The organism is Cellulomonas marina (assembly GCF_900111925.1).
Lineage (GTDB): Bacteria > Actinomycetota > Actinomycetes > Actinomycetales > Cellulomonadaceae > Cellulomonas > Cellulomonas marina.
In genome coordinates this window covers 1-57,671 of record NZ_FOKA01000017.1, presented here as the reverse complement: position 1 = coordinate 57,671, position 57,671 = coordinate 1, and the positions used below count along the sequence as shown (strand labels likewise).

The 57,671-nt window shown below is 76.9% G+C and carries 50 protein-coding genes; 30 read left to right on the top strand and 20 right to left on the bottom strand.

The window, feature by feature from the left end; translation table 11 throughout:
- The first annotated feature begins 120 nt into the window (after positions 1-120).
- The 3 genes from BM048_RS18300 (at position 121) to BM048_RS15465 (ending at position 3,556) form a co-directional block, all read left to right on the top strand.
- On the top strand, positions 121-276 hold the full coding sequence (locus tag BM048_RS18300; protein ID WP_175499580.1) for a hypothetical protein: 156 nt from the start codon (positions 121-123) through the stop codon (positions 274-276).
- 118 nt (positions 277-394) lie between these two features.
- Entirely contained in the window at positions 395-2,584 is a 2,190-nt protein-coding gene (locus BM048_RS15470) for a SpoIIE family protein phosphatase (RefSeq protein WP_203708920.1), read from the top strand.
- A 33-nt stretch (positions 2,585-2,617) separates the two neighbouring features.
- Entirely contained in the window at positions 2,618-3,556 is a 939-nt protein-coding gene (locus tag BM048_RS15465; RefSeq protein WP_342351382.1) for an SMP-30/gluconolactonase/LRE family protein, read from the top strand.
- Between the two features lie 83 nt (positions 3,557-3,639).
- Here the strand turns inward: BM048_RS15465 and BM048_RS15460 are convergent, their stop codons facing one another.
- A complete protein-coding gene (locus BM048_RS15460) occupies positions 3,640-4,317 on the bottom strand; it encodes a hypothetical protein (protein ID WP_175499579.1) in 678 nt (225 codons plus the stop codon).
- Between the two features lie 47 nt (positions 4,318-4,364).
- Positions 4,365-4,853 carry a PRC-barrel domain-containing protein gene (locus BM048_RS18295; RefSeq protein WP_175499578.1) on the bottom strand — a complete coding sequence of 163 codons (489 nt, stop codon included), beginning with the start codon at positions 4,851-4,853 and terminating at the stop codon, positions 4,365-4,367.
- A gap of 285 nt (positions 4,854-5,138) precedes the next feature.
- Here BM048_RS18295 and BM048_RS15450 point away from each other — a divergent pair, with 285 nt between their 5' ends.
- Entirely contained in the window at positions 5,139-7,256 is a 2,118-nt protein-coding gene (locus BM048_RS15450) for a 5'-nucleotidase C-terminal domain-containing protein (protein WP_090034393.1), read from the top strand.
- A gap of 57 nt (positions 7,257-7,313) precedes the next feature.
- Here the strand turns inward: BM048_RS15450 and BM048_RS15445 are convergent, their stop codons facing one another.
- Together BM048_RS15445 and BM048_RS15440 are read right to left on the bottom strand one after the other, a co-directional pair.
- Positions 7,314-9,389 carry a beta-galactosidase gene (locus BM048_RS15445; RefSeq protein WP_239078909.1) on the bottom strand — a complete coding sequence of 692 codons (2,076 nt, stop codon included), beginning with the start codon at positions 9,387-9,389 and terminating at the stop codon, positions 7,314-7,316.
- 69 nt (positions 9,390-9,458) lie between these two features.
- Positions 9,459-11,294 (bottom strand): glycoside hydrolase family 35 protein, encoded by a 1,836-nt coding sequence (locus tag BM048_RS15440; protein WP_090034392.1) that lies wholly within the window; start codon positions 11,292-11,294, stop codon positions 9,459-9,461.
- 201 nt (positions 11,295-11,495) lie between these two features.
- Between BM048_RS15440 and BM048_RS15435 the strand changes: the two genes are divergently transcribed.
- The gene (locus BM048_RS15435) at positions 11,496-13,670 is read left to right on the top strand and encodes a SpoIIE family protein phosphatase (RefSeq protein ID WP_090034390.1); all 2,175 of its coding nucleotides are present in this window, start codon (positions 11,496-11,498) and stop codon (positions 13,668-13,670) included.
- 12 nt (positions 13,671-13,682) lie between these two features.
- Here the strand turns inward: BM048_RS15435 and BM048_RS15430 are convergent, their stop codons facing one another.
- Together BM048_RS15430 and BM048_RS15425 are read right to left on the bottom strand one after the other, a co-directional pair.
- Complete coding sequence (locus BM048_RS15430; protein WP_175499577.1) at positions 13,683-15,191, bottom strand: apiosidase-like domain-containing protein; 1,509 nt, start codon at positions 15,189-15,191, stop codon at positions 13,683-13,685.
- A gap of 117 nt (positions 15,192-15,308) precedes the next feature.
- Positions 15,309-17,243 (bottom strand): apiosidase-like domain-containing protein, encoded by a 1,935-nt coding sequence (locus BM048_RS15425; protein WP_139224488.1) that lies wholly within the window; start codon positions 17,241-17,243, stop codon positions 15,309-15,311.
- A gap of 234 nt (positions 17,244-17,477) precedes the next feature.
- Here BM048_RS15425 and BM048_RS15420 point away from each other — a divergent pair, with 234 nt between their 5' ends.
- Complete coding sequence (locus tag BM048_RS15420; RefSeq protein ID WP_090034441.1) at positions 17,478-18,569, top strand: alpha-hydroxy acid oxidase; 1,092 nt, start codon at positions 17,478-17,480, stop codon at positions 18,567-18,569.
- Complete coding sequence (locus BM048_RS15415; protein ID WP_090034385.1) at positions 18,566-19,546, top strand: glycosyltransferase family 2 protein; 981 nt, start codon at positions 18,566-18,568, stop codon at positions 19,544-19,546. Before BM048_RS15420 ends, BM048_RS15415 begins: the two co-directional genes overlap by 4 nt.
- 88 nt (positions 19,547-19,634) lie before the next feature.
- On the opposite strand, the gene BM048_RS15410 is transcribed toward BM048_RS15415, so the two are convergent.
- From BM048_RS15410 to BM048_RS15400, 3 genes are read right to left on the bottom strand one after another with little or no spacing between them, the layout of a single operon-like run.
- Entirely contained in the window at positions 19,635-20,921 is a 1,287-nt protein-coding gene (locus BM048_RS15410; protein ID WP_090034383.1) for an NAD(P)H-dependent oxidoreductase, read from the bottom strand.
- Positions 20,918-21,484: a dTDP-4-dehydrorhamnose 3,5-epimerase family protein gene (locus BM048_RS15405; protein ID WP_090034439.1), complete on the bottom strand. Its 567-nt coding sequence runs from the start codon at positions 21,482-21,484 to the stop codon at positions 20,918-20,920. Before BM048_RS15405 ends, BM048_RS15410 begins: the two co-directional genes overlap by 4 nt.
- Complete coding sequence (locus tag BM048_RS15400) at positions 21,484-22,506, bottom strand: NAD-dependent epimerase/dehydratase family protein (protein WP_090034382.1); 1,023 nt, start codon at positions 22,504-22,506, stop codon at positions 21,484-21,486. Before BM048_RS15400 ends, BM048_RS15405 begins: the two co-directional genes overlap by 1 nt.
- Before the next feature lie 210 nt (positions 22,507-22,716).
- Here BM048_RS15400 and BM048_RS15395 point away from each other — a divergent pair, with 210 nt between their 5' ends.
- The 8 genes from BM048_RS15395 (at position 22,717) to BM048_RS15360 (ending at position 33,042) form a co-directional block, all read left to right on the top strand.
- Positions 22,717-23,544: a glucose-1-phosphate cytidylyltransferase gene (locus tag BM048_RS15395; protein WP_090034438.1), complete on the top strand. Its 828-nt coding sequence runs from the start codon at positions 22,717-22,719 to the stop codon at positions 23,542-23,544.
- Positions 23,545-23,712: 168 nt separating this feature from the next.
- Entirely contained in the window at positions 23,713-24,879 is a 1,167-nt protein-coding gene (gene rhaI, locus BM048_RS15390) for an L-rhamnose isomerase (protein ID WP_239078910.1), read from the top strand.
- Positions 24,880-26,403, top strand: coding sequence for a rhamnulokinase (locus tag BM048_RS15385; RefSeq protein WP_090034380.1), 1,524 nt, complete (start codon positions 24,880-24,882; stop codon positions 26,401-26,403).
- 66 nt (positions 26,404-26,469) lie between these two features.
- Positions 26,470-27,543 (top strand): LacI family DNA-binding transcriptional regulator, encoded by a 1,074-nt coding sequence (locus tag BM048_RS15380; RefSeq protein WP_090034379.1) that lies wholly within the window; start codon positions 26,470-26,472, stop codon positions 27,541-27,543.
- Between the two features lie 217 nt (positions 27,544-27,760).
- Positions 27,761-29,815 (top strand): bifunctional aldolase/short-chain dehydrogenase, encoded by a 2,055-nt coding sequence (locus tag BM048_RS15375; RefSeq protein WP_090034377.1) that lies wholly within the window; start codon positions 27,761-27,763, stop codon positions 29,813-29,815.
- A gap of 79 nt (positions 29,816-29,894) precedes the next feature.
- A complete protein-coding gene (locus BM048_RS15370; RefSeq protein ID WP_090034376.1) occupies positions 29,895-30,734 on the top strand; it encodes a (Fe-S)-binding protein in 840 nt (279 codons plus the stop codon).
- Positions 30,731-32,311 carry a lactate utilization protein B gene (locus tag BM048_RS15365; protein ID WP_090034374.1) on the top strand — a complete coding sequence of 527 codons (1,581 nt, stop codon included), beginning with the start codon at positions 30,731-30,733 and terminating at the stop codon, positions 32,309-32,311. The genes BM048_RS15370 and BM048_RS15365 overlap by 4 nt, the downstream gene beginning before the upstream one ends.
- Positions 32,308-33,042 carry a LutC/YkgG family protein gene (locus tag BM048_RS15360; protein ID WP_090034373.1) on the top strand — a complete coding sequence of 245 codons (735 nt, stop codon included), beginning with the start codon at positions 32,308-32,310 and terminating at the stop codon, positions 33,040-33,042. The genes BM048_RS15365 and BM048_RS15360 overlap by 4 nt, the downstream gene beginning before the upstream one ends.
- Positions 33,043-33,050: 8 nt before the next feature.
- Here BM048_RS15360 and BM048_RS15355 read toward each other — a convergent pair whose 3' ends face one another.
- From BM048_RS15355 to BM048_RS15335, 5 genes are read right to left on the bottom strand one after another with little or no spacing between them, the layout of a single operon-like run.
- Positions 33,051-34,169: a hypothetical protein gene (locus BM048_RS15355; protein ID WP_090034371.1), complete on the bottom strand. Its 1,119-nt coding sequence runs from the start codon at positions 34,167-34,169 to the stop codon at positions 33,051-33,053.
- An 18-nt stretch (positions 34,170-34,187) separates the two neighbouring features.
- Positions 34,188-35,321, bottom strand: a complete 1,134-nt coding sequence (locus BM048_RS15350; protein WP_090034434.1) for an ABC transporter ATP-binding protein — start codon at positions 35,319-35,321, stop codon at positions 34,188-34,190.
- Complete coding sequence (locus tag BM048_RS15345; RefSeq protein WP_175499583.1) at positions 35,321-36,115, bottom strand: ABC transporter permease; 795 nt, start codon at positions 36,113-36,115, stop codon at positions 35,321-35,323. The genes BM048_RS15350 and BM048_RS15345 overlap by 1 nt, the downstream gene beginning before the upstream one ends.
- 59 nt (positions 36,116-36,174) lie before the next feature.
- Complete coding sequence (modA, locus tag BM048_RS15340; protein WP_239078911.1) at positions 36,175-36,996, bottom strand: molybdate ABC transporter substrate-binding protein; 822 nt, start codon at positions 36,994-36,996, stop codon at positions 36,175-36,177.
- Between the two features lie 38 nt (positions 36,997-37,034).
- The gene (locus tag BM048_RS15335) at positions 37,035-37,430 is read right to left on the bottom strand and encodes a TOBE domain-containing protein (RefSeq protein WP_090034362.1); all 396 of its coding nucleotides are present in this window, start codon (positions 37,428-37,430) and stop codon (positions 37,035-37,037) included.
- 126 nt (positions 37,431-37,556) lie between these two features.
- Between BM048_RS15335 and BM048_RS15330 the strand changes: the two genes are divergently transcribed.
- The 3 genes from BM048_RS15330 to BM048_RS15320 are packed head-to-tail and all read left to right on the top strand — an operon-like array spanning position 37,557 to position 39,591.
- On the top strand, positions 37,557-38,822 hold the full coding sequence (locus tag BM048_RS15330) for a ThiF family adenylyltransferase (protein WP_090034361.1): 1,266 nt from the start codon (positions 37,557-37,559) through the stop codon (positions 38,820-38,822).
- Positions 38,819-39,355, top strand: coding sequence for a cyclic pyranopterin monophosphate synthase MoaC (gene moaC, locus BM048_RS15325; RefSeq protein ID WP_090034359.1), 537 nt, complete (start codon positions 38,819-38,821; stop codon positions 39,353-39,355). The genes BM048_RS15330 and moaC overlap by 4 nt, the downstream gene beginning before the upstream one ends.
- On the top strand, positions 39,352-39,591 hold the full coding sequence (locus tag BM048_RS15320) for a MoaD/ThiS family protein (protein WP_090034358.1): 240 nt from the start codon (positions 39,352-39,354) through the stop codon (positions 39,589-39,591). The genes moaC and BM048_RS15320 overlap by 4 nt, the downstream gene beginning before the upstream one ends.
- Before the next feature lie 6 nt (positions 39,592-39,597).
- Here BM048_RS15320 and BM048_RS15315 read toward each other — a convergent pair whose 3' ends face one another.
- Positions 39,598-39,963, bottom strand: a complete 366-nt coding sequence (locus BM048_RS15315) for a molybdenum cofactor biosynthesis protein MoaE (RefSeq protein WP_090034432.1) — start codon at positions 39,961-39,963, stop codon at positions 39,598-39,600.
- Between the two features lie 28 nt (positions 39,964-39,991).
- Positions 39,992-40,636 carry a molybdenum cofactor synthesis domain-containing protein gene (locus tag BM048_RS15310; RefSeq protein WP_308439528.1) on the bottom strand — a complete coding sequence of 215 codons (645 nt, stop codon included), beginning with the start codon at positions 40,634-40,636 and terminating at the stop codon, positions 39,992-39,994.
- A 29-nt stretch (positions 40,637-40,665) separates the two neighbouring features.
- Between BM048_RS15310 and BM048_RS15305 the strand changes: the two genes are divergently transcribed.
- Positions 40,666-41,304, top strand: coding sequence for a nucleotidyltransferase family protein (locus tag BM048_RS15305; RefSeq protein ID WP_239078912.1), 639 nt, complete (start codon positions 40,666-40,668; stop codon positions 41,302-41,304).
- On the opposite strand, the gene BM048_RS15300 is transcribed toward BM048_RS15305, so the two are convergent.
- The gene (locus BM048_RS15300) at positions 41,295-43,199 is read right to left on the bottom strand and encodes a hypothetical protein (protein ID WP_139224487.1); all 1,905 of its coding nucleotides are present in this window, start codon (positions 43,197-43,199) and stop codon (positions 41,295-41,297) included. The two genes, BM048_RS15305 and BM048_RS15300, sit on opposite strands and share 10 nt — an antisense overlap.
- A gap of 8 nt (positions 43,200-43,207) precedes the next feature.
- Positions 43,208-44,257, bottom strand: a complete 1,050-nt coding sequence (locus tag BM048_RS15295) for a magnesium and cobalt transport protein CorA (protein ID WP_217644273.1) — start codon at positions 44,255-44,257, stop codon at positions 43,208-43,210.
- Positions 44,258-44,482: 225 nt separating this feature from the next.
- Between BM048_RS15295 and BM048_RS15290 the strand changes: the two genes are divergently transcribed.
- The 6 genes from BM048_RS15290 (at position 44,483) to BM048_RS15270 (ending at position 50,967) form a co-directional block, all read left to right on the top strand.
- The gene (locus tag BM048_RS15290) at positions 44,483-45,739 is read left to right on the top strand and encodes an AGE family epimerase/isomerase (RefSeq protein WP_090034355.1); all 1,257 of its coding nucleotides are present in this window, start codon (positions 44,483-44,485) and stop codon (positions 45,737-45,739) included.
- 98 nt (positions 45,740-45,837) lie between these two features.
- Complete coding sequence (locus BM048_RS18290; RefSeq protein ID WP_175499576.1) at positions 45,838-45,981, top strand: hypothetical protein; 144 nt, start codon at positions 45,838-45,840, stop codon at positions 45,979-45,981.
- Between the two features lie 8 nt (positions 45,982-45,989).
- Entirely contained in the window at positions 45,990-46,784 is a 795-nt protein-coding gene (locus BM048_RS15285) for a uracil-DNA glycosylase (RefSeq protein ID WP_090034353.1), read from the top strand.
- 65 nt (positions 46,785-46,849) lie between these two features.
- Positions 46,850-47,215, top strand: a complete 366-nt coding sequence (locus BM048_RS15280) for an STAS domain-containing protein (protein ID WP_175499575.1) — start codon at positions 46,850-46,852, stop codon at positions 47,213-47,215.
- 144 nt (positions 47,216-47,359) lie between these two features.
- On the top strand, positions 47,360-49,564 hold the full coding sequence (locus tag BM048_RS15275; protein WP_090034350.1) for a glycosyltransferase: 2,205 nt from the start codon (positions 47,360-47,362) through the stop codon (positions 49,562-49,564).
- Positions 49,561-50,967, top strand: coding sequence for a nucleotide disphospho-sugar-binding domain-containing protein (locus BM048_RS15270; RefSeq protein ID WP_090034349.1), 1,407 nt, complete (start codon positions 49,561-49,563; stop codon positions 50,965-50,967). The genes BM048_RS15275 and BM048_RS15270 overlap by 4 nt, the downstream gene beginning before the upstream one ends.
- Here the strand turns inward: BM048_RS15270 and BM048_RS18980 are convergent.
- Positions 50,939-51,439 carry a hypothetical protein gene (locus BM048_RS18980; RefSeq protein WP_203708922.1) on the bottom strand — a complete coding sequence of 167 codons (501 nt, stop codon included), beginning with the start codon at positions 51,437-51,439 and terminating at the stop codon, positions 50,939-50,941. The two genes, BM048_RS15270 and BM048_RS18980, sit on opposite strands and share 29 nt — an antisense overlap.
- Positions 51,436-51,975, bottom strand: a complete 540-nt coding sequence (locus tag BM048_RS15260; protein WP_239078913.1) for a P-loop nucleotide/nucleoside kinase family protein — start codon at positions 51,973-51,975, stop codon at positions 51,436-51,438. Before BM048_RS15260 ends, BM048_RS18980 begins: the two co-directional genes overlap by 4 nt.
- A 100-nt stretch (positions 51,976-52,075) precedes the next feature.
- Between BM048_RS15260 and BM048_RS15255 the strand changes: the two genes are divergently transcribed.
- The 5 genes from BM048_RS15255 to BM048_RS15235 all read left to right on the top strand — a co-directional run bounded on the left by BM048_RS15255 (position 52,076) and on the right by BM048_RS15235 (position 57,647).
- Positions 52,076-53,536 carry a lipopolysaccharide biosynthesis protein gene (locus BM048_RS15255; RefSeq protein WP_175499574.1) on the top strand — a complete coding sequence of 487 codons (1,461 nt, stop codon included), beginning with the start codon at positions 52,076-52,078 and terminating at the stop codon, positions 53,534-53,536.
- Between the two features lie 122 nt (positions 53,537-53,658).
- Positions 53,659-54,606 (top strand): glycosyltransferase family 2 protein, encoded by a 948-nt coding sequence (locus tag BM048_RS15250; protein WP_139224486.1) that lies wholly within the window; start codon positions 53,659-53,661, stop codon positions 54,604-54,606.
- Positions 54,606-55,199 carry an acyltransferase gene (locus tag BM048_RS15245; RefSeq protein WP_239078914.1) on the top strand — a complete coding sequence of 198 codons (594 nt, stop codon included), beginning with the start codon at positions 54,606-54,608 and terminating at the stop codon, positions 55,197-55,199. The genes BM048_RS15250 and BM048_RS15245 overlap by 1 nt, the downstream gene beginning before the upstream one ends.
- A complete protein-coding gene (locus tag BM048_RS15240) occupies positions 55,199-56,086 on the top strand; it encodes a glycosyltransferase family 2 protein (RefSeq protein WP_139224485.1) in 888 nt (295 codons plus the stop codon). The genes BM048_RS15245 and BM048_RS15240 overlap by 1 nt, the downstream gene beginning before the upstream one ends.
- A 235-nt stretch (positions 56,087-56,321) precedes the next feature.
- Complete coding sequence (locus BM048_RS15235) at positions 56,322-57,647, top strand: ISL3 family transposase (protein WP_239079078.1); 1,326 nt, start codon at positions 56,322-56,324, stop codon at positions 57,645-57,647.
- The last annotated feature ends 24 nt before the right edge of the window (positions 57,648-57,671 follow it).

Below are 57,671 nucleotides of genomic sequence, written 5' to 3'. Positions count from 1 at the left end.
TGGCGAGACAGGTCGTGGCCGCACGGCCGGCACGCGCTCAGGTCCGCGACCCGGCCTGCCGATGGAGGGGGTGAGGCGGCCCGCGACGTGCGGGCGCGCACCGCACCCCGGGGGACTGCCGTGGACGCCACGCACTTCATCGGGCTCGTCCTGGTCATGACGGGCTCGTCCGCGCTCAGCTGGCACGCCGCCGGCGCCGTCCTGTGGCTGCGGGAGCGGTCCGGGCGCACGACGACGGCGCGCGCGACGACGGTCGAGCAGCGCCGCGCCGAGTAGCCCTCACCGACACCGACACCGACACCGTCGCCCGCGTCGCGGGCGTGCGCGCCCCGGATCCGCCATGATGAGCGGTCACGGGGTCGGAGCAGCGGCCGACGCGGCGGGTGGGGGACGGATGGACGCGACGGACGGCGCCGTCGTCGACCCCGCGGACGACCCCGCGGACGGCCGGGCACGACGCGACGGCGGGGACGACGACCGCGAGGGGCTGCTCGGTGCGGCCGCGGTCGAGGCCGCGGGCATCGGCACCTTCGACTGGGAGGTCGCGACCGGCCGCCTGCTGTGGAACCGGCGGATGCTGCAGATCGCCGGGTTCGACGAGACGACGTTCGACCAGCGCATCGAGACGTTCGAGCGCATCGTCCACCCCGACGACCTGCCCACCGTGCGAGCGGTGCTCGGTACCGCGCTCGCGTCGGGCGGGGACCTCGAGGTGGAGTACCGGGTGGTCACCGCGGCCGGCGAACCGCGCTGGTTCACCGCGCGCGGTCGTGCGCTGCTCGGTCCGGACGGGACCGCGCAGCGCGTCGTCGGTGCCGCCTTCGACTCCACCCTGCGCCGCGACGGCGAGGCCCAGGTGGCGCGCGTGCTCGAGACCATGCCGACGGCGTTCTACTCCCTCGACCGGGACTGGCGCTTCACCTACGTCAACGCCCGGGCCGAGAAGTTGCTGGGCCGCACGCGCGAGGACCTCCTGGGCGGCGTGGTGTGGGACCTGTTCCCGGCGGCGCCGGGATCGCCGTTCGAGGAGCAGTACCGGCGCGCCGTGGCGACGGGGCAGGAGGTCGCCTTCGACGCCTGGTACCCCGAACCCCTGCTCGCCTGGTTCCAGGTCCGCGCCTGGCCGAACCCCGCGGGCCTGTCCGTCTACTTCTCGGACGTGACGGAGCGGCGGCGCACGGAGGAGGCGGTCGTCCGGGCGGCGCAGCGCGCCCGTCTCACCGCTGAGGTCAGCGCGCGGCTCGGCGAGACGCTGGAGGCGGAGGAGGCGGTCGCCCGGCTCGCGCACCTCGTCGTGCCCGCACTGGCCGACTGGTGCGTCGTCACGCTCGTCGAGGACCACGGGGACGTCGCGAGCCGCCGCGACCTGCGCGACGTCGGCTCCTGGCACCGGGACCCGGCGATGCGGCCCGTCGCGGAGCGGTACGCCGCGACGCGGCTCGCGGCGCTCGAGGACCGGTCCTTCCTGCTGCGGGCGCTCGAGGAGGGCCGGGCGGTCCAGGTCGCGCGGCCCGCGCACACGGAGGTGGCGCGCGTGCTGCGCCCGGGGGAGGCGCGGGACCTGCTCGCGCGGCTCGCGCCCGAGGGCGGCGCGGTCGTGCCCATGCGCGCGCGCGGTCGGACCCTCGGTGCGCTCAGCCTCTTCATCGGTCCCGAGCGGGCGCCGTTCGACGACGAGGACCTGCGCACCGCCACGGAGGTTGCCGGACGGGCCGGGCTCGCCCTCGACAACGCCCGCCTGTACCGCGAGCAGCGGCACCTGGCGGAGGCGCTGCAGCGGGCGATGCTCACCGACCCGCCCGAGCCGGACCACGTGGAGGTGGTCGTCCGTTACGAGCCGGCGGCCGTCGCGGCGCGGGTGGGCGGCGACTGGTACGACGCGTTCCTGCAGGCCGACGGGCGCACGGTGCTGGTCGTGGGTGACGTCGCCGGCCACGACATGGACGCGGCCGCGGCGATGGGGCAGCTCCGGTCGGTGCTGCGCGGGATCGGCGTGGCGACGGGGGCGGGGCCGGCCGAGCTGCTGACGCTGGTCGACCGGGGGATGCGCACGCTGCAGTCCTCGACGATCGCGACGGCGGTGGTGGCCCGCGTGGAGCAGGAGCGCGAGGAGCGCGCCGCCGGGCTGTGCCGGCTGCGCTGGTCGAACGCCGGGCACCCGAGCCCTCTCGTCCTGCACCCCGACGGCACCGTGGAGACCCTCGCCACCGCCCGGAACGACCCGTTGCTCGGCGTCGTGCCCGAGTGCTCCCGCACGGAGCACGTCGCGGTGCTGCGGCGCGGCGCGACGGTCCTGCTGTACACGGACGGCCTCGTCGAGCGGCGGGACCGCAGCGTCCGGGCGGGCATGGACGAGCTCCGGGCGGTGCTCGCCGAGGTCGGTGCCGGCGACCCGCCCCTGCAGGCCCTGTGCGACGAGGTCGTGCGGCGCATGCTGCCCGAGCGGCCGGCCGACGACGTCGCCCTCGTCGGGGTCCGGCTGCACCGCCAGGACGTCCCGCGGCCGCCGGAGGCCGGGCCTGGCGGCGTCCCGCCGGGGCTGCCGCCGGACCCGGAGGTGGCGGTGCGAGGCGCGACACCCTGACGGTTCCAGGGTCCGGGCCCGGCGGGGCGCGCGGTGGCGGTCCGCCCCGGCCGCGGGGAGGGTGGCGGTGCGGCCCGTGCCGGGTCGCGGACGACGACGGAGGGCACGGGCATGGCGGCGACGGGCACGGGGCAGGCCGAGCAGGTCACGGAGGCACTGGCGTACCACGCGGAGGGGCCGGTGTGGCACCCCTCGTGGGGCGGTCTGCGCTGGGTCGACATGCACGCCGGGGACCTGCTCACGCTGCGGGCGGACGGCTCCGTGGACCGGCTGCACGTCGGGACGCTCGCGGCGTTCGTGCGGCCTCGCACCCGCGGCGGATACGTCGTCGGGCTGCAGCGCGGGATCGGGCTGGCGGACGACGTGGACGCGCCGCCGGTGGCGCTGCCCGAGCTCTGGACGGAGGGGGACGTCCGCATGAACGAGGGCGGGTGCGACCCGGCCGGCACGCTGTACGCGGGGTCGATGGCCACGGACGGGAGCCCGGGGCGGGGGACGCTCTGGCGGGTGGCCGCCGACGGCACCGCCGCCCCGCTGCTCACCCCGGTGTCGATCTCCAACGGGATCGACGTCAGCCCGGACGGCTCCCTGGCCTACTACAACGACACGGCGACCGGTGGCACCGACGTCCTGGACGTGCGGGACGGCGCGCTGACGGGGCGGCGGCCCTGGTGGCGCGGCCAGGACGACGAGCGGCCGGACGGCCTCGTCGTCGACGCGGCCGGGAACGTGTGGGTCGCGCTCAACGGCGCCGGGGCGGTCCGCTGCCTGTCGCCGGAGGGCCGCACGCTCGCGGAGGTCGCGCTGCCGGCGTCCGGCGTGACGGCCTGCACCCTCGGCGGCGAGGACGGGCGGGACCTGTTCGTCACGACGTCCCGCGAGGGGCTGGACGACCCCGAGCCCGAGGCCGGGGCCGTGTTCCGGGCGCGCGTCGAGGTGCCCGGGAAGCCCGTGCTGCCCTACGCCGGCTGACGGCGCACCGTCCTGCCGGCCCGGGACGACGACGGCGCGGCCCCCGGGTGGGGGACCGCGCCGTCGTCGTGCGGGAGGGGTCGTCAGCTGGCGAGGCCGACCTTGTCGACCTTGCGGTGGAACCGCATGCCGGCGATGCCGCCGAGGATGGCGCCGACGAGGCTGGCGGCCGCGACGATGAGCACCGCCACGACGCCGCTCGTCGTCAGCTCGCCCTCGCCCACCGGCAGGCGCGGGAAGGCGTTGAGCTGCGCGAGCACGTCGAACTGGTTGCCGGCGACGAGGCCGAGCACCGCGACGACGACGGCCACGACGACGGCCCAGACCCACACGGCGATGCCCTGCTTGACGCCGTCGAACCGCGCCATGCGGCCGGCGACGTACCCGCCGCAGTAGTAGGCGACGAGCACGATGACGAGCAGGGCGATCGAGCCGGCGATGCCGACCGTCTCGGGCTGCGAGGCGACGTCGTCGAGCGTGGTGTCGGTCGCGACGCTGACGGCCGTGCCGGCGCCCGCCAGGAGGGCGGTGAGCAGGACGGCCGTGCCGGTCGCGGTCAGCCAGCCGAAGAAGGCCGAGCCGACCTTCACGCCGCCGAACGCCTCCTTCTCACGCGCCACGACGCTCGCGCGGTCCCGGCCGAAGGCCTTGGCGGACATGGCGCCCCCACCGGAGGTGCCGGTCGGGTCGGTGGTGCCGGAGGCGCCGGGGTCGCGGGTGGTGCCGCGGCCGTCGGCCGGCGGGGTGACGGGGGTGCTCATGGTTCCTCCTGGGGTGCGCGCGGTGCGCGGGGTCGGGTGCCCGCCGGTCAGCGGGCAGGACCGTCGGCGCGATGGGCTGCACGCGAGGTCTCGTGGGACGGGCCGCCCGGCGTCGCCGGACCGTCCCCGTCGTCCGTCCGGTGGTGGTCGTCGTGGTGGTCGTCGTGGTCGTCGTCGGGGTCGTCGTCGGGGTCGTGGTCGGGCAGGTGGTCCGTGCCCGTGGCGACGTAGTGCGCGCGCAGCGTCGCCTCGTCGTCGGGGGAGAGGCGCCCGTCGGGGGCCGTGACGTCCGGTGCGTGCTTGAGGAGCTTGGCGTCGTACGGCACGGTGATCGCGTCGCCGTCGACGCCCGCGTCGTCGAGCGGCACGAGCACGGTCCGGTGGCGCAGGCGTCCGACGAGCACGGCGACCCACGCGGGCTGTCCGGTGCCGGCGCCGAGGAACACGTCCTGGACGCGCCCGACGGCCTTGCCGTCGGCGGCCACCACGTGCCCGCCACCGGCCAGCACGGGCGCGATGTCCTCGGTCGTCAGCACCCTGCGTCTCCTGTCCTGCCGGCCGGCCGGCCGTCGTCGCGGCGCGCCGTCCGCGCACCCTCGACGCCGACGGTAGGCACGCCGCTGCCGCCCCGCACCTCGGCGGGTCCGGACAGAGGGGACGTACCGGGCGGTACGGTGGGGGCACCGACGGGGTACGGGTGACGCACCTGCAGCCCACGGGTGCTGCACAGCCGGCGTGCCCGGTCGGGTGGGCCCACGTCGGCCGGCGCACCACCCGACCGACGCCGGCGCCCGCCGGTGTCCCCCCACCCCGGGAGACCCATGCCCGCTCGTCCGCTCCCCGGCGCCGCGGCCGCCGCCACGGCCGCCGCCGCGCTCGCCGCCCTCGCCCTCGGCCTCGCCGCCGCCGCCGCCCCGGCCGCCGCGGCCCCCGCCGACGAGGGCCTCGAGCTCACCCTCCTGGCGACGACCGACGTGCACGGCCACGTGCGCAACTGGGACTACTTCGCCGACACCGAGTACACCGACGACGACGTGCTCGGCCTGACCCGTGTCGGCACCGTCGTCCATCAGGTCCGCGCCGAGCGCGGGGCGGAGTCCGTCGTCGTCGTCGACAACGGCGACGCCATCCAGGGCACGCCCCTGACCTACTGGTACGGCTACGGCCCGGGCCGGGCGGGCGTGCTCGCCGGCTCGACCGTCCACCCGATGGCCCAGGCGTTCAACACCATCGGCTACGACGCGCAGGTCGTCGGCAACCACGAGTACAACTACGGCCTGGACCTGCTGGCCGCCTACGACCGCGACCTCGCCGCGCCGCTGCTGGGCGCGAACGTCGTGGACGTGGCGACCGGGCAGCCGTACCACACCGACCCCGAGGGCCGGCCGTACACCCTGATCGAGCGGGAGGTCGACGGCCGCACGGTGACGATCGGCGTCCTGGGCCTGGTCACCCCCGGGGTGCGCGTGTGGGACGAGCAGTACGTCGACGGCGTGCTCGAGTTCCGCGACATGGTCACCACCGCGAAGGAGTGGGTGCCGGTCGTCGACGCGCAGGCCGACGTCGTCGTCGTCCTCGCCCACACCGGTCAGGGCACGGTGCCCGACGACGCCTACGACCCCGCGGCGCTGCCCGAGGACGTGGCCAACAACATCGCGGTGCAGGTGCCGGGCATCGACGTGCTCGTCGCCGGGCACAGCCACCAGGACGTGCCCGAGGAGGTGTACACGAACGTCGCCGGCGAGAAGGTGCTGCTGACCCAGCCGTACTACTGGGCGCGCGGCGTCACGGAGACGACCCTGCACCTCGTCGACGACGGCGCCGGCGGCCTCGAGGTGAGCTGGGACGGCGACGACGCCCCGCGGGCGGTCGCCCGCTACGGCCAGGACGTGCCGACCGAGAGCCAGGCCGTGCTCGACGCGGTCGCCGACGAGCACGCGACGACCGTGGACTACGTCAACACGCCCGTGGCGACGTCCGTGACGGAGCTGCCGGCGGCGACCTCCCGCTACGAGGACACGCCCATCATCGACTTCATCAACGACGTCCAGGCGCGGACCCTCGACGCGGCGCTCGACGGCACGGCGCTGGCCGACGTGCCCGTCATCAGCCAGGCCTCGCCGTTCTCCCGGACCGCCGTCTTCCCGCAGGGCGAGGTGACGATCCGCGACATCGCCGGGCTGTACATCTACGAGAACACCCTGCGCGGCGTCGAGCTGACCGGCGCGCAGGTGCTCGACTACCTCGAGTACTCGGCCCGGTACTTCGTGCAGACCGCGCCGGGCGCGGCCTTCGACCCCGCCACGGGCACCAACGCCGCGTACCCCGACCGCCCCCAGGGCGTGCCGGACTACAACTACGACGTGCTGTCGGGCCTCGACTACACGATCGACGTCTCGCAGCCCGTGGGCGCGCGCATCGGCGACCTGACGTACCCGGACGGCAGGCCGGTCGGCGACGCGGACCGGTTCGTCCTGGCCGTCAACAACTACCGGCAGAGCGGCGGCGGGGCCTTCCCGCACGTCGCCGACGCGCCGGTCGTGTACGACGAGCTGCTGGAGATCCGCCAGCTGCTCATCGAGGAGGCGCAGCGCACGGGGACGATCGACCCGGCGACGTTCGCGGACGCCAGCTGGACGCTCACGACGGGGTCCGTCGCGCCCGACCCGACCCCGGACCCGACCCCCGTCCCGGACCCGACGCCCACCGTCGCCCCGGACCCGACGGCGTCCCCGACCCCCACGCCGACGGCGGTACCGACGACGGGTCCGACCGCCGGCCCCACCGCGAGCCCGACGCCCGCGGTCGCCGCGGCCCGCCCCGGCCGCGGTGGGCTCGCGAGCACCGGTGCCGAGGCCGGGGTCCTGGCTCTCGTCGCCGGGACCGGCCTCGTCTCCGGGGCGGTCCTGCTGCTGGTGCGCCGCCGGCACCGGGCCTGACGCGACGGGCCGGCGTCACCCCGCGCAGGGTGGCGCCGGCCCGCCGGTGCGGCGGCGTCAGCCGCGCAGCACCAGCGCGTCGTGCCCAGCGACCGTCCGGGCGCCCCCGGCCAGCGGCACCCGCACCGCCTGCGGCGTGTGGTTGACGACGACGAGGACCTCCCCGCGCCGCACCGCCTCGACGCCCGCGGTCGGCGCGGTCAGCAGCGGCTCCACGCCCGCCTCGCCCGTCCAGCGGTCGACGAGCGCGTCGAGGAGCGCCTCGTCGGGCAGGGTCGCGACGTACCACGCGGCCCCGGCGCCGTGCGTGCGCCGGGTGAGCGCCGCCCCGCCGGCGGCGTGGCCGTCGGCGAAGGTCGCGAGCACCTGCGCGTCCTGCACCTGCAGCACCTCCTGCCACGTCGTGGCCGTGCCGGAGAGCCCGCCGTCGACGGCGTCGCCCGGCGCGCCGGCCAGCCGCGTCACGGGCGCGGCGGCCCCGGGAGCCCCGACGAGGGGCGCCTGCTCCTCCACCCGCACGCCGAGCGTGCCCTGCAGCGGCCCGAGGTAGCCCCCGAGGCGCACGTGCAGGTCGCGGTCGAGCACCGCCGAGCCGTAGCCCACGACGAGGTGCCCGCCGCCGCGCACGTAGGCGTCGAGGCCCTCGAGCTCCTCCGTCGACGCGACCTGCAGCAGTGGCGCGACGACGAGGTCGTACCCGGACAGGTCCGCGCCCGGCGGGCGCAGGTCGACGGTGACGCCGCGGCGCAGGAAGGGCCGGTACCAGGCGAGCAGGTGCTCGACGTAGTCGGTCCGGGCCGGTACGGCCTCCTGCTCCACCGCACGCCAGGAGTCCCAGTCGAGCAGGAGCGCGACCCGGGACGGCACACGCGTCCCGGCGACCTCGGCCGACAGCTCGGCCAGCTCGCGGCCGAGCGCGCAGACCTCGCGGAAGACCCGGGAGTCGGGCCCGACGTGCGGGACCATCCCCGAGTGGAACTTCTCCGCCCCCGCGGCGGACTGCCGCCACTGGAAGTGCAGGATGCCGTCGGCGCCGCGGCCCACGGCCTGCAGGGACTGCGCGCGGTGCAGGCCCGCGGGCTTGGGCGCGTTGGCGGCCCGCCAGTTCACGGCGCTCGTCGCGCTCTCCATGAGCAGCCACGGCTGGCCGTCGCGCAGGGAGCGCATGAGGTCGCGGGACGCCGCGAGCCGGACGTACGCCTCGGGGTCCGCGGGGTCGGGGTAGGCGTCGTCGGTGACGACGTCGACGTGGGGCGCCCACGCCCAGTAGTCGGCGGCCTTGAAGAAGCCCATGAAGTTCGTCGTCACGGGCACGGCCGGCGTGACCCGGCGCAGGACGTCCACCTCGGTCCGGTGCAGCGCCAGCAGGGCGTCGGAGCTGAACCGGTCGAAGTCCAGGACCTGCGTCGGGTTCGCGAACGTCGGCATGGCGCGCGGGGCGTCGACCTCGTCGAAGGAGTCATAGCGCTGCGACCAGAAGGCCGTGCCCCACGCCTCGTTGAGCCGCTCGACCGTGCCGTAGCGCTCGGCCAGCCAGGCGCGGAACGCCGCGACCGACTCCGCGTCGTAGGAGCGGGGGACGTGGCAGCCGTACTCGTTGTTGACGTGCCAGGCGGCCAGCGCCGGGTGGTCGCCGTAGCGCTCCGCCAGCGTCTCGACGAGGCGCAGCGCGTGCTCGCGGTACGCGGACGACGAGGGGCTGTACTGCTGGCGCGAGCCCGGGTGCAGGGTGACGCCGTCGGCCGTCACGGGCAGGGAGCTCGGGTGCTCGCGCGCCAGCCATGCCGGCGGCGAGGCCGTCGCGGTGGCCAGCAGCACGCGCACACCGCCGCGGTGCAGGCGGTCGAGCACGTCGTCGAGCCACGCGAGGTCGTACTCCTTGGGGCGCGGCTCGAGGCGGGCCCACGAGAAGACTCCGACGGTGGCCAGCGTGACGCCGGCCTGCTGCATGAGCGTGACGTCCTCTTCCCACACCGCGGGGTCCCACTGCTCGGGGTTGTAGTCCCCGCCGTACTGCAGGCGCTCCGACAGGCGCGCGGTGGCGGCGGCCTGCGGCGGGGCGCCGTCCGTGGGGCCGGTCGTCGGGTCGGGGGTCGGGTCGGGGGTCGGGTCGGTCGTCGCGGGCTGGGTCACGGCTCTCCTCGTCGAGGCGGCGTCGGGGCGGGTGGGCAGGTGGATGGAGGGTGGGTGGACGGGCAGTGCCTACTGCTCCGTGTGCCCGAGGTCGGGCCAGGCGAGGGTGCGGGCGACGGCGTCGGCGGCCCCGAGCTCGAGCACGACGAGCTCGTTGACGCCCGCGCGGGTGGCCGGGCCGGGCACGTAGAGCGTGCGCTGGGGGCCGCGCGACCAGTACCGGCCCAGCGCGAAGCCGTTCACCCAGGCGAGGCCCTTGCCCCAGCCGCGCGTGTCGAGGAACAGGTCGGCGGGCTCGTCGAGCACGAGCTCCGCACGGGCCAGCACCGGCCCCGCGAGCGGTCGCCCGTCCGCCGCGGCGGGCGCGCCCCCGGCGGCCGCCGGGCCCTCGCGGAGGACGCCGTGCACCACGCCGACGAGCCCGTCGTGGTCGACCGCGAGCGTCGACCAGCCGCCGACGGGTGCCCCGTCGAGCCGCACGGGCCCGACGAGCCCCTTCGGCTCGCCCAGCCGCGGGCCGTAGTTCACGCGTCCCTGGTCCTCGACGAGGACCGTCAGCTCGCCGTGCCCGCGCGGCAGGACGAGGGCCGTGTCGTGGTGGTCGCGGTGCAGCACCCCGACGGGGGCGCCGTCGAGCAGCACCTGCGCGCGGTCGCGCACCTCGGCCACCCGCAGCACCGCCGGGCCGTCCCCGCCGGTGAGCGTCGTGCGGTAGGCGACGAAACCGCGCCAGTGCCCGAGGTCGTCGTGGGTGGGCGGGACGCCCGCGCCGCGGTGGCCGGTCCCGGTCGTGCGCCCGCCGTCCTCGTCGTGCACCCGCCACGGCGCGAGCCGCTCGGCCGCGGCGAGCAGGCCGACGACGGGCCGCAGGGGCGCGCTGGTCTCCGGAGCCGGCTTGGCCGGCTCCGGCACCTCGTCGGGCACGGGCGCGTACCGGGCGATCACCTCCCGGAACCGCCAGAACTTCTCCGTCGGCCGGCCCGCCTCGTCGATCGGTGCGTCGTAGTCGTAGCTGGTCAGCGTCGGCTGGTAGACGCCCTTGTCGTTGGCCCCGGAGGTGAGCCCGAAGCTCGTGCCGCCGTGGACCATGTAGACGTTGACGGAGGCGCCGGCGGCCAGGAGCGCGTCGAGCTCGGCCGCGGAGGCGGCGGCGTCGGTGGTGTGGTGGTGCGCGCCCCAGTGGTCGAACCAGCCGCACCAGAACTCCGCGCACATGAGGGGGCCGGTCGGCTGGGCGGCGCGCAGCGTGGCCAGGCGTTCGACGGCGCGTGAGCCGAAGGACCCGGTGCTGTGCAGCTCGGGCACGGACCCGGCCCGCAGCATCTCGGGCTCGGGCTGGTCGATGGAGGTCAGCGGCACCGTGATGCCGGCGTCGCGGGTGATCCGCACCAGCTCGCGCAGGTAGTCGTGGTCGTCGCCGTAGGCGCCGTACTCGTTCTCCACCTGCACGAGCACCACGGGCCCGCCGCGGTCCACCTGCAGGGGCGCCACCAGCGCGTACACCTGGCGCAGGTACCGCTCGACCGCCGCCATGAAACGCGGCTCGCGGCGGCGCAGACCCACCTGCGGGTCGGCGGTCAGCCAGGCCGGGAGGCCGCCGTTGTCGAACTCCGCGCACACGTAGGGCCCGGGGCGCACGATCGCCCGCATGCCCTCGTCCTGCACGACCCGCAGGAAGGCGACGAGGTCGAGCCGCCCGTCCGTGTCGAAGCGGTCGGGGGTCGGGGCGTGCTCGTTCCACATGACGTACGTCTCGATCGTGTCGAGCCCCATGAGCCGTGCCGTGCGCACCCGGTCGCGCCAGTGCCCGGGGTGGATGCGCGTGAAGTGCAGCGCGCCCGACAGCAGCCGGACGGGCCGACCGTCCTCGAGGAAGTCGTGCTCGCCGATGGTGAAGGTCGTCATGCCGTCGTCATTGCCGGGGGGCTCCTCGCCGCAGGGGCGTCGTCGCCCCGATGTTCACGTCAACACCGCTGACGCAGCACGCTAGATGTTGACGTCGACATCGTCAACGACCTGCTCGTCGTCGGACGGGGCTGAGAGCGACGGACGGTCCCGCCCCGGGTCGGCGTGGCAACCGCAGGTCGCCCCCCGCATACTCTCGCCGTGACCGAGCAGCTGGTCGGACCCGACGCGTCCGCCGTCCCCGACGGGACCGCGGCGGCGGTCCCCGCGTCGCTGGACCTGGCCCTCGTGACCGGGTCCGCGCCGGCCGCCGTCCTGCTCGTCGACCTCGAGCGGCGCACGGTGGTCTACACCAACCCGGTGGCCGAGCAGCTCGCGCCGGCGGCTCGCCTGCCCGTCGGGCTGGACGCCTGGTCGGACCTGGCGGACCTGCGCGACGTCGAGGGCGCCGAGCTGTCCGACACGGCGCACCCGCTGTCCCGCATCGCCCGCTCCGAGCCGGTGACCGGGGAGGCCGTCTCCGCCGCCCGCACCAGCGAGCTCGGCGTGGAGCGGGCGCCCCTGTGGGTGGTCGCGCTGCCGATGCTCGACGCGCCGATGCTGCCCGGCCACGCCCTCGTGGTCCTGCTGCCGCTGGCGCGCCGCGGGGAGGTCCAGGCGGCGATCGACGCCGCGCAGACCCAGGCCGAGCTGCGCGACCGCGCGGTCCTGGCCACGGGGCTCTCCTTCACCGTGGCCGACGCGCGCGCCGACGACCTGCCGCTCGTCTGGGTGAACCCTGCCTTCACGGCCACGACGGGCTACGCGCCGGAGGAGGTGCTCGGGAAGAACTGCCGGTTCCTGCAGGGTCCGGGCACCGACGACGCGACGCGGCAGCGCATGCGGACGGCGCTGGACGCCGGGCAGGACGTGACCGTCACCCTGCTCAACTACCGCAAGGACGGCACGGCCTTCTGGAACCAGGTCGCCATGAGCCCCATCCACGGCCCGGACGGGGAGCTGACCCACTTCGTCGGCATCCAGGCCGACGTGACCGCCCGCGTCCTCGCCGACGAGGAGCGGGACGCCGCCCTCGACGCCGAGCGCCGCGCCCGGTCGCTGGCGGAGCGCGCCCAGCAGCGCCTCGACCTGCTGGCCCGCGCGACCACCCGCCTGGCCGGCAGCCTCGAGGTGGCCGAGGTGCGCGAGCGCCTGGCCGACCTCGTGCTGCCCCGCCTCGGGGACTGGGTCATGATCGCCTCCACCGACGAGCGCGGCCGGGTCCAGGAGGTGTCCGCCCGCCACCGCGACGCGGCGCGCACGCCGCAGCTCGAGGCGTACGTCGACCGGGTGCGGTCGGCCCTGGCGCCCGGACCGGTCATCCCGGCGCTGCTGCAGGGGCGCCTCGCGCGCCGCATCGCGGACTACGACGCGCCGTCGCGGCGCGAGGAGCGCGAGGAGTGGGTGACCGACCCGTCGGTCCTCGACGAGGGCGACGGGCTGGGCCGCTCGTCGGTGCTCATCGTCGCCCTGCCCGGTCGCCAGCGGGTGGCCGACGTGATGGTCCTCGCCCGCGGCCCCGCCTCCCCGCCGCACACCGATGACGACCTGGACCTCGCGCTCGAGCTCGGCCGGCGGGCCGGCATCATCCTCGACAACGCCCGCCTCTACCAGGCGCAGCACCGCATCGCCGAGACGTTGCAGCGCAGCCTCCTGCTCGACCTGCCCGCCGTGCCGGGCGTGACAGCGGCGGCCCGGTACCGGGCCTCGGAGTCGGGCGCCCAGGTCGGCGGCGACTTCTACGAGCTCGTCGACCTCCCGGGGGGAGCCGTCGGCGTGGCGGTCGGGGACGTCGTGGGGCACGACGTCCTGGCGGCCGCGCGGATGGGGCACCTGCGCGGGCTCCTGCGCGCGGCGGCCTGGGGCACGCCCGGCCGCTCGACGGCAGCGGTCGTCGAGCGGGTGGACGAGCTCGTCGTGGGCCTCGGGATCGCGACGATCGCGACCCTGGCCTACGCCCGGCTCGACCGCGAGGACGGCGGCTGGCTGCTGACCTCCACGAGCGCGGGCCACCCGCCCCTGCTGCTGCGCCACCCCGACGGGCAGGTGGCGTCCGTGGACGAGGCCCGCCACCTCCTGCTGGGCGTCGACCCGGGGCCGCGCACGAGCGCCGAGCGGCACCTGCCCCCGGGCACGACGCTGCTGGCCTACACCGACGGGCTCGTCGAGCGGCGGGGGGAGCACCTGCAGGTCGGGCTCGACCGGCTGCGCGCAGCCGTGGCGGCGGGTCCCGCCGACCCCGACGCGCTGTGCGACCACCTGCTGGCGGCCATGGGCGACGAGGGGGACGACATCGCCCTGCTCGCGGTGCGGCTGGAGGACCCCGGCACGGTGTAGGCGCGGGCGCGGTCAGCCGGCGGTGAGCACGAGCACGACGTCGGGAGAGCCGGCCCCCTCGGGGGCCCGCAGGGTCACCACGCAGTCCCCGTCCGCGTCGGCGGGGTCGAGGCGGCCCGCGTCGGTCGTACCCCCGGTGGCGGGATCGAGCCAGGCGACGCCGGCCGGACGGCCGTCCTCGGGCCGCAGGGCGGCGGGCAGCTCGCGGACCTGGAGGTCGACCTCGCCGCCCCGGGGGACGTGGACGAGCGCGGTGCGTCCGTCGCCGGACACCGCCGCCGTCACGGGTGCGGGCCGGGCGTCCCCCTCGAGCTCGTCGTCGTCCAGGTCCTCGCCCAGGTCCTCCCCACCGGCGAGGAGGCCGGCCGCCGGCCGCAGGGGCAGGAGGTCCCGCACGGCCGTCGCGAGGACGCCGAGGTCGCCGGCGCTCGGGGCGTCGAGCAGGTCCTCCCACCGGCCGCCCTCCTCGCTGTCGGGCCCGTGCCCGGGGTCCAGGTCCCACACGCCCTCGTGCCCCGCCGCGAACCCGGCGCCGCCCAGCACGGCGCCCCAGGCCTGCGCGCGCAGGTCCGCCCGGTCGAGCACCGGGTCGTCCTCGCGGCCGTCGTAGTACGCCTCCGTGAGGACGACCGGCCGGCCCGTGCCGGTCACCTGCGCCACCGCGGCTGCCGTCGCCGTGCCGGAGTAGGCCGAGACGAAGGTCTGCCAGTCCTCGTCCGCGAGGTCCACGAGGCTGCTCGTCCCGCGCGAGGCGTGGTAGCTCATGAGGTGCGGCACGGCCTCCGCGTCCCGGATGGCCTCCGCCATCGCCCGCGTCGCCGCCCGCGCGTCGCGCACCTCCTCCCGGCCCGCAACCGCGGGGTCGACGCGGTCCACGTCGCCGCGCACGTCGTCGTCGCCGCCCAGCAGCCACAGCAGGTTCGGGTGGTGGCCGAGCCGCTCCCCGAGGAACGCGCCGTAGGCGCGGGCGTCGTCGACGCCCAGGGCGCCGCGCCAGTCCTCGCCGCGGTAGCCGTACCAGGACGGCACCAGGGTGACGGTGAGCCCGTGCTCCGCGGCGAGCGTCACGAGGTGGTCGACGTGGTCCCAGTAGTCGTAGTCGCCGTCCGTCGGGTCGTCCGTGCGCCCGCCGACCTCGAGGGGCCGGCCCAGGTCGCCGTCCTCGAGCGGGCGGTCGCCGTACGCGTTGGCCAGCGGGTCGTCCTCGAACCCCGCCGGGCCCGGCAGGTGCACGAAGGGCAGGACGGACACCTGCAGCGCGGTCAGCCCCTGCTCCGCGCGGGTCTCGACGAGCGTGCGCAGGCCCTCCTGGTCCAGCCGGGCCGCCGCCAGCCACACCGTGTCGGCCAGGTGGAGCACCGGCCGCCCGTCCGCGTCGACCAGCCCCGTGCCGTCCTCGGACGCGGCGAGGGGCCAGGCCGGCGCGGCGGGCGCCTCGTCGCCCCGGTCGCGCCGCACCAGCACGACGACCACGACGAGCACCACCACGAGGAGGGCGGCCACGAGGGCGACGAGGGCCACGGGCGGGAGCGGGCCGGGGGAGGGGGACCGGGACGCGCGCACCGGCCCAGCCTGTCACGGGGGCGGTGGGCCCTGTCCGCCGAGCGTCGGGCGACAGGCGTCGGACCGGCCCTTCTCCTACCGCGCCTCGATGACGAGCACGGCGTCCGCGGTGCCGGGCGTCGTCAGGCGCACGCTCCCGCTCGCGGGGCGGTCGCCGAGCTCGGTGCGCACGCCCGTGGCGGGGGACAGCCACGCCAGGCGGACGGTGGTGCCGCCGAGCGCGGCGAGGTCCACCGTCAGCGTGCGGGGCGTCGGCACGTAGGTGAGGGCGGTGCGGCCGGCGCAGCCCGTGACCGCGCGGTCCGTCGTGGCCGGGTCGCCCGCGCCGGCGAGGAGGACCGTCGGCCCGGGACGCACGGGGCCGAGCGGCCGCAGCAGGGTCCGCAGCCGCGTCACGTCCGCGGCCGAGGGCGCCGACAGGGCGGTCCGCCACGTGCCGTCCAGGTCCCACACCGCCTCGTGCCCGTAGGCGTACCCCGCGCCACCCAGCACCGCGGCCCACGCCTGCGTGCGCAGCCGGCGCGCGTCGAGCACGGGCGTGCTGGTCCGGCCGTCGTAGTAGGCCTCGGTGACGACGACGGGGCGGCCCCGACCGCTCGCGGCGGCGACCGCGGCGGCGACGCGCTCGTCGGCGTAGGCGGAGACGAGGGTGTGCCAGGGCCGGTCGCCGAAGTGCACGAGGCTGCTGACCGTGCGGCGGGCGTGGTACGTCATGAGGTGACGGACGGGCTCGGCGGCCCGGATCGCGGCAGCCATGGCGTCGGTGGCGGCGGTGCGGTCGGAACGGTCCCCGCCGGCGGGGACGCGGGCCGTGTCGTCGGACGTCGGGTTGTTGTCCCCGCCGAGCATCCACACGAGGTTGGGGGCGTCGCCGAGGCGGGTGGCGAGGAAGCGTCCGTAGGACGTCGCGGCCGTCGTCGTCAGGTGGCGACGCCAGTCCTCCCCGGCGTAGCCGTACCAGGAGGGCACCAGCGTCACGGCGAGCCCGCGCTGGGCCGCCTGGTCCACCACCCAGTCGAGGTGGTCCCAGTAGTCGTAGTCCGGGCTGGCGGGGTCGGTGGTGCGCGCGCCGACCTCGAGCGGCCGCGCCAGGTCCGTCCCCCCGACGAAGGGCAGGTCGCCGTACGCGTTGCGCGGGTCGTCGCGGTGCAGGAAGGCCAGCGCCGAGAGCTGGACGGCGGTGAAGCCCTGCGCGGCGCGGGTGTCGAGCAGCGCGCGGGTGGCCGCCTGGTCGAGGCTCGTCGGCGCGAGCCACGGCGTGTCGGCGAGGTAGGTGAAGGGGGCGCCGACGGCGTCGACGAGGCGGGTGCCGTCGGCGGACGCGCGCAGCGGGAACGCCGGACGGGTGGTCGGGGCGGCGTCGGTGGCCGCACCGCCCGTGCTGGTGGTCGGCAGGAGCACGGCCTCGACCGCTGACAGCGTCGTGAGGTCGCGCGACGCCGTGAGCGCGAGGTCGAGCACGCCGTCGCGCACCTCGACGTCGGCCGTGACGCGGTGGGCCGTGCGCGGGCCGGCCGTCGCGACGAGGTCCAGCCCCGTGACGACCGGCCGCCCCTCGGCGGTGACCGAGAGCACGCGCCGCCCGACGGCGGTGTGGTAGTTCTCGACGAGGTGCAGCGTCATGCGGTAGGTGCCGGCCGCGGGAACCCGCACCGGCTGCGCCGACAGCCCGACGCGGGGCCGCGCGTAGAGGCCGTCGTCGGTGGTGCCGGCCACCGAGGTCAGGGGCGTCGTCGCGGCGCGGCCGCCGACGGTGCCCGTCGCCGCCGCCCACGTCCGGCCCGCCGCGTCCCGGAAGGGTGCGCCGGCGAGGGTCACCCGCACGGCCGACGTGCCGGTGCTGTCCGTGGTGGCCGTGGCGGCGGCCGGGGCGGCGGCCAGCGGGGCGACGAGCGCGGCGGCGAGCACGGCGGTGATCCCGCCGAGCAGGGGCAGGCGGCGTGGCGCACGGGTGGCGGCACGGGTGGCGGCACGGGTGGCGGCACGGGTGGCGGCACGGCGACGAGGCATGCTCCGGAGGTCGGTCGCGCGGGTGAAATCCCTGAGCCGGACGGGGCACGTCGCGGCGCGGTCCACACGTTCGGAGCAGTGCGTCCGCCCGACGCCGACGAGCCGGGACCGCGGGACGGCGTCCCGGTGTGACCGGGGCGACCCCGTCCGGCGCGTGCGCGCGAGGGCCGCTCGGCTAGCGTGCACGCGGCGACGGCGGCGGTGGTCCGCCGCGCGACGGAGGGAGACCCACGCGTGGCGCAGACGCTCACCGAGCGGCCCGGCACCGGGACCGCGGACCGGGAGGAGCTGGCCCGCACGCTCCTGCCGCCGGAGGTGTACGCGTACTACGCGTCCGGCTCCGGCGCCGAGACGACGCTCGCGGAGGCCGCGCGCGCCTGGTCGGCCTTCCGGCTGCGTCCGCGCACGCTGCGCGACGTGCGGACCGTCAGCACGGCGGCGCGGCTGCTCGGCACCGACCTCGCCCTGCCGGTCGGCGTCGCCCCCATGGCCTTCCACGCGCTGGCGCACCCCGAGGCCGAGCGCGCGACCGCGGCGGGCACGGACCGGGCGGGCGGGCTGTTCGTCCTGTCGACGCGGTGCTCCCTGCGGATCGAGGACGTCGCGGCGGCGGCCGGTCCGTGGTGGTTCCAGGTCTACGTCATGCGCGACCGCTCGCTCACGCGGGCCCTCGTCGAGCGGGCGGCGGCCGCCGGGGCGCGCGCCCTGCTGCTCACCGGCGACACGCCCTACGTCGGCGCCAAGCGGGCGGTCGGCGGGGTACGCATCCCGCTGTCGGCCGAGCACTTCCTCGTCAACCTCGCCGAGCACCTGCCGGCCGACCCCGACGTGCCCGCGCTCACGGAGCAGGACCCGTCGATCGACACCGACGTCATCGCCTGGCTCCAGGAGGTCAGCGGGCTGCCGGTCCTCGTCAAGGGCGTCCTGCGCGGCGACGAGGCCGTGCGGTGCCTCGACGCGGGCGCGGCGGGCGTCGTCGTCTCCAACCACGGCGGTCGCCAGCTCGACAGGGCGGTGCCGGCCGCGCTGGCGCTCGCGGAGGTGGTCGACGCGGTCGGCGGCCGGGCCCCCGTCCTCGTCGACGGCGGCGTCCGCTCGGGGCTCGACGTGCTCGTCGCCCTCGCCCTCGGGGCCGACGCGGTGCTGCTCGGGCGGCCCGTCCTGTGGGCGCTCGCGGCGGGCGGTGCGGACGGCGTCGCGGACCTGCTCGACCAGGTGCGCGCCGAGCTGTCCCACGCCATGGCGCTTGTCGGGTCCCCCGACGTCGCCGCCCTCGACCGCTCCCTCGTCGTGCCCGCACCGATCCTGCCGGAGGCCAGCCCGTGACCGACCCCCTCGTCACCGTCGCGCTGCCGGTGTACAACGCCGAGCGCTTCCTCGTCCCGGCGGTGGAGTCGCTGCTGGCCCAGGACCTCGAGGACTTCGAGCTCGTCGTCACGGACAACGCGTCCACCGACGGCACGCGGGCCATGGTCGAGGGTTGGATGCGGCAGGACCCGCGGATCCGGTACGTGCGCTCGGAGGTGAACCGCGGGCTGGCGTGGAACTGGAACCGGGCCGTCCCCCTGGCGCGCGGCCGCTACTTCAAGTGGGCGGCGGCCGACGACGTGCACCTGCCGGGCTACCTGCGGGCGACGGTGGAGCGGCTGGAGAGCGACCCGACGGCCGTCCTCGCCCACTGCCGGACGCTCGACATGGACGAGCACGGCACGATCACCGGCCCCGTGCCCAACGACATCGCCATGGACGCGCCGACGCCGCACGAGCGCTTCGAGGCGCTCACCCACCGCGGCTGGCCGTCGGTGCAGGTCTTCGGGCTGACCCGCATCGAGGTGCTGCGCCGGACGGGCCTGCACGGCGCGTACCCGAGCTCCGACCGGGCGCTCCTGGCCGAGCTCGGACTGCACGGGCGGCTCGTCGAGGTCGACGAGGTTCACTTCCACCGCCGCGAGTTCGGCGGTCGGGTGACGCGCTCGACGGACCTGCGCACGCGCTACCCGGTCTTCACCGGCGGGGACGTGCCGGAGATCCCCCTGCCGTACCTCGACCTGCTCGGCGGCTTCCTCGGCGGCCTGCGGCGCGCCGGGCTGCCGCCGGTCGAGACCGCGCGGTGCCTGTGGGCCCTGCGCCGGTACGCCGGCTACACGAAGCCCAAGCTCGCGCACGAGGTGGCCGAGGTCGCCCGGAACGCGGTGCACGGGCGCTTCCCCGTCCGGCCGCGCTCCGTGCCGGGGACGACGCCGGGAACGACGCCGGGAACGACCGGGGGCGCATCACCGGCGCGGGCCGGCAGCACGGCGTAGGACCGACGACGAGGGCCGGGCCGCGGGGGACGTCGTCCCCGGCGGCCCGGCCCTCGTCGTCCGGTCACCCGAACGGTCGTCCGGAGGGTCAGCCGAACAGCGCGGTCTGCTCCTCCCGCAGCCGGTCGACGAGCCGCCCCGCCGGGAGCTCGACGTCGGCGTAGGTGAGCACCTCGTCCTTGGCGACCGCGCGGCGCAGCCGGCAGTCGACCGCCACGCCCTGCGGCAGCAGGTCCGCGGCCCGGGCCCTCGGGTAGTCCTCGGCCTGGCCGTAGGTGTCGTAGCCGCCCAGCCCGTCGAGCACGTGCCCGGCCGGCAGGTCGCGCTTGGCCGTGGTGACGACCTCCACGCGGGGGCCGCCGGTCGGCGCCAGGGCCGGGTCGGCGAAGTCCACCGCGCGCACCACCGTGTTCGGCACCTCGAAGTGGCACAGGTGGTAGGGCGTGTAGAAGCTGTAGAGCGGCCCCTCGCCCAGCTTGTACAGGTTGAGGTAGTGCTGCTGCTTCGGGTCGTCGTGGGTGGCGAGCACGAAGACGCCCGGCCCCGGCTTGCTGCCGACCACGTAGTCGACGACCCCGCCGAGCGCGACGAGCTCGTCGACGTCGTACCGCGAGACCAGCTCGTCGACGTGGCCCGCGTGGTCCCAGCCGTTCATGCCCCGCCTCGGCACCGTGAACCCCGCGGCGTTGGCGACGATCGCCTGCTCGAAGGAGATCTTGGTGCCGTCCGCGAAGCTCGTCACCATGGCCGGGTCCTGCCCCCACCGCTCGGCGAACCCCTTCTGGGTCGTCGGGTTGCGGTAGGGGTCCTGCAGGCCCTTGATGTTGCCGGCGACGAGCGGCGTGGCGCCGATGCCGCGGACGAACCGCAGGAGGTTCATCTCGACACCGGGCTGGTCGCCGTCGGCGCCGGTGAGCACCACGCCGGCCCGTCGCGCGCGTTCGGCCAGCAGCGGGCCGACGGTGCCGTCGAGCTCGGCGTTCATCGTCACGAGCGGCTTGCCCGCCTCGATGGCGGCGACCGTGAGGTGCGCGCCGAACTCGACGGCCCCGGTGACGTCGACGAGGCAGTCGACCGCGTCGGAGCCGACGAGGAGCGACCAGTCGTCGGTGACGGCGGGGCGGCCGTGGGCGATCGCGCGGTCGAAGGCGTCGGCGGCCGAGACCACCTCGACGTCCTCGACGCCTGCGTAGGCGTACGCCGCCACGCCGCGCTCGACCGTGCGGTTGGCGACGGCGACGAGCGTCATGCCGGGCACGCTGTTGACGACCTGGTTGGCGAAGCCCTTGCCCTGGAAGCCCGCGCCGACCATCCCGACGCGGATCGGGCGGCCCTCGGCCTGCCGGCCCGCGAGCGCCGTGTCGAGGAGGATCACGCGGCCTCCCCGGCGAAGTGCGGGCGACGCGTCGCCGGGTCGACGAGGGACCAGGACGCGTCCTTCGGCGAGGTCGCGTCGACGGGCAGCGGCCACTCGAGCCCGAGCACCGGGTCGTCGAACCGCAGGCCGCGCTCCGCCTCCGGGGTGTACCGCCCGCTCACCTGGTAGATCACCTCCGTGTCCGGCACGAGCGTCTGGTAGCCGTGCGCGAAGAACGGCGGCACGTACAGCGCGCGGTGGTTCTCGGCCGTCAGCTCGACGGACACGTGCTGCAGGTACGTGGGCGACCCGTCCCGCACGTCGACGATCTTGTCGACGATCGCGCCCCGCGTGCAGCGCACCAGCTTCGCCTCGGGCGCGGGCGCCACCTGCAGGTGCATCCCGCGGAGCGTCCCCGCCGCGACGTTGAAGCTCACGTTGGCCTGCTCGACGACGTTCTCCAGCCCGTGCGCGGCGAAGACCGCCTGGTCGAAGGACCGCGCGAAGAAGCCGCGCTCGTCCTGGCGCAGCTCGAGCTCGACGACGTAGACCCCCGCGATGGCGGTGGGCTCGAGGCGCATCAGGCCACCCACCGCAGGGAGTCGTCGAGCTGCCGGGTGTCCAGCAGGTGCTGGAGCTGCTTGAGGCGCGTGTGCCCGCGGCCGGTGAACGTCTCCGCGTCGAGCTGGATGCGCGAGAAGACCTCCGCGAGCTGCCGGGCGCCGCGCGCGGCGTCCCAGTCGCAGGTGAAGCCCGGCAGGACGTCGCCGATCTTGTCGAAGTTCACCTTGTAGCTGCGGTTGTCGGCGCCGGGCTCCCCGAAGGACAGCTTGCACCCCGGGAACGCGGCCGCGACGGTCTCCGCGATCTCCCGGACCTGGTAGTTCTGCGCGTCGCTGCCGACGTTGAGGACCTGGTTGTGCACGGCCTCGCGCGGGGCGTCGAGCACGGCGCGGATCGCCTTCGCGATGTCCAGGCCGTGCACGAGGGGCCGCCACGGCGTCCCGTCGGAAGTCATCGCGATTTCACCCGTCGTGAAGGCCAGCCCCGAGAGGTTGTTCAGCACGATGTCGAACCGCATGCGCGGCGAGGCGCCGAACGCCGTCGCGTTGCGCAGGAACGTGGGGGAGAACGAGTCGTCCGCCATCGGCGCGAGGTCCCGCTCGACGAGCGACTTGCAGACCGCGTAGGCCGTCTGCGGGTTCACCCGCGACGTCTCGTCGACCGTGCCGTCCGCCACGCCGTACACGCTGCACGAGGACATGTACACGAACCGCTCGACACCGGCGCGCTTGGCCGTCGTCGCCACGTGCACGGACGCCTGGTGGTTCACCTGGTAGGTGATCTCGCCCAGGAGGTCGCCGAGCGGGTCGTTCGACAGCTCGGCCATGTGCACGACGGCGTCCACGCCCTCGAAGTCGGCCTCCGTGACGTCCCGGATGTCCTTGGCGAGCGTCTCGACGGTGAGCGGCACGCCCTGGTAGAGCCAGCCCTGCTTGTAGTAGCCCGTGTCGAGGCCGACCACCTGGTGGCCCGCCTCGACGAGCGTGGGGGCCAGCAGGCAGCCGAGGTAGCCCTCGGTGCCGGTGACGAGGATGCGCACGTGGTCCCTTTCGTCTGTCGGCCCGGTGGTCACGGGCCGTCGCACGGCGATGACCCGCGGGATCGGTCCCGCGGGTGCCGGCACGACCACGCTAAGGGTCGGACGTTCCGGACGAGACCCCCCAGAGGGTGAGAAAAGCCACCGGGCGCGCGACGGCGGGCCACCGGCCCCTACGGTCGGGACGACAGGGGTGACGACGAGAGGGTGGACATGGCAGCACCGACAGCAGGGACCGACCCGGCGGACATCCCCGTGGTGATCCTGTGCGGCGGCATGGGCACGCGGCTGCGCGAGGCGAGCGAGAAGCTCCCCAAGCCGCTGGTCGACATCGGCGGCAAGCCGATCCTGTGGCACATCATGAAGACGTACGAGGCGCACGGGTTCCGGCGCTTCGTGCTCTGCCTGGGCTACAAGGGCGACCTCATCAAGCGGTACTTCCTCGACATGCGCGAGCACTCCGAGGACTTCACGCTGCACGTGGGCGGCGACCACACGCCGCGCTTCCACGGGTCGGGCGGCGACGTGGACTGGGAGGTCACCTTCGCCGAGACGGGCCTGCTCACCGGTACGGGCGCCCGCATCAAGCGGGTCGCCGACTACATCGGCGACTCGACCTTCGCGCTGACGTACGGCGACGGCGTCGGCGACGTCGACCTCACCGCCGAGCTGGCGCAGCACCGGGCCTCCGGCCTGGCCGCGACCGTCACGGGCGTGCGGCCGACCAGCCGCTTCGGCGAGATGACGGCCGACGCCTCGGGGACGAAGGTCGAGGCCTTCCTCGAGAAGCCGCAGAGCACGACGGGCTGGGTCAGCGGCGGGTACTTCTTCTTCGAGCGGCCGTTCCTCGACCGCTACCTCGACACGGACCCCGGGCTGCTGCTCGAGCGGGCGCCCCTGCAGCGCGCGGCGCGGGACGGGCAGCTCGGCGTGTACGGGCACTCCGGCTTCTGGGCCGGCATGGACACGTTCCGCGACTGGACGGACCTCAACGCCCTCTGGGACGCCGACGAGGCGCCCTGGAAGGTCTGGAAGGACTGACGGGCGGTCCCGCGCGACGGACGTGCGGGAGGGCTTGCGGAGGGGGTCGGCCGGACGAGGGCCGGCCCCCTCGTCGGTCGACAGCTCCTCCCGCCGGTGCTTGACACCTCGGCCGCGTCGATGAAACGATTCACGGGTCGTCATCGTCGAGACACCCGAGGACCTGCCGTGACCATCGACCCCACCGTCCTGCGCACGCTCGAGCGGCAGGCCATCGAGCTGCCGAGCTGGGCCTTCGGCAACGCCGGCACCCGGTTCAAGGTGTTCAGCACCCCCGGCACCCCGCGGACCGTGCAGGAGAAGCTCGAGGACGCGGCGGAGGTCCACCGCCTCACAGGGCTGGCGCCGTCCGTCGCGCTGCACATCCCGTGGGACCTGGTCGACGACTGGGGCAAGCTGGCCGCGTACGCCGAGGACCTGGGCGTGCGGCTGGGGACCATCAACTCCAACACGTTCCAGGACGACGACTACAAGCTCGGCTCCCTGACCCACACGGACCCGCGCATCCGCCAGAAGGCGGTCGACCACCACTTCGCGTGCATCGACGTCATGCACGAGACCGGGTCGCAGGACCTGAAGATCTGGCTGCCGGACGGCACCAACTACCCGGGGCAGGGGGACATCCGGGGCCGCCAGGACCGCCTCGCGGAGTCCCTGCGGACGATCTACGACCGGCTGGGCCCCGAGCAGCGGCTCGTGCTGGAGTACAAGATCTTCGAGCCGTACTTCTACACGATGGACGTGCCGGACTGGGGCACCTCCTACGCGCACGTCACGGCGCTGGGGGAGCGGGCCATGGTGTGCCTCGACACGGGGCACCACGCGCCGAGCACGAACATCGAGTTCATCGTCGCCCAGCTCATCCGCCTGGGCCGGCTGGGCTCCTTCGACTTCAACTCCCGCTTCTACGCCGACGACGACCTCATCGTCGGCGCGGCCGACCCCTTCCAGCTGTTCCGCATCCTCTTCGAGGTCGTCCGCGGGGGCGGCCTGGAGGAGGGCTCGCCGGTGGCGTTCATGCTCGACCAGTGCCACAACGTCGAGGACAAGATCCCCGGCCAGATCCGGTCCGTGCTCAACGTGCAGGAGATGACCGCGCGCGCCCTCCTCGTCGACCAGGAGGCGCTGCGGGCGGCGCAGGACGCCGGGGACGTGCTGGGTGCCAACGGCCTGGTCATGGACGCCTTCTACACCGACGTGCGGCCCGACCTCGCCGCCTGGCGGGAGGAGCGCGGGCTGCCCGCGGACCCGCTGGCGGCGTACCGGGCGTCCGGCTACGCGGAGCGCACGGTCGCCGAGCGCGTGGGCGGGCAGCAGGCCGGCTGGGGGGCCTGAGTGGACCGGCGGTCACCGACGCTGGCGGCCGTCGACCTCGGGGCCTCCAGCGGACGTGTTCTCACCGGCCGGCTCGTCGAGGGACGGCTGGTCACGCACGAGGTCGGCCGGTTCGCCAACACCCCGGTGACGACGACGGCGTGGAGCGTGGGCGGCGCCCGTGAGCGGCTGTCGTGGGACGTGCTCTCCCTGTGGCAGGGGGTGCGCGAGGGGCTGGCCGTCGCCGCCCGTGACCACGGACCCGTCGCCGGCATCGGCGTCGACACGTGGGCGGTCGACTACGGGCTGCTCGACGGCGACGGCGAGCTGCTGGGCAACCCCGTGCACTACCGCGACGCGCGGACGCAGGGGGCGCCCGAGCGGCTCTTCGAGGCGCTGCCGGCCGCCGCGCTGTACGAGCGGACGGGCATACAGGTGCAGCCCTTCAACACGCTCTTCCAGCTCGTGGCCGAGGCGGGCAGCGCCCGGGTGCGTGCGGCCGAGGACCTGCTGCTGGTCCCCGACCTCCTGGGCTTCTGGCTCACCGGCCGCCGCGTGGCGGAGCTGACCAACGCGTCCACGACCGCGATGGTCGACGCCGCCACGCTGACGTGGAGCGGGGCCGCCCTCGACGCGCTGAAGGCCGTCACGGGGGAGGACCTGTCCCGGCTCCTGCCCGAGGTCGTCCTCCCGGGGACCGTCGTCGGGTCGGTGCTGGACCCCGTCGCCGCCGGCCTCGGGCTGTCCGGCGCGCAGGTCGTCGCCGTCGGGTCGCACGACACGGCGTCGGCGGTCGCGGCGGTCCCGCTGACGTCCGAGCGGTCCGCGTACATCTCGTCGGGCACGTGGTCCCTCGTCGGGCTGGAGCGGCCGGAGCCGGTGCTGTCGGAGGCGGGCCGGGCCGCGAACTTCACCAACGAGCGCGGCGTCGAGGGCACGGTCCGCTTCCTGCGCAACGTCGCCGGGCTGTGGCTGCTGCAGGAGTCCCTGCGCACCTGGCGGGCGCAGGGCCGCCCCCAGGAGCTGACGGACCTGCTCGCCGCAGCCGCGGAGGTGCCGCCGCTGCGGGCGGTGGTCGACGTCGACGACCCGGCCTTCGCGCCGCCGGGCGACATGCCGGCGCGTGTCGTCGCCGCCGCCCGGCGGACCGGCGGTGGCCTCGGACCCGTGCCGGAGAGCCCGGCGGAGGTGACGAGGTGCATCCTCGACTCGCTGGCCCTCGCCTACCGCCGGGCCGTCCGCACCGCGGGTGAGCTGGCGGGGGTGGACGTCGACGTGGTGCACGTCGTCGGCGGCGGCTCGCGCAACGCGCTGCTGTGCCGGCTCACCGCGGACGCGACCGGTCTGCCGGTGGTCGCCGGCCCGGTCGAGGGCACGGCCATGGGCAACCTGCTCGTGCAGGCGGTGGCGCTCGGCCACCTCGAGGGCGGCCTGCCCGCGGTCCGCGAGGTCGTCCGCGCGTCGGGCGACCTCGTGCGGTACGAGCCGACGGCCGCCGGCGCCGCGGCCTGGGAGCGCGCGGAACGGCGCCTCGCGGACGTGTAGGCGCGCGGGCGCGCTCCCTGCGCGGCGACGGCCGGAGGCGGCCCCGACCTGTGGAAGGATCCACGCGTGCCGCGAGCGACGACGCCCCGCCGCGCGTCCGTCGCGGACGTCGCCCGTCAGGCGGGTGTGTCCGTGGGGACCGTGTCCAACGTGCTCAACCGCCCGGAGACGGTCGCGCCCGCGACGCGCGCCCGGGTGGAGGCGGCGATCGAGGAGCTGTCCTTCGTGCCCAACGGGCTGGCGCGCCAGCTCCGCGCGGGCACCATCACGACGGTCGGCGCGATCCTGCTGGACATCCGCAACCCGTTCTTCACCGAGGTCGCACGCGGCATCGAGGACCGGCTGACGGCGGCCGACCACACGCTCATGCTGGCCAGCTCCGACGACGACCCTGCCCGCGAGGCGCGCTACCTGCGGCTGTTCGAGGAGAAGGGCGTCGTCGGGCTCCTCGTCGTGCCCGGGTCGCTCGACGTCGAGCCCCTGCGGGCGGTGCAGCGCCGGGGCGTGCGGGTGGTCCTCCTCGACGCGGCGTCCTCGTCGCCCGACCTGTCGTCCGTGTCGGTCGACGACGCGGCCGGCGGCGCGTTGGCCGCGCGCCACCTGCTCGAGCTGGGGTACCGGCGGCTGACGTTCCTCAACGGGCCGCACACCATCCGGCAGTGCGCCGACCGGCTGCGGGGGATCCGCGAGGCGGTGGCCGACGAGGGGCTCGACCCGGACGTCGTGGTGGAGGAGGTCCGGCTGACATCCCTGGACGCGGGTGGGGGCGACGTCGCGATGGGCCGGCTCGTCGATGCGTCGGGCGGCCGGCCGCCCGAGGCCGTGCTGTGCGTCAACGACCTCGTCGCGGTCGGCGTGCAGCGTGCGCTGCGACGCCTGGGGGGGACGGCGCTCCTGTCGCGCGTGGCGTGCGTCGGGTACGACGACATCGACATCGCGAGCGAGCTGGCGATGCCCCTGACGTCCGTGCGCCAGCCGGCGCTCGAGATGGGGTACCGCGCCGCCGACCTGCTGCTCGCGCGCGGGCCGGGCGAGCCCGCGGAGCACGTGGTGTTCCAGCCCGAGCTCGTCGTGCGGGCCTCGTCCCTCGTGCCCGGCCGCGCTCGCGCGGGGGCGGGCGGGTCGTCGCCCACGTCGTGACCTCCGGGCCCGCCCGGCGGGCGGGGAACGGACGACGAGGTCCTTGCAGGCGGGTCGGCGGTCCTGCTACCGTCGCCCTGCGTGAATCGATTCAAGGGCGAACGGCACGGCGGAGCGCCGGGCCGGTGCCCGGGGTCGACCGACGGGGCGCCCGCGCCGGACGTCGGACCGCGCGCCGACCGCAGCCCCCCTCGTCCCACCTCACGGAGACCCGCCGATGACGCACCCCGAGGCCGCCGCCCTGATCGCCCGGTCCAACCGCCTGGGCGCCGACCCGCGCACCACGAACTACGCGGGCGGGAACACGTCCGCCAAGGGCACCGACACGGACCCGGTGACCGGTGAGCCCGTCGAGCTGCTGTGGGTCAAGGGCTCCGGCGGGGACCTGGGCACCCTGACGGAGAAGAACCTGGCGGTGCTGCGCCTGGACCGGCTGCGCGCGCTCGTCGGCGTCTACCCCGGCGTCGACCGCGAGGACGAGATGGTGGCGGCGTTCGACTACTGCCTGCACGGCAAGGGCGGTGCCGCCCCGTCGATCGACACCGCGATGCACGGCCTCGTCGGCGCGGCGCACGTCGACCACCTCCACCCGGACGCCGGCATCGCCCTCGCGACGGCCGCCGACGGCGAGAAGCTGACGGCGGAGGTCTTCGGCGACCGCGTCGTGTGGGTCCCCTGGCGCCGCCCCGGCTTCCAGCTCGGCCTGGACATCGCCGCCGTGCACGCGGCGCACCCCGAGGCGATCGGCTGCATCCTCGGCGGGCACGGCATCACCGCGTGGGGTGCCACGTCCGAGGAGGCCGAGGCGCGCTCGCTCGAGATCGTCCGCACCGCAGAGCAGTACGTCGCCGAGCGCACCGCCGCGCTCGAGGCGCAGGGCACGCACCCGTTCGGTCCGGTGCGCGAGGGCTACGCCGCGCTGTCCGAGGCCGAGCGCCGCCTGCGGGCCGCCGCCCTGGCGCCCGTGGTCCGCGGGCTGGCGTCGACGGACCGCCCGCAGGTGGGCCACCTGACGGACTCCGACGTGGTCCTGGACTTCGTGTCGCGGGGGGCGCTGGGCCGCCTGGCCGCGCTCGGGACGTCCTGCCCCGACCACTTCCTGCGGACGAAGGTCTCGCCGCTCGTCGTCGACCTGCCGTCCGACGCCCCGCTCGACGACGTCGTCGCCCGGCTGAAGGAGCTGCACGCGGAGTACCGCGCGCAGTACCAGGCCTACTACGACCGGCACGCGACGCCGGACAGCCCGGCGATCCGCGGCGCGGACCCGGCGATCGTGCTCGTCCCCGGCGTGGGCATGTTCTCGTTCGGCAAGGACAAGCAGACGGCGCGCGTGGCCGGCGAGTTCTACGTCAACGCGATCAACGTGATGCGCGGCGCCGAGGCGATCAGCACCTACGCCCCCATCGACGAGGCGGAGAAGTTCCGCATCGAGTACTGGGCGCTGGAGGAGGCCAAGCTGCGGCGCATGCCCGCGCCCGAGCCCCTGGCGACGCGGATCGCCGTCGTCACCGGCGCCGGGTCGGGCATCGGCAAGGCCATCGCCGAGCGGCTCGCGGCGGAGGGCGCGTGCGTCGTCATCGCGGACCTCAACCTCGAGGGCGCGCAGGAGGTCGCCGACGCGCTCGGCGGCCCCGACGTCGCCGTCGCGGTGCGCGCGGACGTGACGGACGAGGAGGCGGTGGCCGCGCTGGTGCGCGAGGCCGCGCTCGCCTTCGGGGGTGTGGACCTCGTCGTCAACAACGCCGGGCTGTCCATCTCGAAGCCGCTGCTGGAGACGACCGTCAGGGACTGGGACCTCCAGCACGACGTCATGGCGCGCGGCTCGTTCCTCGTCGCCCGCGAGGCCGCACGCGCCATGATCGCCCAGGGCATGGGTGGCGACATCGTCTACATCGCCTCGAAGAACTCGCTGTTCGCAGGGCCCAACAACATCGCCTACTCGGCGACGAAGGCCGACCAGGCCCACCAGGTGCGCCTCCTGGCGGCGGAGCTCGGTGAGCACGGCATCCGGGTCAACGGCGTGAACCCGGACGGCGTGGTGCGCGGTTCGGGCATCTTCGCGGGCGGGTGGGGCGCGCAGCGAGCGGCCGTGTACGGCGTGCCGGAGACGGAGCTGGGCACGTACTACGCGCAGCGCACCCTGCTCAAGCAGGAGGTGCTGCCGGAGCACGTGGCGGCCGCCGTCTTCGCGCTGACGGGGCCGGACCTGGTGCAGACCACGGGGCTGCACGTGCCGGTCGACTCCGGCGTCGCGGCGGCGTTCCTGCGCTGAGCCCCGACCCGCCCCCCGGCCTGTGAGCGGGTCGGGGGGGCGGCGTCGTCGTGTCGGACCTCTGGGATAGGAAGAGCACGTGCGCATCGCCATCTTCGCCACCTGCCTGTCGGACGCGCTGTTCCCGCAGGCCGCCCAGGCGACCGTCCGGGTGCTCGAGCGCCTCGGCCACGAGGTCGACGTCCCCGCCGGGCAGGCGTGCTGCGGGCAGATGCACGTGAACTCGGGCTACCAGGGGCAGGCGCTGCCGGTCATCCGCAACCACGTGCGCGCGTTCGAACCGGTGCTCGACGGGGAGTGGGACGCCGTCGTCGCCCCGTCGGGGTCCTGCGTGGCGGCCACGCGCCACCAGCAGGGCATGGTGTGCCGCCGGGCGGGCGACGAGCGCCTGGCCCGGCGGGCCGAGCAGCTCGCCGGCCGCACGTACGAGCTCTCGGAGCTCCTGGTCGACGTGCTCGGGGTGACCGACGTCGGCGCGTGGTTCCCGCACCGCGTGACCTACCACCCCACCTGCCACTCCCTCCGGATGCTCCGGGTGGGGGACCGGCCCACCCGGCTCCTGCGCGCCGTGGCCGGCCTCGAGCTCGTGGACCTGCCCGAGGCGGACCAGTGCTGCGGGTTCGGCGGCACCTTCTCGCTGAAGAACTCCGAGACGTCGGCCGCGATGGTGGCGGACAAGTGCGCGAACGTGGTGTCGACCGGCGCCCCGTACCTCACGGCGGGGGACTGGTCCTGCCTCATGAACATCTCCGGCGCGCTGGACCGGGGCGGCTCGGGGGTGCGGTCGCTGCACCTGGCGGAGATCCTCGCCGCGACGCGTGAGCACCCGTGGCGGCCCGAGCCCGAGGTCGCGCACGTCGGGCGGGCCGCGGGGCGTGGCGCGGGGCGGTCGGCGGGGCGGGCGGAGGTCGGGGCATGAGCGTCCACCTCGGGATGCCGACCGTCCGGCCGCTGCCGGCGGCCGACCCGGCGGACCCGCTGCGCTGGGGGCCGACGTTCCCCGACGCGGCCCACGAGACGCTGCAGGACGGTCAGCTGCGCGCGAACCTGCGGCGCGCGACGCACACCATCCGTGACAAGCGCCTGGCCGTCACCGCCGAGCTGTCGGACTGGGAAGACCTGCGCGCCGCCGGGTCCGGTGTGAAGCAGCAGGTCATGGCGACGCTGCCCGACCTGCTCGAGCAGCTGGAGGCGAGCGTGACGGCCCGGGGCGGGGTCGTGCACTGGGCGCGGGACGCCGCGGAGGCCAACCGCATCGTCACCGACCTGGTCCGCGCGGCCGACGCCCACGAGGTCGTGAAGGTGAAGTCGATGGCCACGCAGGAGATCGGCCTCAACGAGCACCTGGCCGCCGCCGGGATCGAGGCCACCGAGACCGACCTGGCCGAGCTCATCGTCCAGCTCGCGGGGGACATGCCCTCCCACATCCTCGTGCCGGCCATCCACCGCAACCGGGACCAGATCCGGGACATCTTCACGGGGTCGATGGGCGACGCACCGGCCGGCCTCACCTCGGAACCGGCCGACCTCGCGGCGGCGGCCCGGGCCCACCTGCGCGCCCGCTTCCTGCGCGCCGACGTCGCCATCTCCGGTGCCAACCTCGCCGTCGCCGACACGGGCACGGTCGCGGTGGTCGAGTCCGAGGGCAACGGGCGCATGTGCCTGACGCTGCCGCGGGTCCTCATCACGGTGATGGGCATCGAGAAGGTGCTGCCCACGTTCACCGACCTCGAGGTGTTCATGCAGCTCCTGCCGCGGTCGTCGACGGGGGAGCGGATGAACCCGTACACGACCTTCTGGACGGGGGTGACGCCGGGGGACGGGCCGCAGGAGTTCCACCTCGTCCTCCTCGACAACGGTCGCACGCGCGCCCTGGCCGACGAGATCGGCCGGACAGCCCTCCACTGCATCCGCTGCTCGGCCTGCCTCAACGTCTGCCCCGTGTACGAGCGCACGGGCGGGCACGCCTACGGCTCGGTCTACCCCGGTCCGATCGGCGCGATCCTCACACCACAGCTCCTCGGCGTCGGCGCGGAGGGCGGCCTCGACCCGCACGACCCGGCGGCGACGCTCCCGTTCGCCAGCAGCCTGTGCGGCGCCTGCTACGACGCGTGCCCGGTGAAGATCGACATCCCGACCGCGCTCGTGCACCTGCGCGACCAGGCGCAGCACCCCCAGGGCCGGCGCGCGCGCCCGACGGGGTGGTCGGTCGGACTCGGGCTGGCCGCCCTGTCGATGCGGTCGGGGACGGTCTTCCGCTGGGCCGGGCGGGCGGTGCCCCTGGCCCGGCGGCTGCTGCCGCGCCGGGTCCGGCGCCTGCCGTTCCCCGGCAGCCTGTGGACGTCGAGCCGCGACCTGCCGGTGCTGCCCCGGCAGACGTTCCGCGACTGGTTCGAGCAGCGCCCCGAGCCGGGGGCCGCCGGCGGGCAGGTGGCCGACCGGCAGGGGACCGGCGGGACCGGTGGCACCCGCGCGGACGGCGAGGAGCAGCCGTGAGCGCCCGGACGGAGGTGCTGGCACGCGTGCGTCGGGCGCTCGCCCCGGCACCGGGCCGCAGCGCGGCGCCCGTCCCGACGGTGCCCCGCGACTACCGGCGGCACGGGGACGTCGCGACGGGGTCCTCGGAGGCGGTCGAGCTCCTCGTCGACCGGCTCGTCGACTACCGCGCGACCGTCGTGCGCACCTCCACCGCCGGGCTGGCCGCAGCGGTCGCCGCCCAGCTCGAGGGGGTGCCGCGCGTGGTCGTGCCGCCGGGCCTGGACCCCGCGTGGGTCGCGGCCGCGCGGGAGGCGGTCGGCGAGGTGCTCGTCGACGGCGTCGCGCCGGTGGGGGACCCGACCGGTGACGCGACCGGCGATGCGACAGGGGATCCGATGGCCGTGCCCGGCGCGTCCGTGGCGCCGTTGTCCCACGCCGCGCTCGACGCGACCGCGGCGGTCGTCACCGCGTGCCGCGTGGCCGTCGCCGAGACCGGGACGATCGTGCTCGACGGGGAGGGGGACCAGGGCCGACGCGTCCTGACCCTGCTGCCGGACCGGCACGTGTGCGTCGTCCGCGCGGACCAGGTCGTGGGCTCGGTGCCGGAGGCCGTGGCGCTGCTCGCGACGCACCCGGAGCGGCCGATGACGTGGATCTCGGGCCCCAGCGCGACGAGCGACATCGAGCTCGTCCGCGTCGAGGGCGTGCACGGGCCGCGCGACCTGCGGGTGCTGGTGGTCGAGGACTGAGGAGCGGGTCAGGTGCGCGACTCCCGTTGCACCTCGGCCTCGGCCTCGGCCAGCAGCCGCTCCGCGTCCTCCACCTCCTCCGCCGTCCGCTCGCGGTCCGTCCGGGTGGCAGCGGCGGCCTCCGCGGCCGACCTCGCCGCCGCCGCCGCGGCCTGCGTCGTCCGCCGTTGAGCGTCGAGCTGCCGCTCGAGGTCCGCCAGCCGCTCCTCCAGCGCCGCCTCCGCGTCGCGGGCATCCGCGGCGTGCCGGTCGGCCTCGTCCTGCGCCCGCCGGGCGTCGTCGGCCTGCCGCACGGCGACGTCGGCCGCCTCCCGGGCCGTCGCGAGCGCGGTCCGGGCGGCCTCCCGCGCAGCCTCGGCCCGTTCGCGGCGGCGCGTCCGTTCCGCGTCCTGCTCGGCTGCGCGACGCCGGCGGCCGTCCGAGGCGGTCGGCACGCGCGCCGGCGGTGCGGACGGAGGCGGGGACGTGCCGGCCTCGTCGGGCAGCCCGAAGCCGACGTGCGTGCGGGGACCCGTCAGTCGCCCGGACGTCACCTCGGCGGCGACCGACGGGTCGGTCAGGGCCGCGGAGAGCGTCGTCTCCACCTCGAGCGCCACGGCGTCGGTGATGCGGTGGCCCTCGGCACGCGCCACGTCGCGCGCCCGCTGGACCAGCGCCGCGACGAGCTGGCGGCGCTGCCGGTCCAGGTCGCGCAGCCCCGGCCCGTCGAGGTGCGCGGCGGCCTCCCGCAGCCCCGTGCCGAGGTCGCGCACCTGCCCGGCCAGCAGCGGGCTGTCCACCATGAGCAGGTTGACGAGCCACGCCGACACGGTCGGCCGTCGCAGGGCGGCGATGCCCGCGGCCGCCTCGCGGTCCCCGGTGCTGCGCGCGAGGCGGGCCGCGGCGTCCCGCCGGCGGACGAACTCCTCCGGTGGTGCGACGTAGAGGTCGGCGGCGGCGTGCGCGACGGCGTCCGGCTCGCCGTCCTGCTCGGCGGCGTCCTGCTCGGTCGCGTCCTGCTCGGCCGCGTCCTGCTCGGCCGCGTCGTGCCCGGTGGCGTCGTGCCCGTCCGCGTCGTGCTCGTCCGCCCGGTGCTTAGCTGCGTCCGCCTCTGCGGCGGTCCGGGCGTCCTGTCGTCGTCGGGGCACGGCGCCATCCTGGCCGACCTACCGCGGCTGCAGCACCACCTCCTGGGGCGGCACCTGCACCCACAGCTCCGGTGCGCCCACGCTCAGGGCGGCGACCCGGTCGGGCTCGACGTCGGCGAGCAGCGCTGCCCCGGCACGGCCGGTCGGCTGCAGGCGCAGCCGCACGGCCTGGCCCTGGTGCTCGAGCCCCACGAGCCGGGCGGGCCACCCGTCGGCCGGACCCGTCCCCGCGTCGTCCGCCGTCCCCACCGGTGCCCTCGCCACCCGCACCGCACCGGGGCGTACGGTGACGAGGACGGGTCCGGGCCGGGCGGGAGCGACGGCCGTGACGAGCTCGCCGCCGCCGTCCAGCCGCACGCGCACCCCGTGGACCGTCGCCTCCCACAGGTTGAGGCCGACCAGCCCGGCGACGAACGGCGTGCGCGGCGCGGCGACGACGGCGGCGGGCGGGCCCTCCTGCACCACGCGCCCGGTCTCGAGCACGACCAGGTGGTCGGCGAGCGCGAGGGCGTCGAGCACGTCGTGCGTGACGAGGACGCCGGTGCCGTCGGCCCGCGGCAGGTGCTCGCGGAGCAGCGACCGGACCTCGAGCCGGGCGAGCGCGTCGAGCGCGGCGGTCGGCTCGTCGAGCAGGAGGAGCGCCGGCCGCACCGCCAGGGCGCGGGCCAGCGCCACGCGCTGCGCCTGCCCGCCCGACAGGGCCCGCGGCCGCGCGGCGGCGAGGTGCGCGGCGCCGACGGCCGCGAGCCACCGGTCCGCGACCTCCCGGGCGCGGCGACGCGGCAGACCCTGCGCGCGCGGCCCGAACGCGACGTTGTCCCGCGCGTCGAGGTGGGGGAGCAGGAGGTGGTCCTGTGGGAGCAGGCCGACGCCGCGCCGGTACGCCGGGACGCGGACGCCGGCGTCGACGTCGTCGAGCACCTGCCCGCCGACGACGACGCGGCCGGCGACCAGCGGCACGAGTCCGGCGAGCGCCCGCAGGAGCGTGGTCTTGCCGGCCCCGTTCGGCCCCAGCACCGCGACCACCTGCCCCGGGCGTGCCGTCAGCGCGGCGTCGAGGACGAGGTCGCCGCGCCGCACGCGGACGGCGGCGTCCAGGCCGCCGTCGGGAGCCGGTGGGTCCGGCGTCGTGACCGGCGTCGGGGCCGCCATCACCGCAGCCACCGGTGCCGCAGCACGAGCAGCACGGCGAGGGACACGACGAGCAGCAGCACCGACAGCACGAGGGCCGCGTCCGGGTCGGACTCCAGCGCGAGGTAGACCCCGAGCGGCAGGGTGCGCGTGACGCCGGGCAGGCTGCCGGCGAAGGTGATGGTCGCGCCGAACTCGCCGAGCGCCCGGGCCAGGCACAGGACCGTCCCCGACAGCACGCCCGGCGCGACCAGCGGCAGCGTCACGCGGCGGGCGACGACCCCGGGCGACGCCCCCAGGGTGGCGGCCACCTCCTCGTGGCGGCGGTCCGCGGCGCGCAGCGCGCCCTCGACGGCGACGACGAGGAAGGGCAGCGCCACGAAGGCCTGCGCCAGCACGACGGCGGCCGTCGTGAAGGGTACGGTCACGCCGAAGGCCAGGTCCAGCGGGCGGCCGAGCAGCCCCCGCCGGCCCAGCAGCATGAGCAGGGCCACGCCCCCGACGACGGGGGGCAGCACGAGGGGCACGCTCACCAGCGCGCGCACGGTCGCGGCCGCACCGCCGCGGGCGCGCGCGAGCAGCCACGCGAGCGGGAGCCCGACGAGCAGGCACAGCCCCGTCGCCGCGGCGGCGCAGCCGAGCGACAGCCGCAGCGCCTGCCCGACGGCCGCGTCGGCCAGGACCTCGGGGGCGCGGGCCCACGGCGTGCGCACCACGAGGGCCAGGAGCGGCAGCACCAGCAGCGCCACCCCGACGCCCGCGGGCACGCCGGCGACGACGCGCGCCGACCGCGGGGCGCCGACCTCACCGCCGATCCCGCCGCCGACCTCGCCGCCGCCGGCGCGGCCACCCCGGACGACGCGCCCGCGCGGGCTCACGACGTCGCGGCGTCGGCGACGAGGAACCCGCCGTCGCGCAGGACGTCCTGCCCGTCGGCCGAGGTGAGCAGGTCCAGGAAGGCCCGGGCCGCCGCCGGCGACGGCGCGTCGGCGAGCACGGCGGCGGGGTACTCGGTGACGACCTGCGCCGCCTCGGGGACGGGCACGCCGCGGACCTCGTCGCCGGCGGCGATGACGTCCGTGCGGTAGACGAGCGCGGCGTCGACCTCGCCCAGCCGCACCTTCGTCAGCGCCGCCCGGACGTCGTTCTCCAGCGTGTCGGGTGCCGGCACCAGCCCCACGAGGGCGAACAGCTCCGCCGAGGCCGCCCCGCACGGCACCTCCGGCGCGCACAGCGCGACGGTGCGCCCCGGGTCGGCGAGGTCGGCCAGGCCCGTGACGGCCCCGGGGTCGTCGGGGGGGACGGCGATCTCGAGGGTGTTCGACGCGAGCACGACCGGCAGGTCCTCGACGAGTTCTGCGTCGACGACGGGCTGCATCGTCGCCGTCGACGCGGTGACGAGCACGTCCGCAGGGGCGCCGGCGAGGACCTGGGCGGCGAGGGCGGAGCTGCCGGCGAGGCTGACCACGACGTCCACCGAGGGGTGCCGCGACTCGAAGGCCGTCTCCAGCTCCGCCATCGCGTCCGTCAGCGAGGCGGCGGCCAGCACCGTCACGGTCCCCGCGAGCTCGGGGGAGGCCGGTGCCGCGACGGGGTCGCCGGCGGGGGCCGCCGCGTCCCCGGCGCCCGCGCAGGCCGCCAGCCCGGCCACCGCGACGGCCGCGGCCGCGCGGACGGCGAGGACGGGTGCGGCCACCACCCGGTCGTGCCGCCGCCGTCCCGGGTCGTGCGGGCTCACGCGCCCGCCCCCGCACGCTCCACGACGACGACGGTCGCCTTGACCACGGCCTCCGCGAGGACGCCGGGGGCGAGCCCGAGCTCGTCGGCGGCCTCCCGGGACATGAGCGAGACGAGCCGGAACGGGCCCGCCTGGAGCTCCACCTGGGCCATGACGCCGTCGCGCACGACGTCCGTGACGATGCCCGGCAGCCGGTTCCGGGCCGACGAGCGGCCGTCCGCGTCCAGGTGCCGCTGGGCGCGCAGCACCGCCGCCAGGGCCGCACCGTCGACGACGCGCCGGCCGGCGGCGTCGTGCTGGTCGGGCAGGAGCCCCCGGTCGACCCAGCGCCGGACCGTGTCGGTGCTGACCCCGAGCACCTCCGCCACCTGCGGCACGCGCAACGTCGTCACGGATGCGACGGTACAGCAGCACGTGCGGCTCGACCGACGCGATCGAGCCGCATCCGCGTCCGCACCCGGCCGCCCGCGCCCGGACCCGCTGGATGCCGCGGGCGAGGCGTGGCGCACAATGGCGACGTGCCGCTCGCCCCGCTCGTCGCGCCCGGGCCGCCGCTCGACGCCGAGGAGGCCGAGCGCTGGTCGCGCCACCTGCTGCTGCCGGACCTCGGCGAGGTCGGGCAGCGCCGCCTGCGCGCCGCGCGCGTGTGCGTCGTCGGTGCCGGGGGGCTGGGCGCACCCGTGCTGCAGTACCTCGCGGCGGCCGGCGTCGGCACCCTCGGCGTCGTCGACGACGACGTCGTGGACAGCTCGAACCTGCAGCGGCAGGTGGTCCACGGCGAGGCGGACGTCGGGCGGCCGAAGGTGGCCAGCGCGGCGGACGCGGTGCGGCGGCTGAGCAGCCGCACCCGCGTCGTCGAGCACCCCGTCCGGCTGGACGCGAGCACGGCCGGCCTGCTCGACGGCTACGACCTCGTGGTCGACGGCACGGACACGTTCGGGTCCCGGTACGCGGTCGCCGACGCGTGCGCGCGCCGCGGTCTGCCGGAGGTCTGGGGGTCCGTGCTGCGGACCGACGCGCAGGTGTCGGTGTTCTGGGGGCGGCCGCCCGCGGGCAGCGGCGTGGTGCCGGTGCAGCTGCGCGACCTGTTCCCGGTGCCGCCGGCGCCGGGCGAGGTGCCCTCGTGCGCCGAGGCGGGGGTGCTCGGCGCCCTGTGCGGCGTCGTCGGGAGCCTCATGGCGCTGCAGGCCGTCCAGCTCCTCACCGGGACGGGCGAGCCCCTGCTCGGCCGCGTCGCCGTGCTCGACGCCGCCCGCCTGCGCTGGCGGGAGGTGCCGCTCGTCGGCCGGCTCTCCGGTGCCGTCCCCGAGGACGCGCCGTCCCCGTCCGGCGCGCGCGAGGACGACGTGCCCGTGGTCGCGGCCGCCGCGCTCGTCGCCGAGCTGGCGGCCGTCCCCGCCGGGACGCGCGCGCCCGTCGTCGTCGACGTGCGGGAGCACGGCGAGCGGGCGCTGGTGCGCCTGCCCGCCTCGGTGCACGTGCCGCTGGCCGCGCTGCTCGCGCAGGGCGACGGGCGCGTGCCCGGGGTCGAGGACGACGCCCCGCTCGTCGTGCACTGCGCGGCCGGTGTCCGCTCCGCCCGGGCCGTCGCCCACCTGCTGGCCGCGGGCCGCCGCGGAACCGTGCGGTCGCTGGCGGGGGGCGTGCAGGCCTGGGTCCGCGCCGGCGGCGAGGTCGTCCGGGGCACCGGCCCCGCACCTACGACCGACGCCGCGTCCCCGACCGGCACCGCGCCCACCATCGCGCCCACCACCGACGACGCCCCCCGCAGGAGGACCGCATGAGCGACCAGGGCCCGCCCGACCACGGGCTGACCCACCTCGACGCCGCCGGGCACGCCCGGATGGTCGACGTGACCGGCAAGACGCCGACCGTCCGCGAGGCGTCCGCCTCGGCGCGCGTGCGGTGCTCGCCGGCGGTGGTCGGGACGCTGCGGTCGGGCACCGCGCCGAAGGGCGACGTGCTGGCGGTCGCCCGCATCGCCGGCATCGCGGCCGCCAAGCGCACGCCCGACCTGCTCCCGCTGGCGCACGTCATCGGCGTGCACGGCGTCACCGTCGACCTCGAGGTGGACGACGAGGGCGTCGTCGTGCGGACCTCGGTGCGGACGGCCGACCGCACCGGCGTGGAGATGGAGGCGCTCACGGCGGCCGCCGTCGCCGCGCTGGCCGTGGTCGACATGGTCAAGGGCCTGGACCGGCTGACGGAGATCACGGACCTGCGCGTCGAGGGCAAGTCCGGGGGACGGTCCGGGGACTGGCGGCGGGGCGACGCGGCGTCGGCCGCGGAGGCCGTCGTCGAGGGGGGTGCCGCGTGATCACCGTGCGGTACTTCGCGGCGGCGGCCGAGGCGGCGGGCCGGGACGAGGAGCGCCTCGAGGCGCCCGCGACCGCGGCGGACCTGCGCGCGGACCTGGCCGGCCGGCACGGCGCCGACCTGCGGCGGGTGCTGACGCGCTGCTCGCTCCTGGCCGACGGGCACCGCCTCGACGACGGCTCCGCCGTCCCGCCCGGGGCCACCGTGGACGTGCTGCCGCCCTTCGCCGGCGGGTGACCGCGCTCAGGCCGAGCCCACCCACGTGTGGGAACCGTCGGCCAGGACCTCCTTCTTCCACACGGGCAGCTCGGCCTTGACGGCCTCGACGAGCGCGCGGCAGTGGTCGAACGCCGGGGCGCGGTGCGCCGTCGCGACCGCGCAGGCGATGGCCGGCTCCCCGACGACGAGGCGACCGACCCGGTGGCTCACCGCGACGCCGAGCACGTCCGGGTGGGCGGCCGTGGCGTCCGCGAGCCGGCGCAGCACGGCACCCGCGTCGGGGTGGGCCGAGTACTCGAGCGCCACCACCTCGCCCGTGACGGCGGGGTCGTGGTCGCGCACCGTGCCGACGAACAGCGTGACCGCGCCAGTCGCCGGGTCGGCGACCATCGCCAGGTGGGCGGCGGCGTCGAGCGGCTCAGGGGTGAGCGCCGCCGCCGCTGCCGTGCGTGCCGTGGTGCCGGTCGTGCCGGTCGTGCGCTGCGTGCCCTCCGTGCCCTCCGTGCTGGTCGGCACCGGCGGGCGGGGCGGGGGAGTCGTCATGGTCGCCTCCGGCGAGCTGGGCGGTGAGGTGGTCGAGGACGGGCAGGAGCACCGCCAGGCCGTCGCGAGCGCCCCCGGGGCTCCCCGGCAGGTTGACGACGACGACCCCGCCGGCCGTCACGCCCGCCAGCCCGCGCGAGAGGATCGCGGTCGGCACGTGCGCGGCCCCGGCACGCCGGAGGGCCTCGGCCACGCCGGGCAGCTCCCGGGCGAGCAGGGGGGCGGTCGCCTCGGGCGTGAGGTCGCGCGGTCCCACCCCCGTCCCGCCGCTGGTGAGCACCACGGCCGCGCCGGCGTCCGCGGCGTCGCGCACCGCCGCGCGCACGCTCTCGACGCCGTCGGGCACGACGACGGCGTCCCCGCACGACCACCCCGCGTCGCGCAGGCCCTCGACCAGCACGACGCCGGACCGGTCGACCCCCTCGCCGCGCGCGCGGCGGTCGGAGGCGACGACGACGGCGGCGGTGCGCGGGCGCACGGGAGCGGGCGCGCGGGGGGTCACGGCGGCGGGCTCGGGCACCGGCGCACTGTAACTGCCGGGGGTGCGACGTGAGCGGGGCGGGCACGCGCGTGGCCGCACCCGTCCCTGTCGGCCTCGTGCTCGCCGCGGGGGACGGCACCCGCATGGGCGGCCCCAAGGGCGCGCTGCGCACCACCGACGGGACGCCGTGGGTCGTCGCCGCCTGCGCGGTGCTCCGGGCGGCCGGGTGCGCCGAGGTCCTCGTCGTCGTCGGCGCCCACGGGGACGAGGTCGCCCGGCTCGTCCCCTCGGACGTCGCGGTGGTGCGGGCGTCCGGGTGGGAGCGCGGGCCGCAGGCGTCCCTGGCCGCCGGCGTCGCGGACCTCGTCGAGCGGTACCCGGACCGCCGCGGCACGCCCCGCCCCGACGTCGCCGTCGTCGTGCTCGTCGACGCGCCCACGACCCCCGACGTCGTCGCCCGCGTGCTGGGCGCCGCCCGGGGCCCGGCCGCGCTGGCCCGGGCCACCTACGCCGGGCGGCCCGGCCACCCGGTGGTGCTCGGCCGCGACCACTGGCCGGCGCTCGCCCGTGGCGGCGGCGCGCGCGACCTGCTCGCCGGGCCCGGGGCCGTGGCCGTGCCGTGCGCCGACCTGCACGACGGCCGCGACGCCGACACGCCCGCCGACCTCGTCGGGCCGGACGCCGTGCGCTGGGGACGCTACTGGTAGGTGACGAGGTCGGGCGTCGGCTGCACCGCCCAGGTCTGCTCGGGGGTCAGCACGGGCGTGTCCTCGTCGAGGAAGTTCTTCCAGCCCCACAGCAGGCCGGGCGGGGCGTCCCGCCGCAGGGCCGCCCACGTGCCGGCCTTGGCGGGCTGGTTGCCCTGCCCGTCCACGTGGACCAGGACGGCGACCTCCGGACGCGTCGTGGTCAGGCGCTCGCGGCCCTGCACCATGCTCGCGCGGAACTGGTGCAGCACCAGCAGCTTCTGCGGCAGCGCCTCCCGCCGCACGAGGTCGACCAGCCAGGCGCGCACCGCCTCGACCTCGTCGACGCCGACCGACCCGATCTGCTGCAGCGGCAGCTCGTCGGGCGCCAGACGCCACTCCGGGTCGAGCGCGAGCCCGACCCACGGCCGGCGCAGCAGGTCCTCGTAGGCGCGGGCCTGGGTGAGGAAGTCGTCGCGGCCGGGCTGCAGGTCGAGCAGGACGTAGGCGCCGGCGGCACCGGCCGCGTCGACCCAGGGCGCGAGCACGGCGGGGTCGAGCTCGGAGGAGTAGTCGCCGTCCCCCGGTCCGGCGGACGCCACCGTCGCGATGATCTCGAGCGTGGGCACGACGGGCGCGTCGGTCAGCGCGTCGTAGGGCGCCGCGACCTCGCGGGCCCGCTGCAGCGTCGCCTCGAGGCCCTGCTCGCCGAGGAGCCCCAGCGCGGGCGCCCCGGGCGTGCCGTACAGGGCGACGAGGTGCCTGCCCGGCAGGACGCGCTGCCCGCCGCCGGGCAGCTGCACCCCGGTCGACGCCGCGCGGACCTGCCACGCGAGGGTGCCGGGATCGGCGAAGGCCCCGACCGCCAGGACGGGCGCGTCGGGCGCCAGCGGTGCGCCCGCGGAGGCCGCCACGCGGACGACGGCGTCCGCGGCGGCCACGTCGGCTCCCGCGACGACGGCCACGGGCAGACCGGCGGCGCGGGCGGACGCCGCCGCGGCGGGCGAGGGCGTCCCGCCGTCGACGACGACGAGCCCGGTACCCGCCGGCGGGCCGGGCCGGGTCCGGCGCAGCAGGGCCTCCGCGGCGTCGCGCGCGGGCCCGGCGCCCGCGCCCGGTACGGGTGCTGGTGACGGTGCCGGTGCCGTCCCCGCCGGGGACGCCGCCGCGACGGCGTCCGTGACGGCGAGCACGGCCGCCGGCGAGCCGTCGCCGGCCACCCCGTCGGCCACCGCCGGCAGCGCCCGCCCGAGCAGGTCCGCCAGCGCCGCGTCGTCCGCGGGCGCCACGACGTCGCGCACGTCGGGCGCGTCGGGCGCGTCGGGCGCGTCAGGCACGGCCGGTGCGGCGCCGACGTGCAGCACCACGCGGGCGCCGAGACGGTCCACCTCCGCGGCGACGACCGGTCCCGCGGCGGCCCCCGCCGTGAGCAGCAGCGGCACCCCCAGCGCCACGGCGGCGCGCGCCGCCCGCACCTGGGCGCGGAGGTCCTCGACGGGCGCGAGCACGACCACCGGGGCGGTCGCGAACAGCGCGGCGCTCGTCGCCACCGCGGCGGCGACGGCGTCGTCGGGCGCGACGACGGCCGTCCCGGCCGGCGGGCGGGGCGTGGCGACGGCGCCTGCGGTCGCCGCAGCGGGGGCGGTCGGCGTGGCGGAGGGGCGGGGGACCGGCGCGACCGGCGACGCGGAGGGCGACGCGACCGCGGACGCGCCCGCGCCCGGCCCGGCGCCGCCGCCGCCCCCGACCGCGGCGCTCGTCGGGCCCGCCCCCGGCGTGCACGCGGCCAGGACGGCCACGAGCCCGCCGGCCAGCGCGGTCGTGAGTGCCGTGCTCGTGAGTGCGGTGCTCCTGAGTGCCGTGCTCGTGAGTGCCGTGCTGCTGACCGCGCCACCGGCCCTCGTCGCCGACCTCACAGCCGACCTCACAGCCACCCGTTGCGGCGGAAGGCGCGGTGCAGGAACAGGCACGCGCCGAGGATGACGAGGAGCACCGCGGGGTACCCGTAGCGCCACGTCAGCTCCGGCATGTGCTCGAAGTTCATGCCGTAGATCCCCGCGATGGCCGTGGGCACGAGCGCGATGGCCGCCCAGGCCGAGATCTTGCGCATGTCCTCGTTCTGCCGCAGGGCCACGCGGCTCTGCCGGCTGCTGACGCGCGCGCTGTTCGCCTGCAGGACGTCGGTGAGCTGCCGGTCGACGACCTCCAGCGCCTCGACCGCCCGCAGCAGGTGGTCGTGCACGTCCCGGAACCACGGCCGCGCGGCGTCCGGCACGTGCGGGACCTCGGCGTCCGCCAGCCGCTCCAGGGGCCGGACGAGCGGCAGGACCGCCCGCCGGAACTCGGCGACCTCCTTCTTCAGAGCGTAGATGCGGGCCGACCGGTCCTCGCCGTCGGGGCCGAAGACGGCCTCCTCGATCTCGTCGACGTCGACCTCGAGCGCCGCCACCACGTCCTCGTACCCGTCGACGATGCGGTCCGCCACGCGGTACAGCACCGTCGCGGGACCGAAGAGGGGCAGGTCGTCGTCGTCGCCGCCGCCGTCGTCGCCCCCGGTGCCCCGCGCGTCCAGCTCGGCCCGGACCTGCGTCATGGCGTCGGCGACGAAGGCGCCGTGCCGCACGGTCACGACCGCGTGCGCGGTGAGGAAGAGGGCTAGCTCGCCGACGTCCACGACCTCCTCGTGGTCGACGTAGCGCACGGGCTTGAGGACGACGAACGCGTCCTCGCCGTACACCTCGAGCTTGGGGCGCTGGTGCGCGTGCACGGCGTCCTCGACCGCGAGCGCGGGCAGGCCGAAGGTGCGCGCGACCTCGTCGAGGTCCCCGGTGGCGGGCGACTGGAGCGCCACCCACACGAACCCGTCGGGCGACACCGGCGCGGTGCCCGCCGCCGCCAGTGGCAGGTGCCCGGGCACGCGCCGACCCGCCTCGTACAGCCCGCAGTCCACGACCACGTCCTCGGCGCCTGTCACGGGCGCCCATCCTGCCCCCTCGGGCCGTGCGGACGGGCGTGCGGCACGGACGCGGCACGGACGCGGCACGGACGCGGCACGGACGCGGCACGGTCGCGGCACGGTCGCCTCGACGACGCTGCACGGGCGTGCTGCTGGGGCCGCCGCGTCCGGCATGATGAGGACGGGCACCGTCCGGGTGACGGGTCCGGGCAGAGGCTCGACGACGAGTCCCCGGGAGGGACCATGCAGCAGGCGGTGCCGGTGCGGCAGGACGACACGGTCGTGCGGTGGGTCGACCTGCCCGACCACCGGGCCTGGCTCGCCGGTGCGCTGGCCGACCAGCTGCGCTCCGGCCGCGGGTTCCCCGCCGCCGGCGGTGGCGCGCACTACCTCGACGACGAGGGCCGGCCCGACCTCTCGCGGCCCGTCCACACGTGGGTCACCGCGCGGATGGCGCACGTCTACGGGCTCGGGCACCTGGCGGGGCTGCCCGGGACCCGGGCCCTCGCGGCGCACGCCCTCGCGGGGCTGCGCGGCCCGCTGCACGACGCGGAGCACGGCGGCTGGTACGCCTCCGTCGGCCCCGGGGACGAGCGGGACACGACGAAGGCCGCCTACGCGCACGCCTTCGTCGTCTTCGCGTCGGCGACGGGGTCGGTCGCCGGCCTGCCCGGGGCCCGGGACCTGCTCGACGACGCCCTCGAGGTCCTCGACACGCGGTTCTGGGAGGACGGCCCCGGTCTGCACCTGGACGCGGTCTCCGCCGACTGGTCGCAGGTCTCGGTCTACCGGGGCGTGAACGCGAACATGCACAGCGTCGAGGCGCTGCTGGCGGCCGCCGACGCCACCGGCGACGAGCGCTGGCGGCGGCGTGCGGGACGCATCGCCGCCACGGTGCTCGGCTGGGCCGCCGGCAACGACTGGCGCATCCCCGAGCACTTCGACGCCGAGTGGCAGCCGCAGATGGAGCACCACCGCGACGAGCCGGACCACCCCTTCGAGCCCTACGGCGCGACGGTCGGGCACGGCCTGGAGTGGGCCCGGCTGGCGCTGCACGTGCGCGCGGCCCTGGGGGACGAGGCGCCGGCCGGGCTGCTCGAGGGCGCGCAGGGCCTGTTCGAGCGCGCGGTCGCCGACGGCTGGGCCGCGGACGGGGAGGACGGGTTCGTCTACACGACGGACTGGGAGGGCCGCCCCGTCGTGCGCCAGCGCATGCACTGGGTGCTGGCGGAGGCCGTCGGCGCGGCCGCCGCCCTCGGCGCCGTGACGGGGGAGCGGCGCTACGAGGACTGGTACCGCACGTGGTGGGATTACGCCTCGGAGCACGTCGTCACGCCGCAGGGCTCGTGGATCCACGAGCTCGATCCTCAGAACCGCCCGGCGGGCACCGTCTGGCCCGGCCGGCCCGACCTGTACCACTCCGTGCACGCCGTGCTGCTGCAGCGGCTGCCGCTCGCCCCGACCGCGCCGACGGCCCTGGCGGCCGGCCTCCTGCGGTAGGCCGACGTGCCGACGCGCGCCCGACCACCCAGGATGGGGCGACCCGTGCACGTCCGTCCCCACCCGTTCGACCAGCGACGCCCCGAGAGGTCCCGACGATGACCATCCCGCCCAGCCGCCCGCGGCCCGCCCGCATCGGCGAGACGCCGATCTACGACCAGGTGGTCGCCGAGCGCGGCGACCCGGCGCAGTGGGGTGCCGCCACGCGGACCACCGGCGCGGGGGCCGCCGCCTCGCGGTAGGGCGTGCGGTGACCTCCGGTGCCGCGCCCGCGGCGTCCGACGACGAGCACGCCGCCGCCCACCCGCTCGCCGCGCGCGGCTGCGCCGACGTGGCCGCGCTCGACGCGCTCGTCGTCGGGTGCCGTGCCTGCCCCCGCCTCGTCGCCTGGCGCGAGACGGTCGGCCGTGAGCGCCGGGCGGCGTACCGGGACGAGGAGTACTGGGCGCGGCCCGTCCCCGGCTTCGGGGACCCGCACGCGCGGGTGCTCGTCGTCGGGCTCGCGCCGGCCGCGCACGGCGCCAACCGCACCGGCCGGATGTTCACCGGCGACCGCTCGGGGGACGTGCTCGTCGCCGCCCTGCACCGCGCCGGGCTGGCGTCCCAGCCCACGACGCGGTCGGCCGACGACGGCCTGCGCCTCACGGGCGCCCGCATGACGGCACCGGTGCGCTGCGCGCCGCCCGCCAACGCCCCGACGCCCGACGAGCGCCGGCGGTGCGCGCCGTACCTCGCCCGGGAGGTGGAGCTCGTCGACCCCGCGGTGGCCGTCGTCCTCGGCGCCTTCGGCTGGGCGGCGCTGCTCGCCACGCTCGCCGACCTCGGGTGGGTGCTGCCGCGCCCGCGGCCGGCGTTCGCCCACGGCGCCGAGGTCGTCCTCGCCGGTCCGGGCGGGCGCCGGCTCACGCTGCTGGGCTGCTACCACGTCAGCCAGCAGAACACCTTCACCGGCCGGCTGACGCCCGCGATGCTCGACGCGGTGCTCGCGCGCGCCCGGGTCCTCGCCGGGGCGGCGTCCCCTGCGGAGGGCGCCGCGGGCGGCTGAGGACGCGCCCCGGGGACGTCCCGTCGCGGTCGCCGACGCGGCGGTCGCCCCGCATGCTGTGCGGCATGGCCGACAGCACCCCCGTCCCCGCCGCGGTGTCCACAGCGCACGGGCGGGTGGAGGTCGAGCCGCAGGACGACGGCGTGGTGGTGCGCCTGGCCGGCGACGTCGACCTGCTGCTGGCCCCGCACGTGCGCGAGGTCGTCCGGGCCGTCGAGGGGGCGCGGGTCCAGGAGATCGACGTCACGGACGTGACCTTCGTCGACTCGGCGGGCATGGCGCTGCTGATCCAGGTCTGGGTCGCGGGCGGCCGGCGGCGGGTGCCGCTGCGGGGCGCGGGCGACCAGGTGCTCGAGCTCGTGGCGATGATGTCGCTCGGCGAGCTGTTCGACGTGTGGGATGGCCCGCGCGGCGGCCACGCGACCGCGTAGCACCTCCGGCCCAGCACCTGAGAGCCGCCGGACGGACCACCCGTCCGTGGCGGCGCCTCCGAGCTGCGGCGTCACTAGCATCGCGGTCGCCGGGGACGGGTTGGCCGTCGACGCCCGGCCCGTCTCCAGACCGGGGGATCCGCCGTGGGCATCCAGACCGCGCTCGACGCGCTGCGCGCCGCCGACCGCATCGTCGACGCCGTGCGCCTCGCCGACGAGCTCGCCTTCGAGGCCAGCCGCGACCCCGGCGCCCGGACCGTGCGGGTCCTGCGCGGGGCGCTCGACGACGGCGACCAGCTCGCGGCGGTCGCGGCGGTGCACGCGCTCGGCGCGGTCGCCGACGAGGAGGCGTCGCGCGTCGTGAGCGGCCTCCTGTCGGACCCGCGTCCGTTCCTGCGCGAGCACGCCGCCTGGGTCATCGGCGGCGGGCTGCCCCGGCCCGACGCGGTCGCGCGCCTCGTCGCGCTGACGGCGACCGGCGGCTTCACCGGCATGCTGGCCCAGCGCAGCCTGGAGCAGTGGGCGGTGCACGCGCCGGAGCACGTGGCCCTCGGGCTGGAGGGCGCGCTCGTCGGCGTGCGGGAGCCCGGACCGCGGGCGCGGCTCGTGGAGACGCTCGGGCTCGTCCCGCACCCCCTGGCCGTCCGTCCGCTCATGGCGGTGGCCGCCGACGACGCCGAGGGCGAGACGGCGCGGGTCGCCGCGGTCGCGGCGCTCGGGGACCGGCCCGCCGTGCCCGCGGTGCTCGCCCTGCTCGACCGGCTCGCGGCCGCGCCGGGGCACCTGGCCGACGTGGCGCGCCTCGCGCTGCTGGACGCGGAGGCGGCCGCGCCGGGTGCGGCCGCGGCGCGCGGTCGTCCCGACGCCCCGGTCGACGGGGGAGGGGCCGGTGACGGCCTCACCGTCGGCCAGCTGTTCCTGCACGCGGACGTCGACGCCTGCCTGACCGCGGCCGGCGCGGGGGACAACGGCGGCATCGCCACGCTCCTCGTGCGGCTGGGCGACGCGCTCGTCGTGCCGGGCGCGGGCGCGTCCTCGGGCGACGAGCGGGTCGCCCGCGTCGTGACGCTCTCGCGCGGCTCGGCCGTGGAGGCGCGCGCGGACCTGGCCGGGCTCACCCGGCCCGGCCACGTGTACGGGCGCGTGCCCCTGCTCCACGACCCCGTGCCGGCGCCCGCCGCCTGGCCGCTGCGCGTCGCGGCCCGGCGCGGCATCCGCCGGGTGGTGCGGGCGGCCGGCGTGGACGTCCTGCACCTGCGCATGGCCGACGTCGGGAGCCTCGCGGCGGCCGACGTCGCGCGCGAGCTCGACATCCCGGTGGTGTTCACCCTCGCGCCCGACCCGCACGCCGTCATCCACTCCCTCGACCTGTCCGGCCGCCTGCGGCGCGACAACCTCGGCGACGTCGACGTCGCCGAGCACTTCTGGTTCCGCGCCCGGCTCGTGCAGCGGCTGGCCGCGAACGCCGCGCACACCGTGCTGTTCCCGCGCCCCTCGCTGCGCAAGGACGTGCGCCGCCTCGTCGGCGTCGACATCGCGGCCCGCCCGGAGCGGCACACCGTCGTCCCCGAGGGGGTGGACCTCGGCGTCGTCGAGCGGGCCGTGGCCGAGGCCTCCGCGCACGCGCGGGGCGGCGAGCCGACGGCGCCGCTGGCGGAGCTGCGCGCACTCGTCGCGGGCCTGGCGCCCGAGCGCCGGGGGCTGCCCCTCGTCGTCAGCGTCGGGCGGCTGCACCGCGTGAAGGGCATGGCCACGCTCGTGGAGGCGTGGGCGGCGGGCGGGCTGCGCGAGCGGGCGAACCTCCTCGTCGTCGGCGGGGACGTGCAGCAGCCCTCCGACGACGAGCGCGAGCAGCTCGACCGCATCGCCGCCGTCGTCCCGCCGGCGGAGCGGGCGGCGGCGGGGCTGCTGCTGCCCGGTCACCGGCCCAACGGCGTCGTCGCGCGCTGGGTCGCCGCGGTGCGCACGGGGCTGCCCGGCCTCGTCGCCCCGCAGGGCGTCTACGCCTGCGCCAGCGTCAAGGAGGAGTTCGGCATCGCGCTGCTCGAGGCGATGGCCTCGGGCCTGCTCGTCGTGGCCCCCGACGGCGGCGGCCCCGCCACGTACGTCGTGGAGGGCGTCACCGGGTTCCTCACGGCCACCTGGGACCGCGACCGGCTGGCGGCCGCGGTGGGGGCGGCGCTCGACGCGTCGCTGGCCGAGACCGACGACCGCCGCGCGGCGCGCTCGCTGCGGACGGTGCAGCGCAGCTTCACCGTCGAGCGGATGGCCGCGACGCTGGGCACCGTGTACGCCGGCGTCGTGACCGAGGACCGCGCGGGCCGCGTCGCGGCGGCGGTGCCGGCATGACGCTGCTCGTCGTCAGCCCCGACTACGCCTCTCACCTGCTGCCGCTGGCCGCGGTGGCCGCCGCGTGGCGCGACGCCGGTGAGCGCGTCGTCGTCGCGTCGGGACCGGCCACGGCCGGCATCGTCGAGAGGTTCGGGTACGAGCGCGTGCCGCTCACCCTCGGCCGGGGGTCCAACCCGGGAGTCATCCGCGCCGAGGCCCAGGTCCGTGCGGAGGCCGACTCCCTGCAGGGGTTCTTCGACGCCACCCGGCGCGGGATGGTCCCGACGCTGGCGTACCAGGCGCGCGAGCGGCTGGTGGACCTCATGTGGCGACCCGTCGAGAAGGCGCGCGAGACGCTGGCCGTCGTCGACGCGGTCCGGCCGGACGCGGTCCTCGTCGACCACCTCGCCTACAGCGCGCGGCTCGGGCTCGAGGCGGGGCAGGTGCCCTACGCCGACGTCGTGCTCGGGCACCCCACGGCCCTGCCCGTGGGTGACGAGGTCTACGGCCGGCCGCCGGCCTGGCCGCGGGCGTTCCGTCCCGATGCCGCGGCGCTCTCGGAGCTCGACGCGCTGTGCCGGCGTGTCGCGGACCGGTTCACCACCCAGTGGCGCGCGGCGGCGGCACAGGTGGCGGGGCCGGGGGCGGCAGCCGGGACCGGGGTGACCGACGCCTTCGCGCTGCACGGGCCCCTCGTCCTGTTCAACTACCCGGCGGAGCTGACCGACCCGGCGCGCACGCCCCTGCTGCCGCCGCACGTGCACCTCGGCGCCGCCCTGCGCGACGAGCCCGCCGACCCGCAGGTGGACGCGTGGCTGCGCGACGAGGAGCCGTTCGTCTACGTCAGCCTCGGCAGCTTCCTGTCGGTCCGCGGCGACGTGCTGGCTCGCGTGGCCGCCGGGCTCCGGGCGGCGGGCGTCCGGGCGGCGGTCGCGTGCGGCACGACGCCGGTGGACGCCCTCGGTCCCGTGCCGGCCGGCTGGCTCGTGCGCGAGCACCTGCCGCAGGTGCGGCTGCTGCGCCGGGCCGCGGTGGCCGTCACGCACGGGGGCAACAACTCCGTGACGGAGGCCGTCGCCACCGCCACCCCGATGGTCGTGCTGCCCTTCTCGACGGACCAGTTCGCCGGGGCCGCGGCCCTCGAGCGCACCGGCGCGGGCGTCGTCCTCGACCCGAACCGGGCGACGGCCGACGAGCTGCGGGCGGCGGTGCTCGCCGCGCTCGACCCCGGGATGCCCGGGACCGCCGTCCTGCGCGCGACGGCCGACGCCGTGGCCGCCGATCCGGGTCCGGCGCGGGCCTTCCGCGCGGTCACAGGTGCGGTCACAGGTGCGGTCACGGGTGCGGTCACGGGTGCGGTCACCGGTGCGGCAGCGGGCAGCGCGCCGGGGGCTACGCCCGGGCTCGCGCCGGTGCGCTGACGGCGGCCGCCGTGGCGCCGCAGGCCGCGACGAGGGCGCACACGAGGCGGACCCGGTCGGCGCGCCGCAGCCGCCGCAGCAGCGTGGGGGCCGGTCCCTCCCGGCCCAGCCGGCGGTGGGTGGGGGCGGCTACGGCGGCCGTCGTCGCCGCCGCCGCGGCCGAGGCCGTCAGGGGCACGAGCAGGAGCGGTTGCCGGGCCACCGCGGGCAGCGCCCGCAGGCACGCGGCGGCGAGCACGCCGTAGACGGGCGCGACGACGACCGCGATCCGCCGGGAGTGGGCCGCGTGCGCGGCGGCGAACCGGTCGGCCGGCACCTCCGCCAGCGCCGGGTAGACGACGCGGGTGACGACGGCCTGGAACCCCAGGTGCAGGGCGCACGCGGCGAGGAGCGCTCCGGGACCGGCCGTCGTCGCGCCGACGGGCCCTCCGGCGCGGTCGCCGCCCTGCGGCCCGCCCTCGGGACGCCTCACGGGCGCACCTCCCGCCCGTCGCGCAGGACCCGCAACGGCCCCTCCTCCGGCGTCGGCACCTCGAACCCGTCCACGTGCGCGGCGGCGACCTCGGGCGCGAGCACGACGTCGTCGGGTGCGCGGCCCCGACGTGCCGCCACCCGGCGCAGCGCCTCCGCCCGCGGCGTGTCGACGTACCACGTCTCCGCCTCCACGCCGACGCCGTGGACCAGTGCCCGGTAGTCGTCCCGGCTCGCACGGGTCGCGAAGGAGAAGTCGAGCACCACGCGCCCGCCCGCCGCGAGGACCTCCAGCAGCCGTCCGCGCAGCACGGCGTCGACCTCCTCCGCCACCTCGACGGTGACGGGGTGCGCGCGGTGGCCCCGCCGCCACGTCTCGTCGTCGACGGACAGACGCACGAAGCCCCGCGCCTCCAGCCCCCGCGCCACGGTCGTCTTGCCGGCGCCCGAGGGGCCGCACATGAGCACGACGCGCGCGGCCGTCGAGGGCAGCGGGGTGCCCGGCGGGGGGAGCGGCGACGTGGGCAGCACTTCCACCCCGTCACCCTAGGGGCGCGTCACCCGTCCGGCCCCGCCCGCAGGGATGACGGCGCCGGCACCCCCCGAGGGTGCGCAGGGCGGCGGGTACCGTCGGGGCGTGCCGGGCGACTTCCGCGAGCGGGCCCTGCGCGGCACGGGCTGGGTCGCGCTGTCGACGTGGGTGCTGCGCCTGTCCGGGCTGGCGACCTTCGCGGTGCTGGGGCGGCTGCTGCTGCCCGCCGAGATCGGCACGGCGGCCCTGGCGCTCGGGGTCGCCGGGTTCGTCGCCGCGGTCCTCGACCTCGGCTTCGGCACGTACCTGGTCCGCAGCCGGGAGGTCGACGAGGACGACGTCGCCACCGCGTTCTGGCTGGTGCTGGCGCAGGCCGTCGCGGCCACCGCCCTCGTCCTGGTGCTGGCGGAGCCGCTCGCGGCCGCCCTCGGGGAGCCCGGCCTGGCACCGGTGCTGCGCGCGGTGGCCCCGGTGGCGCTGCTCACGGCACCCGCCGCGGTCCCGACCGCCCTGCTGCTGCGGGACCTGGCGATGCGGCCGCTCGCGCTGCGGGAGGTCGTGGCCGGTCTCGTCGGGGCCGTCGTCGGGGTGTCCGCGGCGCTCGCCGGGGCCGGCGTGTGGAGCATCGTCGCGCAGACCCTCGCGCAGACGGTCGTCGCCACGGGCCTGGTGCTGGCGCTGCACCCCTGGCGGCCGCGCCTGCGGTTCTCCCGGCCGGCGGCGGTGCGGATGGCCCGCTTCGGGCTGCCGCTGCTGGGGACCTCGCTCGTCCAGCAGCTGCGCGACCGGGTGGACCAGTTCCTGCTCGGCGCGGTCGCCGGGACCACCGTGCTGGGCTACTGGGCGGTGGCCACTCGCATCCTGGCGGTCGTGGCGCAGGCGACGATCTCCGTCCTCGACCAGGTCGGGCTGCCGGTCTTCGCCCGCTCGGGCGACGACGACCGCCGGCTGGCGCGGACGTTCTCCACCGCCACGGCCTACGCCACCCTCGCGCTCGGTCCCGCGGTGGCGGCCGTCGGCGCCCTCAGCCCCGTGCTCCTGCCCCTCCTGTTCGGTCCGCAGTGGGGCCCCTCGGTCGTGCCGGCGCAGCTGCTGTGCGCCGCCTACGGCGTCGGGGCGCTGTCGTACTTCGCCCGGGCGGTGTACCTCACCCGGGGGCGCACGGGCCTGGACCTCGCCCTCACGGCGGTCGCGCTCGTCGTGCACGTGGTGGTCGTGGTCCTCGCCGGACCGCACGGTCTCGTCGTGCTGAGCGCGGCCCTGATCGGCGAGTCCGTGCTGCTCCTGGCCCTGCACGCGCTCGTGCTGCGACGGGTCGTCGCCGTCGGGGCCTCGGCCTGGGTGCCGGGTGCCCTGGCGCTCGGCGCGAGCGGGGCCGCCTTCGGCGGAGCCACGGCGGTCCTGCAGCTCCCCGGCCCGCGGGCCGCGGTCGTCGCCGCCGCGGTGCTGGCCGGGGTGGTGACCTACACCGGACTCGTGCGCCTGCTGCTGCCGGCGCTCCTCGCCGAGGTCGTGCGGGACGTCCGCACGGTGCTGCGCCGGCGCGGCGGTGGTGCGTCCGGGTGAACCCGCCGTGGGCCACCCGCCGAGCCCCTGCGGCACGCCCCCGGCGGCACCGATACTGGCACCGATACTGGCAGCGGCACTGGCAGCGGTACCGGCAGCAGGGCCGGCAGGACGGGGTGACGATGCGGGCTTCGGTGATCGTGCGGGCGCGCGACCGCGCGCACACGATCGAGACGGCCCTGCGGGCGCTGCGCTCGCAGACCGTGCCGGTGGAGGTGGTGGTCGTCGACTCGGGGTCGACGGACGGCACCGTCGAGATCGCCGAGCGGTGGGCCGACCTCGTCCTGCACGTGGCGCCGGCGGACTTCACCTACGGCGGGGCCCTCAACGTCGGGGCGGCGGCGGCCTCGGGGGACGTGCACCTCGCGCTGTCCGCGCACTGCGCGCCGGCCTACGACGACTGGGTCGAGCGCTCCATGGCCCACTACGCCGACCCGCGCGTCGCCGCGACCAACCAGGCGGGCCGCACGCCCTCCGGCGTCCCCCTGCGCCGTCCCTACGCGCAGACCCGCGACGACGTCCGCCGGGACCCGTACTGGGGCTTCTCCAACCACGGGTCCTCGTGGCGGGCCTCGGTGTGGCGGGAGCTGCCGTTCCGGGAGGACCTCGTCGCGTGCGAGGACAAGGAGTGGTCCTGGCGGGTCCTGGCGGCGGGCTGGACCGTCCTGTTCGACCCCCACCTCTACGTCCCCGCGATGCACCGGGCGACGGAGACGCTGCCCGTCACCTTCGCCCGGCACCGCAAGGAGTCGGCGGCGTTCGCGGCGCTCGGCGCGATCCCGCGCCCGGGGCCCCGGGACCTCCTGCGGACCGTGGCACGCGCGCCGCTGCCCGACGAGTTCTCCCGCTGGCCGGACCCCGTGCGCCGCGTGACGCCGTGGCGCCTCGCACGGCTGCTCGGCGACCACGTGGGCGCCCAGGTCCCGTGGGGGACGGCGCACCCCACGCTCGACGAGACGCTCCCGCCGACGACGGGCTCCACGACCGGCCCGACGACGGACCCGAGTGCCGACCCGGGTACCGACCCGGGTACCGACCCGACGACGGGCACCGCGACGGGGACGGCGTAGTGCGGGGCCTCGCCGCGCTGCGTCGCCGCGCCCGCGGGCTGGAGCCGCCGCCCGACCCGTTCGGCGCCGACCCGGCGGTGCCGGGCCCACCCCCGGCACGGTGGAGCCTCGCGGTCAACGTCCTGTCGATGTGGACCTCCTGGAGCCCCGGCCACCGTGCCGCCTGGCTGCGGCTGTGCGGGGTGCGCCTCGGGCCGGGCGTCCTGGTCCAGCCGTGCCACATCGGCTCGCCCCGCGTCGTCATCGGCGAGCGCTCCTACATCGGGGTCGGCTGCACGCTCGACGCGCGGGACAAGATCACGATCGGCGCCCGCGTGGCGCTGGGCGACGAGGTCATGCTCCTCACGAGCACGCACGCCCTCGACGACCCGGCGCAGCGTGCGGGCACACCCCTGGGCCGCCCCGTGCACGTCGGCGACGGGTGCTGGCTCGGCGCGCGCGTGACCGTCCTGCCCGGCGTGACCATCGGCGAGGGGTGCGTCGTCGCCACGGGCGCCGTCGTCGTCCGCGACTGCGCGCCGCACGGCCTCTACGCCGGCGTGCCCGCCCGGCGCGTCCGCGACCTGCCGACCGATCCTCCGGCGCAGGCGTGATGCCCGCAGCGACGGTCGTCGTGCGCTGCCGCGACGAGGCGCCGGCGCTCGAGCGGGCCCTGGCGAGCCTCCGGGCGCAGACGGTGCGGCCGCAGGTCGTGGTCGTCGACTCGGGCTCGGTCGACGGGTCGCTCGAGGTCGCGCGGCGGATGGCGGACACCGTGCTGACGGTCCCACCCGAGGCCTTCACCTACGGCGGCGCGCTGAACCTCGGCGCCGCGCACGCGGACGCCGCCGTCCACCTCGCGCTGTCCGCGCACTGCGTCGCCGGGCCGCACTGGGTCGAGCGGAGCCTGGCCCTCCTCGCGGAGGACGGCGTCGGTGCCGCGAGCGGGCGGCGGCTGGACCCGACCGGCCGGCCGATCGTGGGGCGCTACCTGCAGACCCCCGACGACGCCCGGCGCGACCCCTTCTGGGGCCTGAGCAACCACGCCTCGTCGTGGCGGCGGGAGGTGTGGGAGGCCGAGCCCTTCCGGGAGGACCTGGCCGCCTCGGAGGACCTCGAGTGGTCGTGGCGCGTGCTGGCGCGCGGCTGGTCGGTCGCCTTCGCCCCCGACGTCGAGGTGCCGATGCCGCACCGACGGCACGCCCGCCCCGACGTCCTGTGGCGCAAGATCGGTCGCGAGGTCGCCGCGGTCGCCGAGCTGCGCGACCTGCCGGCGCCGTCCCTGCCGGCCGTGATCCGGCACGTGCTCGTGCCAGATCCGCGGACCAGCACGCGGCCGCCCCTGCTGCGGGTCGTCAGCCCCTACCGCGTGCTCGAGGTGCTGGCCCACGACGCCGCCCTGCGCCGCAGCGCCCGGGCCCGCGGACGTGCCGGTGCAGGTCCCGCTGCAGGTTCCGGCGTGGGCCCGACCTCCTCGGGCGGCGCGACGGGGGCGGTCTGACGACGCCCGTCAGGACGTGCGTGCGGGGACGGCCGCGCCGGACCAGCCGCGCTCGCCCGCCGCCGCGACCCCCCGCCGCGTCTCCACGGCGCACACCGTCTGCGCCAGGAAACGGGTTCTTCGGACATCCGGTGGGGGTGACGGCTCGCCGGTGAGTCAGGTGCAGGGGTGAGGGGGTCGAGGTCCCCGAGGATCAGCAGCGACCAAGCAAACCGTCCCTGCGGAGACCTCGACCGTGTCCAACGCTACGGCGTGCTCGAGCGCGCCTTCTACCGACCCCTGTTCGCGATGTGACGTGCTGCTGGGCCTGGACGTCGTTCAGGTCGAGGCCGTCGAACGATCACCGACGTTGCTGACGGTGACGGTCTCTTCCCCGCCCGGTCTGATGGGGTGCCCGCGGTGCGGCGTCGTCGCCGTCGGCCGGGGCCGCAAGATCCGGGTGCTGCACGACGTGCCGGGCGAGGTGCCCGTCGTGCTGCGGTGGCGGCAGCGGACCTGGCGGTGCCCGGACCCCGGCTGCCCGGTCGGGTCGTTCACCGAGCAGCTGCCCGACCTGGTCCCCGCCCGCGGGTCGCTGACGTGCCGGGCGGTGACCTGGGCCATCGCCCAGCTGCGCCGCGAGCACGCCTGCGTGTCGGGTCTGGCGCGCCGGCTCGCGGTGGCGTGGAAGACGTTGTGGCGCGCGGTCCGGCCGCGGCTGCAGGCCCGGGCCGAGGACCCGGCACGGTTCACCGGCGTCACCTCTCTGGGCGTCGACGAGCACATCTGGCATCACGGCGACACCCGCCGACGTGGGCCCAAGGAGCTCACCGGGATGGTCGACCTGACCCGCCATCAGGACGAACACGGACGGTGGCGGGTCCGTGCCCGCCTGCTGGACCTGGTCCCGGGCCGGTCCAAGAAGGCCTACGCCGACTGGCTCACCGACCGCGGAGCCACCTTCCGCGACGGGGTCCAGGTCGCCGCGCTAGACCCCTTCGGCGGCTACAAGGCCGCCCTGGACGCCGAGCTCGCCGACGCGGTCGCCGTGCTGGACGCGTTTCACGTCGTCAAGCTCGGCACCCAGGTCGTCGACGAAGTCCGCCGCCGCGTCCAGCAGGCCACGACCGGGCACCGCGGCCGCAAGGGCGACCCCCTGTACGGCATCCAGACCCTCCTGCGCGCCGGCGCCGAGAACCTGACCGACAAGCAGCTGCACCGCCTCGAGGTCGCGATCACCGCCGATGACGCCCACGAGGAGGTCTACATCGCCTGGCGGTGCGCCCAGGACCTGCGCGCGGCCTACCGCACCAAGGACACCGCCGAGGGACGGCGCCGCGCCGAGAAGATCCTGGCCTCGTTCCACACCTGCCCCATCGCCGAGGTCGCCCGCCTGGGACGGACCCTGCGCCGCTGGCAACAAGCGTTTCTGGCCTACTTCACCACCGACCGCGCCAACAACGGCGGCACCGAAGCCGTGAACGGCATCATCGAACTCCACCGCCGCATCGCCCGCGGCTACCGCAACCGCGACAACTACCGACTCCGCATGCTCCTCGCCGCCGGCGGCCTCAACGCCTGAACCCCACCAGATGTCCGAAGAGCC

Excerpts from the sequence above, each read along its gene's own strand:
- BM048_RS15470 (WP_203708920.1), top strand. The coding sequence starts at position 395 with ATGGACGCGACGGACGGCGCCGTCGTCGACCCCGCGGACGACCCCGCG.
- BM048_RS15460 (WP_175499579.1), bottom strand. The coding sequence starts at position 4,317 with ATGAGCACCCCCGTCACCCCGCCGGCCGACGGCCGCGGCACCACCCGC.
- BM048_RS15450 (WP_090034393.1), top strand. The coding sequence starts at position 5,139 with ATGCCCGCTCGTCCGCTCCCCGGCGCCGCGGCCGCCGCCACGGCCGCC.
- BM048_RS15440 (WP_090034392.1), bottom strand. The coding sequence starts at position 11,294 with ATGACGACCTTCACCATCGGCGAGCACGACTTCCTCGAGGACGGTCGG.
- BM048_RS15425 (WP_139224488.1), bottom strand. The coding sequence starts at position 17,243 with ATGCCTCGTCGCCGTGCCGCCACCCGTGCCGCCACCCGTGCCGCCACC.
- BM048_RS15405 (WP_090034439.1), bottom strand. The coding sequence starts at position 21,484 with ATGCGCCTCGAGCCCACCGCCATCGCGGGGGTCTACGTCGTCGAGCTC.
- BM048_RS15395 (WP_090034438.1), top strand. The coding sequence starts at position 22,717 with ATGGCAGCACCGACAGCAGGGACCGACCCGGCGGACATCCCCGTGGTG.
- BM048_RS15375 (WP_090034377.1), top strand. The coding sequence starts at position 27,761 with ATGACGCACCCCGAGGCCGCCGCCCTGATCGCCCGGTCCAACCGCCTG.
- BM048_RS15365 (WP_090034374.1), top strand. The coding sequence starts at position 30,731 with ATGAGCGTCCACCTCGGGATGCCGACCGTCCGGCCGCTGCCGGCGGCC.
- BM048_RS15350 (WP_090034434.1), bottom strand. The coding sequence starts at position 35,321 with ATGGCGGCCCCGACGCCGGTCACGACGCCGGACCCACCGGCTCCCGAC.
- moaC (WP_090034359.1), top strand. The coding sequence starts at position 38,819 with ATGAGCGACCAGGGCCCGCCCGACCACGGGCTGACCCACCTCGACGCC.
- BM048_RS15315 (WP_090034432.1), bottom strand. The coding sequence starts at position 39,963 with ATGGTCGCCGACCCGGCGACTGGCGCGGTCACGCTGTTCGTCGGCACG.
- BM048_RS15290 (WP_090034355.1), top strand. The coding sequence starts at position 44,483 with ATGCAGCAGGCGGTGCCGGTGCGGCAGGACGACACGGTCGTGCGGTGG.
- BM048_RS18290 (WP_175499576.1), top strand. The coding sequence starts at position 45,838 with ATGACCATCCCGCCCAGCCGCCCGCGGCCCGCCCGCATCGGCGAGACG.
- BM048_RS15280 (WP_175499575.1), top strand. The coding sequence starts at position 46,850 with ATGGCCGACAGCACCCCCGTCCCCGCCGCGGTGTCCACAGCGCACGGG.
- BM048_RS15270 (WP_090034349.1), top strand. The coding sequence starts at position 49,561 with ATGACGCTGCTCGTCGTCAGCCCCGACTACGCCTCTCACCTGCTGCCG.
- BM048_RS15250 (WP_139224486.1), top strand. The coding sequence starts at position 53,659 with ATGCGGGCTTCGGTGATCGTGCGGGCGCGCGACCGCGCGCACACGATC.
- BM048_RS15240 (WP_139224485.1), top strand. The coding sequence starts at position 55,199 with ATGCCCGCAGCGACGGTCGTCGTGCGCTGCCGCGACGAGGCGCCGGCG.